Here is a 57,671-nt window from a genome sequence, read left to right as displayed (position 1 = left end):
GGTGGTGGTGAGGTGGGCGGGGTCGGTGTGAAACGGGGTCGGTCGTGGGGGCGATCCGGTAGGTAGTCGTGTCGGCGGGTGAGGGTGGGTGGTGGGGTGGTGCCCGAGGACGTCGTGGAGTTGCGGGTGCACGGGGTGTCCGGGACGCCGCCCGAGGCGATGCTCGGTGATCCGTTCCCCACTCCGGTGGCCGGGGACGACGTCGCCCGGTTCCTGCGCGCGGGGAAGCCGGTGGTGGCGCCGGCCAGTGGACGGGAGCGCACGGTCGAGGCGTTCCACTGGGGGCGGTTCACCTCGGGCGGGGCCACGCGGGCGTTGTGGTTGGCGTTGATGCCCTTCGCGATCCTCAACCTGGCCCGGTACGCGTTGTTGGGCGCGGGGCGGTTCGCGGAGGCGGTGCTCCGGCTGCTCGGGTTGGTGCTGACCGGCATGTTGGTCACGGCCACCGCGTACGCGTCGCTGGAGTTGCTGGTGCGGCAGTGCGCGGGCACGGTGGCGTGCCGGTCGGAGCACCTGGGGTTCCTGGCCGGGTGGCCGTTCGGGGCGGTGCTGCTGGTCGGGATGGCGCCGCCGGTGCTGGTGGTGGCCGTGCTGTGGTGGTTCGGGCGGCAGACGTTCCTGTACGAGCCGAAGGGCACGCACCACGTGTGGGAGACCAGCACGGGCAGCCTGGGCGACTACGCGTTCTGGCACACGTCGCCGCGCACGCCCGTGCTGCGTGACGCGCACGTGGCGGCGGCGTGCGCGGTGGTGGGGGTGTTGTGCGCCGGGTCGTTGCGGACCGCGCAGCCGGACCGGCCGTCGGACGCGTTGTCGTGGGCGGCGGTCGGGTTGGGCGTCGCCGTGCTGGCGTGGGCGGTCGGGTGCGTGGTCCTGTCGCCGGACCGGCGGCAGGTGGACTCGCGGCGGCTCAAGTGGGTGGCGGTGGCCTACCTGCTGGTCGCGGCGGGGTTGGCGACGGGGTTCCTGTGGCGGGTGCCGACGGACGAGGTCGGGCCGGTGACGCCGTTGGCCGGGTTCGAGGCGGTCACGGACGTCCTGTCGGCGTTGGCGGTGCTGTTGCTGGTGGTGCTGTTCGCCGCCTGCGCGCGGATGCGGCGCTCCGCGCGCGGTGTCGAGTTGATGGTGGCGGACAAGCGGTTCCGGCCGATGTGGCACGGGTACGCGACGCCGGTGATCGCGGTGGTCGCCACCACGTTGGCGGTCGGGTTCAGCGGTGGGCTCGCCTACCGGGTGGTGGACTGGGTCGGCGAGCCGGTGCCCGGCACCGGCCGACCGGGGTTGGTGCTCGGCACGAGCTACCTGGTGGGCGCCGGGTTGTGGGGTGTGCTGGCGATCGCGTTCCCGCTGCTGGTGGCACCGGTCGTGGCGGCGATGGTGCGGCAGGTGTCGAGCGCGCTGGTGTTCTCGGCCGGGTCGGTGGTGGCGGCGGTGGCGGTGGTCTGGCGGTGGACGTCCGGGACCGGGTGGGTGTTCTGGGGCCTGGCCGCCGTGGCCGGGGTTTCCTACGCGGTGGGGATTTCGTCCTGCGTGCGCCACGCGGTCGGGGTGGCCGTGCGGGACGGTGTCGTGGCGGACTACCCGGGGCGTCCCGACCGGCCGGGCATCGGCAAGGTGGCGCTGACGCAGCGGGTGGCGTCGGCGAAGTACCGCTACCACTGGCTGCTCGGCGCGGTCGCGCTGCTGGGCGGGGTGCTGGTGGCGGCGGGCGGTGGTCTCGCGCTGGCCAGGCTCGTGCACCCGGACTGGCGGGCCGCGCCGCCGCCGGGCCTGGCGGACTGGCTGTCGACGCGGCCCGCGCGGGAGCTCGGCGCGCTGGGCAGTTTGGTGGTGTCCGGGCTCGTGGTGGTGCTGGTGGTGCTGGGCGTGCGGACGTGGCAGAGCCCGAAGATGCGCACGGTGGTCGGCATCGTGTGGGACCTGGTGGCGTTCTGGCCGCGGACCGCGCACCCGATCTGCCCGCCGCCCTACGGCGGTCGCGCCACCATCGAGCTGACCTCCCGCGCGGTCCGGCTGGCCGGCCACCACGGGGTGGGCGCGGTCGTGCTGTCCGGGCACAGCCAGGGCAGCGTGGTGTGCTTCGCCGCGCTGTCGTTGCTGCGCCGCGAGGCCGAGCGGCCCGACCCGGCCGACGGCGAGCGGTACATCAGGCAGGCCGAGGCCGCCGCCGCGGTGCGCCGCGTCGGCCTGGTGACCTACGGCTCGCAGCTCCAGTGGGCCTACTCGCGGCTGTTCCCGCACTACCTCGGGCACGCCGAGCTGGCCCGCCTGCACGAGGAGCTGGGCGACCGGTGGTGCAACGTGCACCGGCTCACCGACCCGCTGGGCGGTCCGGTGCAGGTGTGGCCGGAGACGGCGGAGGAGCGGCTGTTCGCCGACCCGAAGCTGTGGGGCGTGCGCCGCGGCAACGACGTGCGGCTGCGCGACCCCGAGTTCCTCGACCCGGACCCGGACATGGTCGCCTCGCCGCTGCGCGGGCACAGCTACTACTACGACGACCCGGTGTTCGACGAGGTGGTGGCGCTGGTGGCGGACGCCGTCGCGGCGCGGCGGCGTTAACGCGCCCGGGTCAGCTTGTCGGGGTTGGTGACCGAGTAGATGTGCTCGACCCGGTCGCCGCGGACCTCCAGCACCAGCACGGCGAGCGGCCGGCGGCCGGCGAACAGCACCACCGCCGGGTCGTCGCGCACCCGGCGGTACCGCACGTCCACCCCCGCGACGCCCTCGGCGACGGCGAGCAGCACCCGGGCCACCGCGTGCCGGCCGCGCACCGGGTCGGGGCTGGTCGCCGGGCCCTTGCCGCCGCCGTCGGTCCGCAGCACCACGTCCGGCGCGAGGACCCCCAGCAGGGCTTCGAGGTCACCGCCCAGCGCGGCGGCCACGAACCGCTCGGTCACCCGCCGCCGCGTGCGCGGGTCGACGGTGAACCGGGGCCGCCGGGCCGCGACGCGCTCCCGCGCCCGGTGCGCGAGCTGCCGGACCGCCGCCGGGGTGCGCCCCAGGAGCGCCGCGACCTCCGGGTGCGCGTAGCCGAACACCTCGTGCAGCACGAACACCGCCCGCTCGGCCGGGGTGAGGGTCTCCAGCACCACCAGCACGGCCGTGGCGAACTCCTCGCCGCGCACCACCTCGTCCGCCGCGTCGGCGACCAGCGGTTCGGGCAACCACTGGCCGGGGTAGGTCTCCCGACCGGCCCGCGACCGGCGGCGCAGCGCCTGGTTGACCGCGATCCGGACGAGGTAGGCGCGCGGGTTCGCGACGTCCCGCCGCGGTGCCCACGCCAGCCAGGTCTCCTGGAGCACGTCCTCGGTGTCGGCGACGGTGCCGAGCATCCCGTAGACGATGCCGAACAGCAGCTCCCGGTGTTCGACGAACGCGTCCGTGCCACCCATGTCCCCTCCTGTGTCCCGTGGGTGAGAGCGCCCGGCGCAGCCGGGTGTGACGTGGTGTGACGGGGACCTCACCGGGTCACAGCCGGGTGCCCGCCCCGGCTCTTGACCGGTGACCGAGACCCGCTGGAGGGAGTCAACCGTGCGAACCCTGATCCGTGACGTGCGCCTGTTCGACGGCCACCGCGTCGTGCCGCGCGCCGACGTGCTGCTCGACGGCCCGCTGATCGCCGAACCCGGCGGTCGGTGGGACGTGGAGGTCGACGGCCGGGGCAGGACCCTGCTGCCCGGCCTGGTCGACGGGCACACCCACGTCTTCGACGGCAGCCTGGCCGCCGCGCTCGCGGCCGGGGTGACGACGGAGCTGGACATGTTCTGCCTGCCGGGCAACCTGGCCCGGCAGCGCGCGCTCGCCGCGTCCCGCGACGACGTCGCCGACCTGCGCAGCGCGGGCCTGCTCGCCACCGCGCCCGGCGGGCACCCGAGCCAACTGCTCGCCGCCGTCGGCGACGAGCACGGCGACGCCGCGCACGAGTTCGAGACCGTCGCCGACGTGGCCGCCGCACGGGCGTTCGTCGCGGCGCGGGCGGCCGAGGGCGTGGACTACCTGAAGGTGGTGGTCGACGACGGCGCGGTGCACGGCGCGGACCTGCCCGTCCTCGCGCCGGACGTGGTCGCGGCGCTGGTCGACGAGGCGCACCGGCGCGACCTGAGGGTCATCGCCCACGCCATCACCGCGGAGGAGGTCGGCATCGCCGTGGACGCGGGCGTCGACGGCCTGGCGCACGTGTGGTGCGACGACGGCGGCGACCTGGCGCGCCGGGTCGCGGAGCGGGGCGTGTTCGTGATCAGCACGCTCGCGTACTTCGAGGCCGTCAGCGGCTCGTCGGCCGGTCTCGACCGCACGGCGCGCGGCAGCTTCGAGCACGCCCTGCGCGCGGCGCGGGAGCTGCACGAGGCCGGCGCGACCATCGTGGCGGGCACGGACGCCAACCCGTGGGCCCCGGTGCACGGCACCGCCCTGCACCGGGAACTCCTGCTGCTCACCGAGGCCGGCCTCGCACCGCTGGAGGCCCTGGTCGCGGCCACCAGCACCCCCGCCGACCGCTTCGGGCTCACCGACCGCGGCCGGGTCGAGCCGGGGCTGCGCGCCGACGTGCTGCTGGTGGACGGCGACCCGACCACCGACATCGCCGCGGTCGCGGCGGTGGTCGACGTGTGGCGGCGCGGGGTCCGGCTCCACCGGTCGTGACGCGGGGTAGGTTGCGGCGGTGAGTCCGCTCCACCGGGAAGTTGAACGATGATCCAAGTCCTCGCGACCGCGCTGACGGTCGTGGCGCTCGTGGCGGCCCTGTGGTCGCTCGTCCTGGTCGTCACCGACCGGCCCATCACGCTGGCCACCAAGCCGACCCTCGGCCTCGCCGCGGTCGTCGTGCTGCTGGAGGTCGGGCTGCTGGTGCAGGCGGTCGTGGCCGCGGTCGACGCGCTGACCGGCGACCGGGGGGACCTGGAACCGGCCACGTTCCTCGGCTACCTGGTGGCGGTGGTCGCCGTGCTGCCCGTCGGCTCGTTCTGGGCGCTGGGGGACCGGTCGCGGTGGGGTGCGGGCGTGCTGGCCGTGGCGTGCCTGAGCGTGCCGGTGATGATCCTGCGGCTCAACCAGCTCTGGGCGGCCGCGGGTGGCTGAGCGGTCCGGGGAACTCGCGCGCGCGACCCGGTCCGGGCCCGGCCGGATGCTGATCGCGGTCTACGGCCTGTTCGCCGTCGCCGCCACGGCCCGCTCGGCGGTGCAGCTCGGCACCCGGTTCGGGCACGCGCCGCTGGCCTACCTGCTGTCGGCGTTCGCGGCGGTCGTCTACGTCGTCGCCACGGCGGCGCTGGCCGGTGCGGTGTCGCGCCGGGTCGCCTACCTCGCGTGCGGGGTGGAGCTGGCCGGCGTGCTCGTGGTCGGCGCGGCGAGCCTGGTGTTCGCCGACGCGTTCCCGGACGCCACGGTGTGGTCGGGCTTCGGCCGCGGCTACGGGTTCGTCCCGCTCGTGCTGCCGGTGCTCGGCCTGCTCTGGCTGCGGCACACCGACCGGCGGTCCCGCGGGGTCGGCACCGGCGGGGTGCGGCATCCCGAACGCGACCGCTGAACCCGGCCCGCCGTCGCCCGCGTAATGCCTGCGGGCCGCCGGATCGGGCGGCCCCGATCCGCCGACGGCGGCCGAGACCCCGTAGGCGTCCGGCAGGGCACGCCGTCGTGGGTGCGCAGGAGGCCGGGGACCCCCGTCCCCGGCCTCCGTGACGAAGATCACCGGTGCCCGCCGGATCGGTTCGCCGGAGTGTTCCCGCAGGTCAGGGACGGATCAACCGGCGCGCAGCCAACCCATGTCTGAGCCCGTTCTCAGGTGCGGTGTGCCACCGTTCACACATCCGCCCGCGGCACCACCGCAGTCGCCCGACGTGGCGCGCCGGCAGGTCCGCCCACCAAGGAGATTCCCACGATGTCCGTGCTGGCTCGCCTGAGCCTGGCCAACCGAAGCCTCGTCGGGCTGCTCAGCCTGCTCGTGATCGGTTTCGGCGCGTTCTCGCTGCCCTCGATCAAGCAGCAGCTCTTCCCGTCCATCGAGCTGCCCGCGGCGGTGGTCATCGCGCCGTTCCCCGGCGCGTCGCCGGACCTGGTGGACAGCCAGGTCGCCGACCCGATCCAGTCGGCCGCGCGCGGTGTGGACGGTGTCGAGCAGGTGTTCGCCCGCTCGTCCGAGAGCTCCGCGACGGTGCAGGTGATGTTCACCTACGGCACCGACCTCGACGCCGCCGTGGCCCAGTTGCAGCAGGCGGTCAACCGGCTCCAACCCCGCCTGCCGCAGGGCGTCGAGCCGACCGTCGCGCAGGGCAGCACCGACGACATCCCGGTGATCGCGCTCGCGGCGACCTCCGGCGACGACGACATCGCCGCCGCGGCCCGGCTGCGCGCCGAGGTCGTGCCCGGCCTGGAGGCGATCCCGGGCGTGCGGGAGGCGACGGTCAGCGGCGAGCGGGACCGGCAGGTCACCGTCACCGTCGACTACGCCCGCCTCGGCGCGGCCCGGGTCGACCCGCAGGCGTTGACGACCGCCCTGACCACCGCGGGCTCGGTCCTGCCCGCCGGCACCGTCCCGGAGGCCGACAAGACGCTGACCGTGCAGGTGGGCAGCCCCGTGCGGACCGTCGAGGACGTCCGGAACCTGACCCTCGCCTCGCCCGCCGGGCCGGTGAAGCTCGGCGACGTGGCCCAGGTCGAGTCCGCGCCCGCGGCCGCCACCGTGCTGACCCGCACCAACGGCGAGCCCACGCTCGGCATCAGCGTCACGATGAACGCCGACGGCAACGCGGTCGAGATCTCCCGGCAGGTCCGCGACAAGCTCGGCGAGTGGGGTGGGGCGGCCGGCTCCACGCTCACCGTCGCGTTCGACCAGGGCCCGCAGGTGGAGAAGGCGATCAGCGGCCTGACCACCGAGGGCCTGCTCGGCCTGCTGTTCGCCGTGGTCGTCATCTTGCTGTTCCTGCTGTCGGTGCGGTCCACGCTGGTGACCGCGGTGTCGATCCCGCTGTCCGTGGTGGTCGCGCTGATCGCGCTCTACACCGGCGACCTGTCGTTGAACCTGCTCACCCTCGGCGCGCTGACGATCGCGGTCGGCCGCGTGGTGGACGACTCGATCGTGGTGCTGGAGAACATCAAGCGGCACCTCGGCTACGGCGAGGAGAAGCAGCGCGCGGTGCTCGACGGCACCCGCGAGGTGGCGGGCGCGGTGACCGCGTCGACCCTCACCACGGTCGCGGTGTTCCTGCCGATCGCGTTCGTCGGCGGCATCGCGGGCGAGCTGTTCGGCCCGTTCTCCATCACGGTGACCGTGGCGCTGCTGGCGTCGCTGCTGGTGTCGTTGACGATCGTGCCGGTGCTGGCGTTCTGGTTCCTCAAGCGCCCGACCGCGTCGACCAACCCGGAGGAGGCGGCCAGGGCGCGCGAGGCGGCGCTGGCGAAGGAGGAGCGCAGCCCGTTGCAGCGCGCCTACGTGCCCGTGCTGCGATTCGCGACCACGCGCCGCTGGGTGACGCTGCTCGTCGCGGTGCTGATCTTCGGCGGCACGCTCGGCCTGGCCGGTTCGCTGGAGACCAACTTCATCGACAACGCGGGCGGCACCGCCCTGCAGGGCAGCCAGAAGCTGCCGCCCGGCACCAGCCTCGCCGCCCGCGACGACGCGGCGCGCGAGCTGGAGGAGGTGTTGTCCCGGACCGACGAGGTGGAGACCTACCAGGTCACCGTCGGCACGGACAACAGCCTGGCCGCGTTCGGGTTCGGCGGCAGCGGTGACACGAGCGTGCGCGCCACCGTCCGCGAGGGAACGGACCTGGAGGCGTTGCGGGAACGGCTCACCGAGGAGCTGGCGGACACGCCCGGCACGGGTGAGGTGGCGTTCGGCGCGGCGGCGTCCGGCTTCGGCTCGGACACGATCGACGTGCTGGTCACCGCGCCCGACGAGGCCACGCTGCGGGACGCGACCGACCGCGTGCGGCAGGCCGTCACCGGCGCGCCCAGGGTGGGCGAGGTCACCGACGACCTGTCCGTGAGCGCGCCCCGCGTGCAGGTGACGGTGAACCAGGCCGCCGCCGCGGCCCGCGGCCTCAACGGCCAGACCATCGGCCAGTTCGCGGCGCAGGCGCTGCGCGGCGTGCCGGTGACCGAGCTGCCGATCGACGGCCGGTCCCAGAAGGTGGTGCTGCGCACGGGCACCGCGCCGACCGACGTGGCCGCGCTGCGCGCGTTGCCGCTGCCGGGTGGCGTCACGCTGGGCCAGGTCGCCGACGTGGCCGTGGTGGACGGTCCGGTGCAGGTGCGGCGGACCGACGGCGCGCGCAGCGCCACCGTGTCGGCCAAGGCCACCGGGTCCGACCTGGGCGCGGTGACGGCCGACCTGACGTCCCGGTTGGACGCCGCGGACCTGCCCGCCGGTGCGTCGCACAGCATCGGCGGCGTCAGCGCGGACCAGGCGGAGACCTTCGCCGACCTCGGCCTGGCGATGCTCGCCGCGATCGCGATCGTGTTCCTGATCATGGTGGCGACGTTCCGCAGCCTGGTGCAGCCGCTGATCCTGCTGGTGTCCATCCCGTTCGCGGCGACCGGCGCCATCGGCCTGCTGCTGCTCACGGGCACCCCGCTCGGCCTGCCGGCGCTAATCGGCATGCTGATGCTGGTCGGGATCGTGGTGACCAACGCGATCGTCCTGATCGACCTGGTGAACCAGTACCGGCGGGACGGGATGCCGGTGGCGCAGGCCGTGGTCGAGGGCGGTCGGCGCCGGCTGCGGCCGATCCTGATGACCGCCGCCGCCACGATCTTCGCGCTGCTGCCGATGGCGCTGGGCATCACGGGCGAGGGCGCGTTCATCGGCAAGCCGCTGGCGGTCGTGGTGATCGGCGGCCTGATCAGCTCGACCCTGCTGACCCTCGTGCTCGTCCCGACCCTGTACTCGATGGTCGAGGGCCGCAAGGAACGCCGCCGGGCGCGCGAGGCGCCGCACCGGCCGGCCGACGAGCGCGAACCGGTCTCCGCGTGACCGACGGGAGCCCCGCCACGACCGGCGGGGCTCCCGTCGTGCGGTCACTACGATCCGTCGGGTGTCCGGAACGGGTGGTGGAGGCGGCGGATGGCGTTCGAGCTGCGGCGTGGGCACGAGGCCGGCGTGGACGTGCTCTGGTTGCGGGGTGAGCTGGACCACGACACCGTCGGGCGGTTCGAAGTCGCGGTCGACGGGGTCGGGCCGGGCGCCGTGGTCGTCGTCGACCTCGGCGCCGTGACGCTCTGCGACTCGTCCGGGCTCTCCGGCCTGGTGCGACTGGCGCAGGCGCTCGCCGCGCGGGGAGGCGCGCTGCGGTTGTCGGCGGTGCCCGCGGCAACGGTCAAGACGATCGGGATCACCGGCCTGGACCGGCTCATACCGGTGTTCCCGGACGTGCCGAGCGCCGTCCGCGCCGACGCCCGCGGCCCCGTGGAGGAGGATGGACCCGGACGGCTGCCGGCACCGAGCGGGTAGGCGTGGGAAACGGGGCGGAGACGGTGATGGCGCACGGGGACGAACCGGTGGCGGGGGTGACCTCCGCGCGGGCGCGGCCGTCCGACACGTCGGACGTGCGGGCGCTGTTCGGGCAGTCCGCCGCCGTGTTCGCGCTGCTGACCGGGCCCGACCACGTGCTGGAGGCGGCGAACGGGGCGTTCTTCGAGGCCATCGGCGGCGGCGACCGGGCGCGCACCGGGCTGCCGATCGGGGTGCTGGTGCCGGAACTGGCCGAGCAGGGGTTCCTGGACCTGCTCGACGGCGTGTACCGCACCGGCCGGTCGTGCTCGGCCCACGACGCCAGGGTCGTGCTGGGCGAGGCGGGTCGGGAGCGCGAGGCGTTCTTCGACTTCGTCTACGAGCCGCGGTTCGACAACGGCAGCGGTGTCACCGGCGTGACGGTGCTGGGCGTCGAGACGACGCAGGTCAAGCACGCGCAGCGGTTGACCGCCGAGCAGCGGGCGCTGCTGGAGCAGATCGCCCGCGACGCGCCGCTGTCCGAGGTGCTCGACGGCATGGCCCGGACGATCGAGCAGCTCACGCCCGGGACGCTGGTGTCGGTCCTGCTGGCCGACCCGGACGGTCGCCACCTGCGGCACGGCGCCGCGCCGAGCCTGCCCGACTTCTACAACCGGGCCATCGACGGCATCGGCACCGGCGAGGGCGTGGGTTCCTGCGGCACCGCGGCCCACCGCCGCACGCCCGTCATCGTCACCGACATCGCGACGGACCCGTTCTGGGACGACTTCCGCGACCTGGCCGACCGCGCGTCGCTGGCCGCGTGCTGGTCCACGCCGATCCTGACCCGCAGCGGCCGACTGCTGGGCACGTTCGCGATGTACCACCGCACGCCGCGCCGCCCGCAGGAGTCGGACCTGGCGCTGGCCCGGATCTTCGCCGACACCGCCGCGCTGGCCATCGAGCGCCACCACACCGAGCACGCCAGGGTCCGCGCCGAGGCCAAGGCCAAGGCCGCCCGCGAGGACCTGATGTTCCTGCTGGAAGCGGGCACCGCCCTGTCGCAGGACCTCGACTACACGCAGACGCTGCGCTGCCTGGCCGACCTGTGCGTGCCCTCCCTGGCGGCGCTGTGCGCGGTCGACGTGGTCGAGGCAGGGCGGGTCGAGCGGCTGGCCACCGCCGCGTCGACCCCCGAGCAGGCCGAGCTGCTGGCCGCCCACCTGCCGGTCTACGACGACGAGGACGACGCGGTGGCCCGGGTGCTCGCCCTGGCGACCACCGAGGTCGGGCGGCGCGCCCCGGCGGACGGCGGCCCGTGGGCCGAGCTGGGCGTCACCGGCTACGTGTGCGTCCCGCTGACCGACCGGGGTCAGGCGTTCGGCGCGCTGACCCTGTTCACCACCCGCGACGCCCCGCTGGACGGCCACGCCGTCCGGCTGGCGGGCGAGCTGGCCTCCCGCGCCTCGCTGGCCGCGCGCAACGCCCGCCAGTACACCCAGCGCGCCCGCCTGGCGCACGACCTGCAGGCCGGGCTGCTCCTGCCGGACCTGCCCGCGATCCCGGGCGCGGACGTGGCGACCTACTACCACCCGGCCGGCGAGGGGCTGGAGGTCGGCGGCGACTTCTACGACGTGTTCCCGCTGCCGGACGGGCGGTGGGCGTTCCTGATCGGCGACGTGTGCGGGCGCGGCGCCCGTGCCGCCAGCACCACCGCCGTGGTCCGCAACACCGCCCGGGCCATCGCCCGGGTGCTGCCCGACCCCACCCGGGTCGTGCGGGCGATCAACACCGCCCTGCTCGAACGCCCGCGCAGCCACGGCAACGGGTTCGTGACGCTGGTCTACGGGCACCTGACCAACCGCGACGGGCACCTGGGCATCGACCTGATCCGCGCCGGCCACGTCGTGCCCCGCGTGCTGCGCGCCGACGGCACGGTGACCGCTCCGCACACGCGGGGCATGCTGCTGGGCGTGGTGCCCGAGCCGGGCTTCGAGGTGGGCCGCGTCGACCTGCACCCCGGCGACAGCCTGGTGCTGATCACCGACGGCATCACCGAGGCGCGCGCGCCCGACGGCTCCCAGCTCGACGACGCCGGCCTCGACGCCGCCCTCGCCCGCTGCGCCCACCCCACCGCCCGCGGCACGCTGGCGGCGCTGACCGCCGCGGTCGCCGACTTCACCCACGGGCAGGTCGGCGAGGACGACCAGGCGGCCCTCGTCCTGACCGCGGGGGCGCGGACCGGCGCCCCGTGATCAACTCGTCGGGGCGTGGGCCGATAATGGCGCGGTGGAAGGTGTTCCGGGTCCGCGGGGGCGGGTGCCGCCTGCCGGCCGGACGCTGCTGGCCGGCAGGTACGAGCTGACGGCGGCCCTGGGCTCGGGCGGCACGTCCGAGGTCCACCGCGCCTGGGACACCGACCTGCGCCGCCCCGTCGCGGTGAAGGTGTTCCGGCCCAGCGCGGACGTCGACGCCGTTCGGCGGTTCGACCTCGAAGTCCGGACGCTGGCCCGGTTGTCGCACCCCGCCGTGGTGTCCCTCTACGACGCCGGCCACCACCGCGGCAGGCCGTTCATGGTGCTGCAACTGGTGGAGGGGTCGACGCTGCGCGCCAGGGTGGACCGGGGCGCGTTGCCGGTGGACGAGGTCCGCCGCCTGGGTGCCGTGCTGGCCGGGGCGCTGGCGCACGTGCACGCCCGGGGCGTGGTGCACCGGGACGTCAAGCCCGCGAACATCCTGCTCGACCGGCGCGGCGCGCCGCACCTCGCCGACTTCGGCCTGGCGCGGTCGGCCGACGCCACGCGGTTCACCCGCGTCGGCCACGTGCCCGGTACGGCGGCCTACCTGGCGCCGGAGCAGGTCCGCGGCGGCGACGTCGGCCCCGCGGCCGACGTCTACGCGCTGGGCCTGGTGCTGCTGGAGTGCCTGACCGGTCGGCGCGAGTACCCGGGCGCCACGGTCGACGCCGCCCTGGCCCGCCTGCACCGACCGCCCGCCGTCCCCGCGGACCTGCCGTCCGACCTGGTGCGCCTGCTGTCGCTGATGACCTCGCTCACCGCGCGCCGGCGACCGAGCGCCCGGCACTGCGCGGCGGCGCTGCCGGCCGGCGCCCGGCCGGCGGCGGATCAGTGGGACAGCACCGCGTTCGAGCGCTGGGACTGACCGGACAGCACGGCCCACACCGTCTTGCCGACCGCGTGGCGCACCGCGCCCCACTGCCGGGACAACCGGTCCACGAGCACCATCCCGCGACCGCGGGTCACCCGGACCGACGAACCGCCCACCACGGGCACCTGCGGCGACAGGTCGGTGACCTCGACGCGGACGAGGTCGCGGACGCGCCGCAGCCGCAGGGACAGCGGGTGCTCCCCGTGCTCGTAGGCGTTGGTCACCAGCTCGGAGACCACCAGCTTCGCGTCGGTGATCTCGTCCTCGCCGAGGTCCGACAGCACCTCGCCGGTCCACTGCCGCGCGGCGGCCAGGTCCGGCACGTCCCCGAACAGCTCCAGCACCACCGCTTCGGACGGTTCGGCGGGTCGGGGTCTGGGCAGGTTCAGCGCGTCCTCACCGGCGGTCATGGCTTTCCCTCCTGTCGAGACGTGAAGCGTTGTGCACTGATACCCGCCTCGCTGATCGTCAACACCGCCGTTGATCACCCGATGCGGTGCACCGTGTGCGAGTTCACCTCTTCGCGCCGTAACGGAGTCCGTCGACCAGGAGCGACACCATGCGCCGCGCGTGGCCGTCGTCGCCGGGTGAGGGCAGCGTCAGGTTGGCCGCGGCGCGCAGCAGGTCGTCCGGGTCGACGTCGGCGCGGATCTCGCCCGCCTCCGCCGCGGCCGTGAGCAGCGCGCCGAGGACGGGGACGAAGCGCTCTTCGAAGTACCCGGGCAGGCTCTCGTAGGCCGGGTCGCCCGAGTGCAGGGCGGCGCTGAGCCCCCGCTTCGTGCCGATGAACCCGGCGAAGCGCTGCAACCACGCGGCCAGCGCGTCGACCGGCCGGTGTCGCGCGGCGAGGACCGGCGCCGCGTCGGCGCACGCGTCGACCTCGTGCCGGAACACGGCGGCGATGAGGTCCGACCGCTGGGGGAAGTGGCGGTAGAGCGTGCCGGCGCCCACGCCGGCCTTGGCCGTGATCTGCCGCACCGGCGCGTCCACGCCCGCGGTGGCGAACACCTCGGCGGCGGCCGTGAGCAGGGCCTCGACGTTGCGCCGCGCGTCGGCGCGCACGGGCTTGCCGGTCGTGTCAGGTCCTGTGTCCGCGCTCACGTCACCCCTCCACTCGACTAACCGGAACAATGTTCCGTATAGTCGAACCTGAACGTTGTTCCGCTTGTCAGCATAGCCGCACGAGGAGTGCCATGAAGTACCGCACGCTGGGCCGCACCGGCATCAAGGTCAGCCCGTACTGTCTGGGCGCGATGATGTTCGGCGCCGCGGGCAACCCCGACCACGACGACTCCGCCCGGATCATCCACAAGGCGCTCGACGCGGGCGTCAACTTCGTCGACACCGCGGACATCTACTCGCACGGCGAGTCCGAGGAGATCGTCGGCAAGGCCCTCAAGGGCCGCCGCGACGACGTGGTGCTGGCCACCAAGGCGCACCTGCCCATGGGGGAGGACCCCAACCGGCAGGGCAGCTCCCGGCGCTGGCTCGTCCGCGCGCTGGAGGAGTCGCTGCGCCGCCTGGGCACCGACCACGTCGACCTGTTCCAGGTCCACCGGCCCGCGCCGGACACCGACGTCGAGGAGACGCTGTCCGCGCTGACCGACCTCGTCCGCGCCGGCAAGGTCCGCGCCATCGGCTCCTCCACCTTCCCCGCCTCCGAGATCGTGGAGGCGCAGTGGGTCGCCGAACGGCGCGGCCTGGTCCGGTTCCGCACCGAGCAGCCGCCGTACTCGATCCTCGACCGGCGGATCGAGAACGAGGTGCTGCCCGTCTGCGAGCGGTACGGCATGGGGACCCTGGTCTGGAGCCCCCTCGCCCAGGGCATGCTCACGGGCCGCTACCGCAAGGGCGTGCCCGCCGAGGGCAAGCGGGCGAGCCACGGCTTCCGGCACCTGACCGACGAACGCCGCCTCGACGCCGTCGAGCGGCTCATCCCCGTCGCCGAGGAGGCCGGGCTGTCGCTGACCCACCTGGCCATGGCGTTCGTGGTCGCCCACCCCGGCGTCACGTCCGCGATCCTGGGCCCGCGCACGGTGGAGCAGCTCGACGACCTCCTCGCGGGCGCGGACACCGTGCTGGACGACGACGTCCTGGACCGCATCGACGCCATCGTGCCGCCCGGCACCGGGGTCGGGGCGCTCGACATGGACTACCGCACGCCCGCCGTCCTGCAGCCGCTCCTGCGCCGTCGCCGCACCGAGGACCGCGCCGCGGCCTGACCCCGGTCGGGTGGCCGCCCGACCCGGGCGGCCACCGGCGTCAGGCGCCGGGCTCGTAGGCCAGGTTCGGCCGCAGCCAGCGCTCGACCTCCTCGACGGGCATCCCGCGCCGCGCCGCGTAGTCCTCGACCTGGTCCCGCCCGATGCGCCCCACGGTGAAGTAGCGCGACCCGGGGTGCGCGAAGATCACGCCGCTGACGGCCGCCGCCGGCGTCATGGCGAACGAGTCGGTCAGCGCCAGGCCCACCTGCTCAGCCTCCAGCAGCTCGAACAGGTCCCGCTTCTCGCTGTGGTCGGGGCTGGCCGGGTAGCCGAACGCGGGCCGGATGCCGCGGAACCGCTCGGCGTGCAGGTCCTCCAGCGCGGGGTCCGCGTCCGGCTCGAACCAGTCCCGCCGCGCCCGCAGGTGGACGTGCTCGGCGAACGCCTCGGCCAGCCGGTCCGCCAACGCCTTCACCATGATCGACCGGTAGTCGTCCTGCTCCCGCTCGTACCGCTCGGCCAGCTCCTGCGCGCCGTGGATGGCCACGGCGAAACCGCCCAGGTGGTCGCCCTCCGGCGCCACGTAGTCGGCCAGGCACCGGTTCGGCCGGCTCTGCGGCTTCTGCGTCTGCTGGCGCAGCATCGGCAGCCGCCGCCCGGCCACCACGATGTCGTCGCCCTCGGAGTGGGCCGGCCAGAAGCCGTACACGCCCCTGGCCCGCAGCGAACCGTCCGCGATGATCTGGTCCAGCATCGCGTTCGCGTCGTCGAACAGCTCCTGCGCGGCCGGGTTCGTCCGCAGGATCTTCGGGAACTTGCCCTTCAGCTCCCAGGCGAGGAAGAAGAACGTCCAGTCGATCATCTCGCGCAGCTCGGCCAGCGTCGGCTCCACCACCCGCAGGCCGGTGAACGCGGGCGTCGGCAACTGCTCGAACGACACCACCTCGGCGTTGGCCCGCGCCTGCTCGACCGTCAGCAGGGGGGTGCTCTGCCGGTTCTCGTGCTCCTCGCGCAACCGCTGCTGCTCGACCCGGTTCGCCTCGTCCAGGTCCTCGGCCCGCTCCGGGTCCAGCAGCGCCGACACCACGCCCGCCACCCGTGACGCGTCGAGCACGTGCACCGTGGTCCGGTCGTAGGCGGGCGCGATCCGCACGGCCGTGTGCTGGCGGGACGTCGTCGCGCCGCCGATCAGCAGCGGCAGCTTCATCCCGCGCCGCTGCATCTCCGCCGCCACCGACACCATCTCGTCCAGCGACGGCGTGATCAGCCCGGACAGGCCGATCGCGTCCGCGCCCTCGGCGATCGCGGTGTCGAGGATCTTGGCTGCCGGCACCATCACGCCCAGGTCGACCACGTCGTAGTTGTTGCAGCCCAGCACCACGCCGACGATGTTCTTGCCGATGTCGTGCACGTCGCCCTTCACCGTGGCGAGCACGACCTTGCCGTTGCCGCGGTTGGAGCCCGACGCCACCTTCTCCGCGTCCATGTACGGCTCCAGGTGGGCGACCGCGCGCTTCATCACCCGCGCGCTCTTCACCACCTGCGGCAGGAACATCTTGCCGGAGCCGAACAGGTCGCCGACGACCTTCATGCCGTCCATCAGGGGACCCTCGATCACGTCCAGCGGACGCGCGGCCTGCAACCGGGCCTCTTCGGTGTCCTCGACGATGAAGTCGACGATGCCGTGGACCAGGGCGTGCTCGAGCCGCTTGGCCACCGGCGCGTCGCGCCACGACAGGTCCACCGCGCGCTTGGTGCCGCCGCGCGACACCGTCTCGGCGAACGACACCAACCGGTCCGTGGCGTCCGGCCTGCGGTCGAACAGCACGTCCTCGACCAGTTCCAGCAGGTCGGCCGGGATGTCCTCGTAGACGGCGAGCTGACCGGCGTTGACGATGCCCATGTCCAGGCCCGCCCGCACGCCGTGGTACAGGAACGCCGAGTGCATCGCCTCGCGCACGGTGTCGTTGCCGCGGAAGGAGAACGACAGGTTCGAGATGCCGCCGCTGATCCGCACGCCCGGGCAGCGCTGCTTGATCAGCGGGATCGCCTCCAGGAACGCCTTGGCGTACCCGTTGTGCTCGGCGATGCCCGTGGCGACGGCCAGCACGTTCGGGTCGAAGATGATGTCCTCGGGCGGGAAGTCGGCCTTCTGCGTCAGCAGGTCGTAGGCGCGGGCGCAGATCTCGACCTTGCGCTCGGTGGTGTCGGCCTGGCCCTGCTCGTCGAACGCCATGACCACCACGCCCGCGCCGAAGTCGCGGATGCGGCGGGCCTGGAACAGGAAGGACTCCTCGCCCTCCTTGAGGCTGATCGAGTTGACCACGCCCTTGCCCTGCACGCACTTGAGCCCGGCCTCCAGCACGCTCCACCGCGAGCTGTCGATCATGATCGGGACGCGGGCGATCTCGGGCTCGGTGGCGATCAGGTTGAGGAACGTGGTCATCGCCCGCTCGCTGTCGAGCAGGTCGGCGTCCATGTTCACGTCGAGCAGGTTCGCGCCGCCGCGCACCTGCTCCAGCGCGACGTCCACCGCCGCCTGGTAGTTGTCGCCCTCGATCAGCCGGCGGAACTTCGCCGAGCCGGTCACGTTGGTGCGCTCGCCGATCATCACGAACCCGGTGTCCGCGCCGATCTCGAACGGCTCCAGGCCGCTGAACCGGGTCCGGTCGGGCACCCGGGCCACCGACCGCGGCCGCATGTCCCTGACCGCCGACGCGATCAGCGCGATGTGGTCGGGCGTCGTGCCGCAGCAGCCGCCGACGATGTTGACCACGCCCTCCTCGGCGAACCCGCGCAGCAGCGACGCGGTCTCCTCGGGGGTCTGGTCGTAGCCGCCGAACGCGTTGGGCAGGCCCGCGTTGGGGTGGCTGGCCGTGTAGGTGCCGGCGAGCCGGGACAGCTCGATGACGTGCGGCCGCATCTCGGCCGCGCCCAGCGAGCAGTTCACGCCCACGACCAGCGGTTCGGCGTGCGCGACGGAGTTCCAGAACGCCTCGACGGTCTGCCCGGACAGCGTCCGCCCGCTCAGGTCCACGATCGTGACCGAGATCCACAGCGGCAGGTCGGGCGCGACCTCGCGGGCCGCGGCGACGGCGGCCTTGGCGTTCAGGGTGTCGAAGATCGTCTCGATGAGCAGCAGGTCGACGCCGCCCTCGGCCAGCGCGCCGATCTGCTCCGCGTAGGCGTCCTTGACCCGGTCGAACGTCACCGTCCGGTACGCCGGGTCCTCGACCCGCGGCGACAGCGACAGGGTGACGTTGAGGGGGCCGACGGAGCCCGCGACGAACCGGCCGCCCGCCTCGTCGGCGGCCTGGCGGGCGAGTTGCGCGCCGCGCAGGTTCATCTCGCGCACCAGGCCTTCCAGGCCGTAGTCGGCCTGGGCGATGGACGTCGCGGTGAACGTGTTGGTGGTGGTGATGTCGGCGCCCGCGGCCAGGTACTTGCGGTGGACGTCGAGGATGAGGTCCGGGCGGGTCAGGTTGAGCAGGTCCGGGTCGCCCGTGACGTCGTGCGCGTGGTCGCCGAGGAGGTCGCCGCGGTAGTCGGCCGGGGTGAGGCCAGCGGCTTGGAGCATGGTGCCCCAGGCGCCGTCGAGCACCGCGACGCGCTGGTCCAGCAGCTCTCGCAGGGCGTTTTCCGACACGCGGCCTCCCGGGAGTGGGAGGCGCCCTTGCGGATCTTCACACCCGGCCGAGCGTGGCGGGCTCGCGCCCGTTGCAGCGCCTCTCGTCCGGGGCTCCGATACTAGCGAAAACCACGTTCGTGGGCGGATCCGCCCATGGGGTGAGAAGTCGATCACACCCCCGCGCGGGTGATGACGACCTCCAGCGTGCGCGGCCCGTGCACGCCCTCGACGCGTTCCAGCTCGATGTCGCTGGTCGCGGACGGACCGCTGACCCACGTCTGGGTGCGGACCCCCGCCAGGGCCGCGACCGCGTCCGGGACGCCCGCCACCACCTGGTCGGCCCGGACGACCACCAGGTGGTGGTCCGGCACCAGGGTGAGGGCGCGGGGTCCCTGGTCGGCGGCGTCGTGGTCGAGCACGATCGTGCCGGTCTCGGCCACCGCGACGTGACAGGCCGTGACGACGGCGTCCACCCGGTCGAGGACGTCCACGTCCACCGTGGAGGCGACGACCTCGAACCCCTCCACCCAACCGGGCGGGATGCCGGGCGCGGTCACGATGCGACGCGCGCCCCGGTCCCGCAGGGCCGCGGCCACGGTCTCGGCCACCTCGTCGGGGTCCACCACCCGGACGCGGGCGCGGTAGTCGCGCAGGCGTTCGGCGAACAGCTCCGGGTCACCGGGACCGCGCGTGCCCGCCGCGCGGTACTCCCGGGGCACCGCCACCACCCCGCGCGGCCCCTTCGCCCGCCGCACCCTGGCCAGGATCTCGTCACGGGCGCTCATCGCGGGCCTCCCACCAGTCGCGGAACGTCTGCCGCGGCGGCTCCGGCAGGTCCCGCGCGCTCGACCAGCCCGGCAGCGGCACGTGCCGGCTCGCCAACCGCCCGAACCGGCCCAGCCGCAGCAGCCGGCGCCACCGCCGGGCGTCCGACATCGCCCACGCCAGGGCCCGCATCGCCGTCGACTCCGGCGTGGCCGGCTTCGCCCCGGTGACCCGCGCCCGCAGGTGCACCAGCATCGACGGGATGTCGATCGCGACCGGGCACACGTCGTAGCAGACACCGCACAGCGACGACGCGAACGGCAGCGTGGGGTTGCGGTCGACCCCCGTGAGCTGCGGCGACAGCACCGCCCCGATCGGGCCGGGGTAGGTCGAGCCGTAGGCGTGGCCGCCGGTGCGCTCGTACACCGGGCACGAGTTCAGGCACGCCGAGCAGCGGATGCACCGCAGCGCGGCCCGGCCACCGGGGTCGGCGAGCGCGGCCGTGCGGCCGTTGTCCACGAGCACGACGTGGCTGGTCTGGCCCTCGGTCGGCCCCGTCCACACCGACGTGTAGGGGTTCATCCGCTCGCCGGTCGAGGACCGGGGCAGCAGTTGCAGGAAGACCTCCAGGTCCTGCCAGCGGGGGAGGAGCTTCTCGATCCCCACCACGCTGATCAGCGTGCGCGGCAGCGTCAGGCACATCCGCCCGTTGCCCTCGGACTCGACCACGACCAGCGACCCCGTCTCGGCCACGGCGAAGTTCGCGCCCGAGATCGCCACGTCGACGGTCAGGAACTTGCGCCGCAGGTGCTCGCGCGCCGCCTCGGCCAACGCCCGCGGGTCGTCGCTCAGGTCCGGGTCGACGCCGGGCATCCCGCGCCGGAACACGTCCCGGATCTCGGTGCGGTTGCGGTGGATCGCGGGCACGAGGATGTGGCTGGACCGGTCGTGGCCGAGCTGGACGATCAGCTCGGCGAGGTCGGTCTCCACCGCCCGCACGCCGATCTCGGCCAGCGCCTCGTTCAGCCCGATCTCGACCGTGGCCATCGACTTGACCTTGATGACCTCGCGCGTGCCGGTCGCCCGCACCAGGTCGGCGACGACCCGGTTGGCCTCCGCCGCGTCCCGCGCCCAGTGCACCCGGGTGCCGCGGCTGGTCAACGCCTCCTCGAACCGCACCAGGTGCTCGTCGAGGTTCGCCAGCACCTCGTCCTTGATCGCCGCTCCGGCCGCGCGCAGCCCCTCCCAGTCCGGCAGCTCGCCCACGACGTTCGCGCGCTTGGCGCGGATCGTGCCGGTGGCCTTGGCGAGGTTGCGGCGCAGCTGGGCGTTGCCCAGCGCCTCGCGCGCGGCCTGCGGGAACGGCGCGCCGGTCAGGTTCCCGCCGCCGGCGGGCATGCCGAGGAACGTCGTCATCGCGTCCGCTCCAGGACCTGCGCCAGGTGCAGCGGTCGCACGCCGCTGCGCAGCCTGCTCAGGCCGCCGCCGATGTGCATCAGGCACGACGAGTCGCCCGCCGTGACCACGCCCGCCTTCGTGCTCAGCACCGCGCTCATCTTGTCGGCGAGCATGGCCGTGGAGGTGTCGGCGTTCTTCAGCGCGAATGTGCCGCCGAACCCGCAGCACGTCTCGGCGGACGGCAGCTCGACCAGGTCGATGCCCCCGACCGCGCGCAGCAGCCGCAGCGGCCGGTCCCGCACGTCCAGCACGCGCAGCGAGTGGCAGGTGGGGTGGTAGGTGACCCGGTGCGGGAAGTACGCGCCGACATCGGTGACGCCCAGGACGTCCACCAGGAACTCCGACAGCTCGTACGTGCGCCTCGCGGTGTCCTCGGCGGCCTCGGCCAGCCGGGCGTCACCGTGCTCGCGCGCGACGTGGGCGTGCTGGTGGCGCACCGACCCGGCGCACGACCCGGAGGGCGTGACGACGACCTCGGCGCCCTCGAAGGCCTTGACGTGGTTGCGGATGACCGGCAGCGCCTGGCCGGGGTAGCCGGTGTTGACGTGCATCTGGCCGCAGCAGGTCTGGGCGGGCGGGACGACGACCTCGTGGCCGAGTCGTTCGAGCAGGCGGGCGGTCGCCTTGCCGACGTCCGGGAACAGGCCGTCGACCAGGCACGTGACGAACAGCGCGACTCTCACCGAGGTGACTCTAGGCTGTGTGGTCCGACCACACCAGGGCTGTGGTCAGACCACACCGGGAGGTGGTGCCCGTGTCCGGGTACGGCGCGGTGCTGCGGCACGTCGAGTCCGAGCTGAGGTCGGGCAGGCTGGGCGTGGGGCAGCAGCTGCCCGCCGAGCGGAGGTTGGCGGAGGACCTGGGCGTCAGCCGGGCCACCGTGCGCGAGGCGATCCGCGTGCTCCAGGCAATGGGCGTGGTGCGCAGCGGCGTGGGTTCCGGGCCGGACGCGGGCACCACCGTCATCGCGGACCCGGCGGGCGGGCTCGGCGCGGCGCTGCGCCTGCACCTGGCCACGCGTCGGCTGCCCATGGCGGACCTCGTCGCCACCCGGGTCATGGTGGAGAGCCACTCGGTGCGCGCGGCGGCGGCCCGGCCCGACCACCCCGACCTGGCCCGCGCCGCCGACCTGCTGGCCCGCATGGACGCGCCGGACCTGGGCGCGGACGCGTTCCACCAGCTCGACGCCGACTTCCACGTGGCCCTCACCGCCGCCGCCGGCAACGCCGTGAACACGGCCGTCATGGCGGCGCTGCGCGACGCGATCCACCACACCGTGCTGGACGCCGTGCGGGCCCTGCCGGACTGGCCGCGGACCGCCGTGCGCCTGCGCCGCGAGCACCACGCGATCCTGCGGGCGATCCGCGCCGGCGACGGGGACCTGGCCGCGTCCCGGGTGACCAGGCACGTGCGGGGCTTCCACCGCGAGTGGGTCCGGCACGCCGGGTGAGCGGCGCGGTCACGGGAAGCGGCGGCGGACCGCCCCGGTGCGGGCGAGGCGGGCGCGGAGCGCTTCCAGGGTGGTCGGTGCCACGCCGTGGGCCCTGGCCTGGACCAGGACGTTGCCCAGGGCGGTCGCCTCGACCGGGCCGGCGGTGACGCGCCGGCCGGACAGGGCGGCGGTGAGGCGGCACAGCAGGTCGTTGCGGGAACCGCCGCCCACGACGTGGATCACGTCGACCTCCCGGCCCGTCAGGGCCACCGCCTGGTCGACGGTGCGGGCGTAGGCGGCGGCCAGCGAGTCGAGGACGCACCGCACGGTCTCGGCGGGGGTGCGCAGGGGACCGGTCGCGGCGGCGGCGATCCGGTTCGGCATGTCGCCCGGCGGGAGGAGCGCGGGGTCGTCGACGTCCACGGTCGGGCCGCCCGGCGGCAGGGCCTCCGCCTCGGCCAGCAGCGCGGGGAGGTCGTGGTCGGGCCACTCGCGCAGCGACTCCTGGAGCAGCCACAGCCCGCCGACGTTGCGCAGGAAGCGGGTGCGCCCGTCGACACCGCCCTCGTTGGCGAAGTTCAGCCGGCGGGCCCGCGGCGTCACGACGGGTGCGGGCAGCTCGACCCCGACCAGCGACCACGTCCCGCTGGAGACGTAGGCGAAGCGCGGGCTGTCGGCGGGCAGGGCGACCACCGCCGAGGCGGTGTCGTGGGACCCGACCGTCGTCACGGGTGTGCCGGCGGGCAGGCCGGTGGCCGCCGCGACCCCCGGCCGGAGCAGGCCGCGCACCTCGCCCGGTTCCTGGAGCGGCGGGAACGGGACGCCGGTGGCCAACGTCGGCGACCACGTGCGCGTCCGGACGTCGAGCAGGCCCGTGGTGGAGGCGTTGGTGACCTCCGTGCCCAGTTCGCCGGTCAGCCAGTAGGCCAGCAGGTCGGGGAGGAGCACGACGTGCGCGGCGCGGTCCCAGAGCGGCGAGAGGCGTTCGGCTTCGAGCTGGTAGAGGGTGGTGAACGGGAGGAACTGCAGGCCGTTCACCGCGTACAGCTCCTCGGGCGGGAAGCGGGCGTGCACGCGGTCCACGGCGTCCGCCGTCCGGCCGTCCCGGTGGGACACGGGCTCCGCCAGCAGCCGCCCGTCCCCGTCCAGCAACCCGTAGTCGACCGCCCAGGTGTCGATGCCGACGGACACCACGTCCCCGAAGGCCGCCAACGCCCGCAGGCCGGTCAGCACCTCCCGGTACAGCGCGGTGAAACCCCACCGCAGGTGCCCGTCCCGCTCGACCGCGCGGTTGGGGAACCGGTGCACCACGCGCAACGCCGTCCGGTCACCCGCCACGAGCCCGGCCACGACCCGGCCGCCCGACGCCCCGATGTCGACGGCCCCGAACACGCGGGTCACGGACGGCATGTCCACCCCATGGCTTGAATCGTTTCAAACCACCGCAGTCAACCGCCCGTCGTCGGAGCTGTCAAGGAGGCGGTCCGCCGCCGGGCGGGTGGCGCCCGGTCCCCGCCCTCCACGGGGACCGGGCGCCGGCCCGGCTAGGCCGCCCGCCGTTCCCGGGCCTGGCCGAGCAGCACCAGCGCGGCGCAGATGAGCACCACGTTCTTGAGCACGAACTCGCCGTTGGCGGTCAGCAGCAGGGGGTTGCCCCCGGTCATCACGAGGGCCGGCGCCTGCACGAAGACGACGAACGTCCCCGCCAGGTGGGCCACCACGAGACCCAGGGTCAACCGCGGCAACCGCCCCAGCAGCAGCGCCACCCCCAGCACGACCTCGAACCACCCCAGCGCGGGCACCAGGAGACCCCGGTCCACCCACGGCACGGCGGCGCCGACGAGTTCCGCGACCGGCGACGAGCCGGTCACCTTGAGCAGTCCGAACCAGACGAACACGACACCGATCGAGATCCGCAGCCCCGGCAGGGACCACCGCTCGATCCGGCGCACCGGCGACGTCCGCTCCCCCAAGCGGGCCGTCATGTCAGTCCCCCAGCGGGTTGAGCAGGTCGGCCTTGCCCTCGAACGCGAACAGCAGCAGGTCCGTCATCCGGAACGTCCGCGAGTCCGGCCCGAGCCGCGGCCGCCACGACGGCGACCGCACGATCGACGTGCGGCTGCCCTCCATGGCGCGGTGGAACACCTCGGCCACGATCCGGCCGCCCACCGCGCCCAGCCGACCGCCGTTGAACTCCGCCTCGCGCAGCACGTACAGCCACAGCGGGGTCGCGGCGGTCACCTCGGCCTTCTGCGCGTCGGTCAGCGAGTCCAGCGACGCGCCCTGGTTCCCGGCGAGGACCTGCTCGGCGGTCAGCGGCTCGACCCCGAGGAACTCCGCCATCTGCTGCCCGCTGGCCAGCCGGACCATGTTCGCCCGGGTCAGGTTGCGGAACGCCAGGTTGCGCTGGATCTCCGGCACGGTGGTGCCCCGACCGCCGAACGAGCCCGCCGGGAGCTGGGTCAGCGGGTTGACCAGCAGGCTGTCGACCCGCTTGGTGACGTTCCCGCCGGCCGGGGTCGGCGGCGCGAGGTCCGGCCGATCGGCTTCGGCGAAGTCGTACAGCCTGCGGAAGTCGGCGATCCAGTTGGTCGGCAGCACGTCGAGCGTGCCCGAGTTCGGGTTGTCCAGGTCCGGCAGCTGCGAGCCGGGGTCGAAGTTCCCGGACGTCCCGGTGAAGACGAACAGCAGGAACAGCCGGGCGATGCCACCGGGACCGGTGGAGTTGAACACCCGGTTCCACTGGTACGCGCCGCGGATCATGCTGTGCCCCAACCGGTACGCGGCCACCGAGAACTCCAGCGGCATCGTCGGTCGCAGGCCGTGCGGCGACCGGCCCCGGCCGGGCGCCTCGAAGAAGCGCCGACCGTTGGCGAACACGTCGTCCACGATCGCCGGGTCCACCACGCGGGGCAGGAAGTCGGTGCGCAGCATCCACTGGTAGTGGCGCACCACCTCCTCGCGGGCCGCGGCGAACAGGCGCCCGCCGGTCAGGCCGCGCAGCGCCAGGTCGTCCACGACCCGGTTGTGGAACCGGATGAACGCCAGGTGCGTCTGCGCGACGACGAGGTTCTCGTCGTTGCGCGGGTCCGGGATGAGCGGCCTGCGCCGGTCGGCCCCGGTGGCGCCCGACGCGCCGAACCGCGGCAGGTCGAACCCCTCCAGCGCGACGTTGACCCGCTCGTCCGGGAACGGCACCGGCGCGGTCGTGCCGACCTTGAGCTTCACGCCGTCGGCGGCGTAGAAGGCGCGGTCGTCGCGGTCGCCGGGACCGCGCCCGTACACCGAGTCGAGGTCCAGGGCGGGCGAGCGGCCCTGCACCAGCTCGTCGAGGGTGACGTCCTCGCCGAGCTGCGTCTCGGTGCGGTCCATGGTCAGGTCGTGGTCCACGAACTGGCCGAGGTAGGTGAAGCCCGCCGGGATCGGCGGGTCCGCGGAGTCGAGCTGCGGCACGTCCGCCGTCATGGCGGTGGCCAGGGCGGTCCTGGTCTCCTCGCTCAGCTGGGTCCCCTCCGGGCCCAGCCTGGAGAAGCGGAACCGCCGCAACTCCTCCGCCGTGAGCGGCTGACGGGTCGTCGCCACGCCGTCACGGTCGAATTCCAGCACTCCCTCGCCCACGACGAAGAAGCTGTTGGTGCCGTGCTGCTTCATTGACCCCCCAAGGTCATCATTGCCCGGGATCGCCCCGGGAGGACGAACGCACCCCCTGCGTCGCGCCCCTACTGCACAGGAGCGCGTTGTTGTCCATCAGATACGTGGCTCAATGAACTCGTCCGTTCGGTCGAGTCGACCTCACCGGGAATTCCGCCGGTGGGCACGTGGTGCGGGGTCGGGAGGAATCCGCCTTGACCGTTCCCCTGGGACCGGGCGCAGGCAGTGGGCACGCACGACGAGGGGGGAGAGCACGTGATCGACTACACCGCGCAGAGCCGGTTCACCGACCCCGGCCCGTTCGCCGGGTGGCTGGACGGCGTCGGGCCGGACCTGGCCGGGCCGCGCCGCGCCGCCTCCGGCCTGGTGTTCCACTTCTGGGCGAGGGGGACATCACCGACCACGGCTTCCCGGCGGAGGTGAACCTGCGGTACGCGGCGGACCTGCTCACCCGGCTGCACGAGCTGAACCCCGCGCCGCTGACCGAACCGCGCACGCCCACCGAGCGGGTCGTGGGCCGCTGCCGCGACTTCACGCTGCTGTTCGTGTCCATGGCGCGCCACCACGGCGTGCCCGCGCGGTCCCGGGTGGGGTTCGCCGGTTACCTCGTGCCCGGCTGGTACCTCGACCACGTGGTGGCCGAGGTGTGGGACGGGCGGCGGTGGACGCGCCGGCCGCGACCCTGCGGGACCCCGACGCCGACGTGCGGGCGGCCTTCGACACCGACGCCCACCGCGTGCCGCGGGTCGTCACCTCGTTCGGCCACGTCGCTCAGCGGTCGGTGGAGGTCGTGCTGCGCTGAGCGGCGTTGCGGGCGGCGGCGGGGCTGAGGCGGTTCATCACGGCCAGGTACGAGGTCGGGAAGAGGCGGGCCAGGACGTCGGGCGCGACCGCGCTCCACGCGATCAGCACCCGGCCCTTGCGCCCGGTCACGCCCGCGATGATCCGCTCGGCCGCCTTCTCCGGCGGGTAGGTCAGCAGCTTGGCGAAGCTCGCCCTGCCGCGCGCCGCCTCGGCCTCGTCCACCCCGGCCGCCACCCGCGCGTTCTCCGCGATCCGGGTGCGGATGCCGCCGGGGTGCACGCACGTCACGCCGACACCGCGGTCGGCCAGCTCGTGGCGCAGCGACTCGGTGAACCCGCGCAGGGCGAACTTGCTGGCCGAGTAAGCGGTCTGACCGGGCGGCGCGATGAGCCCGAACAGGCTCGACACGTTGACCACGTGGCTGCCGGGGGAGGCGAGCAACGCCGGCAGGAACAGCCGGGTCAACGCGACCGGGGCGCGGAAGTTCACGTCCACCACCCAGTCGAACTCCTCGGCCGAGACCTGGTCGAACCTGCCGCCCAGCGCGACGCCGGCGTTGTTCACCAGCAGGGTGATCCGCGGTGTCCCGGCCAGCACGCGGGCCGCCAGCCCGTCGAGCCCGGCGACGTCGGACAGGTCCGCCACGAAGGTGCGCACCCGGACGCCCCGGATCGTCGCGGCCACGGCGGCGAGCCGGTCGGCGTCCCGGTCGACCAGCACGAGGTCGCTGCCCCGGCGGGCCAGCCCGCGTGCCAGGTGCTCGCCGATCCCGCCGGCCGCGCCGGTCACCACCGCCGTGCCGCCCGCGAACCGGTAGGGCGTCAGCCGTGCCATCGGACCTCCTCGAAGGGGGGACGGATTGCTGCCAGTGTGGCGCGGCGGGCACGATCGGGCTTGACCGAGGGCGACACGATGCCGGCCGCGCGCGACATCACGAGCCGCGGCGGACGGCGCTGGGCGTCGTGCCCCACCACCGCCGGCAGCAGCGGCTGAGCGCGGACTGCTCGGACAACCCGAGCATCCCGGCGACCTGGCTCATCGGCATGTCGGTCGTGGTCAGGTAGCGCCGGGCGGCCTCGCGGCGCACGTCGTCCAGCACGGCGGCGAACGTCGTGCCCTCGGCGGCCAGCCGGCGCTGCACCGTGCGCGGGTGCAGGTCCACCAGCCGGGCCACCGCGCCCAGCTCCGGCGCGATCGTGCCCAGCGACCGCGCCAGCACGCCGCGGACCCGCGTCGTCGTGGTCGTGCCGTCACCGGCGACCTGCTCGGCCAGGAACGCGAGCGCCAGCCGCCACACCCGCTCGTCACCGCCCGCCAACGGCTGGTGCAGCAGCGCCCGCGGCATCCGCAGCAGCGGCGCGTCCTGCCCGACGTGGACGGCCGCGCCGAAGAACCGCTCGTACACCGCGAGCGGGGCGACCGGCGCGTAGGGCAGCTCCACGCTGCGCAACCCGTACGGGCCGCCCAGCAGGTGCGTGATCGACCGGTGCAGGAAGCCCAGGCCGAGGTCGATCGCCTGCACCGACACCGGCGGGTCCGGCGGCACGCCGTAGTGCAGCGCGGCCAGGTCCGGCGCGCCGTGCGGGTCGTCGACCAGCGACAGGCTCAACGACCGGGCGTGCACGAACAGGTAGCGCGAGGTGCACTCCAGCGCGTCGGCCACGGTGGGGGAGTTGCGGATGGCCAGCGCGAGCGGGCCGAGCATGCCGAAGTCCTGCCGCGCCGCGACGCGCAGCCCGAGGTCGGGGCAGCCCAGGCCCGCGGCGGCCAGCTCCAGCACCGCCGCCACCGCCCGGTCGGACACCAGCAGGTCGTCCACGTCCAGCGCGGCCGGCGGCAGGCCCGCCGCGCGGGCGTAGTCCTCGGCCCGGCCGCCCAGCTCGGCGACCGTCGCCCGGAACCCGCGCAACCCCGCCGAGCGGACCACCGACATGTCGTACAGGGTCAAATAGTTGTCGCGCCCGGTCAAGAGCCGCGTCGAGGCACCGGAGCACACTGGTGCCCATGACCGCTCCCGAGCACCTCGACGTCGTGATCGTGGGCGCCGGACTGTCCGGCGTCGGCGCGGCCTACCGGTTGCGCACCGAGTGCCCCGGCAAGTCCGTGGCGATCCTCGAAGCCCGCGACGCGATGGGCGGGACGTGGGACCTGTTCCGGTACCCGGGCGTCCGGTCGGACTCGGACATGTTCACGCTCGGCTACCCGTTCAAGCCGTGGCGGGAGGCCAAGTCGATCGCCGACGGGCCGTCGATCCTGGGCTACATCCGGGCGACGGCCGAGGAGTTCGGCATCGACCGGCTGGTGCGCTACCGGACCAGGGTCGTGGCCGCCGACTTCTCCACCGCGACGGCGCGCTGGACGGTGACGCTGGCCCGGCGCGGCGAGGACGGCGCGGTCACCGAGAGCCGGATCACCTGCGACTTCCTCTACTCGTGCGCGGGCTACTACGACTACGAGCGGGGGCACGACCCGGTGTTCCCCGGCATCGAGCGGTTCCGCGGCGAGTTCGTGCGGCCGCAGTTCTGGCCGGCGGACCTGGACTACGCGGGCAAGCGGGTGGTCGTGATCGGCAGCGGCGCGACGGCGGTGACGCTCGTGCCGTCGATGGCCGGGACCGCCGCGCACGTCACCATGCTCCAGCGCTCGCCGACGTGGGTCGGCGTGGTGCCCGGCCGCGACAAGCTCGCCGACAAGGTCCGCGAGCTGCTGCCCGCGACCGCCGCGCACCGGCTGATCCGCACCAAGAACATCCTGTTCGGCCTGGCGTTCTACCAGTTCTGCCGTCGTCGGCCGAAGGCGGCGCGCCGGCTGCTCACCAGGCTGTCGACGAAGGCGCTCAAGGACGAGTCCGCCGTCCGCGAGCACTTCACGCCCAGCTACGACCCGTGGGACCAGCGGCTGTGCGCCGTCCCGGACGCGGACCTGTTCCGGGTGCTGCGCGAGGGCCGGGCGTCGGTCGTCACCGACCACGTGGACTCGTTCACGCCCGACGGCATCCGGCTGCGGTCCGGGCGGGTGCTCCCGGCCGACGTCGTGGTCGGCGCGACCGGCCTGCGGCTGCTGGCGCTCGGCGGGATCGCGCCCAGCGTCGACGGGCGGCCGGTGGAGCTGTCCGAGCAGTTCATCTGGCGCGGCGCGATGATCACCGGGCTGCCGAACTTCGCCGTGTGCGTCGGCTACACCAACGCCTCGTGGACGTTGCGGGCCGACCTGACCTCGCGCCTGGTGTGCCGGGTGATCAACCACATGGACCGGCACGGGCACGCGTCCGTGGTGCCGACCCCGGACGGCCCGCTGGCCCGCCGCCCGCTGCTCGACCTCGCCTCCGGTTACATCCAGCGGGCCATCGACGCGTTCCCCCGCCAGGGCGACCGGGGACCGTGGCGGGTGCGGCAGAACTACGTGCTCGACGCGGTCTCCACGCTGCGCGGCGACCTCGCCAAGCACCTCGTCGGCACACCTCGCGCCCACTCCGACACCGCGTGAGTCGAACGCCCGGGTCCCGTGTGTCGAACCTCCGGGACCGGAAGGTTCGACACACGGGACCTGGAGGTTCGACACACGGGATCAGGGGAGGGTGACGCCGGTGAGGTCGGCGCACGCGTCGAGCAGCCGGTCCTGCACCCGCACGTCGTACGCGGCGGGGTTGGCGCGCAGGTCCTCGCGCCACTTGAAGTACCGGCCGGTCACGGTGGCGGCGGGCTCGTCGCTCGTGGCCAGCCACACCTGCGTGTCCGCGCCCCTGGGCAGCTCGTCGGTCGCGTTCGGACCGCCGAGCTTCGTCTTGATCCACCCCGGGTCGACGGCGTTGCTCAGCACGTCGGTCCACCGGCGGGCCACCGCGAACGCCAGCACGACGTCGAGCAGCTTGGAGTCCGAGTACGCCTGCATGCCGTCCCACGGCCCGCGCTCGTGCTGGAGGTCGTCGAGGTCCGCGACGCCCTGCGCCTCCAGCCCCGAGGTCAGGTAGACCAGCCGCCGCGGCCTGGGCATCAGGGCCGTCAGCAGGTACGGCGCCAGCACGTTGACCTGGAACAGCAGCTCCAGGCCGTCCTCGGTCACGGTGCGCCGCGGCAGGCCGCCGCCGAGCCCCGCGTTGTGGACCACCACGTCGAAGGACCCGGCGGCGGCCGCCAGCTCGCGGGTCTGCGCCAGCGACGCGAGGTCGCCGATCACCACGCCGGCCGCGCCGGGCACGACGCCCAGGGCGTCCGCGGCGCGCTCGTCGTCGCGCGCGTGCAGCACCACCCGGTGCCCGAGCGAGACCAGCGTCGCCGCCGTCTCCCGACCGATGCCGTCCGCGGACCCCGTGACCAGAACGCTCGTCATGCGGCGCAGCCTACGGGAGCGCTCCCAAACCCGCGGGTCAGCCGAACACCTGCCAGCGGGCGAGCTGCCCGGCGGGCCAGCCCGTGTTGCCGCTGAACCGCAGCCGCAGGTGCCGCGCGCTCAACCCGGCGGGCAGGGTGACCGCGGCGGAGTTGCCGCTGGCCGGGTCGAACGCGTACCCGGTCGCGGCGAGCACCTGCCCGAACGTCGAACCGTCCGCGCTCGCCTCCACCGCGATGGTCTGGGTGCGCCTGCCCCACGCCGGGTTCGGCGGCAGGCCCAGCACCATCCGCTTCGGCGTGGACACCGCGCCGAGGTCGACCCCGATCCACTGCGGGAACGCGTTGTTGGCGCTCTCCCAGTAGCTGTTGGGGTCGCCGTCCACGGCCAACCAGCTCCCGTAGCCCTGGGTCTGGCTGCTCTGCGACGTGGGCCGGCCCGCCGCCAGGTCGCGCTCCACCGGGGGAGTGTCGGTGAGGACCGGCTTGGTCGGGCGGACGGCCGTCAGCGCGAGCTGACCCTTCAGCATCCGGCCGCCGTCGCCGGTCAGCCGCAGGTAGTAGTCCGACGAGCAGCGCGTGCCGTCCTCGTCCAGCGCCAGGAACCCCGAGCCGACCGGGATGCCCGCCTGCGTCTCCGGGGTCTTGGCGATCTGGTTGGCCTCGTTGTACTCGTCGAACATCGAGACGTAGATGCCCTGCGCGCCCAGCCGGACCATGTTGTAGAACTGCCGCCACATGAAGTCGCCGTGCGCGCGGTGCCGCCGGGACAGGTCGCCGGGCAGCACGCACGGCTGGTAGTCGATGCCCAGCCGGTTGCACTCCGCCTGGTCGGGCGAGTTGACGTTGGCGTAGAAGTTGTCGGCGTCGGCGACGCTGCCGATCCGGCCGACCATCCACGGCGAGATCATGTGGAAGCTGCGGTAGACCTGCGCGAAGCCGGGCCGCGAGTCCTCGACCTCGCGCCGCCAGTGCGTCGGCACGCCGCCGATGAGGTACGCGCCCTGGCCCTTGAACCAGTCGACCACCTCCTGGCACTGCTGCGGAGTGAACGGGCGGCCCGGGTCGTTGAAGCCGAAGCCCCAGAGGCACACGACCGGCTTGCCGTTCTGCCGCGCGTACATCGGCGAGGACGTGTGGGCGCGCATCTTGTTCGTCCAGTCGGCCTTGATCTCCGACTGGAAGTTCGTCCAGTTCGTGACGTCGTACATGATGTAGAACTTCACGCCGTGCGCCTCGGCGGCCCGCCGCACGTGCGCGGTGACGGCGTCGCGGATCGGGCCCTCGCCGCCGGTCGGGTTGAAGCGCTGGAGCGCGGCGGTGTCGCAGCCGTACTCGCGCATCCACCGGAAGTGGACGTCCACGGTGGAGTAGTCGTAGTTGGAGAAGACGGTCGCGGGCCTGCCGTCGCCCAGCGCGCCGAACGCCGTGGCGTACTCGTCCGGGTAGTCGGTCATGTCGGGCCACGCCATGAGCGCGTGGTTGGTCGGCGACGGCGGCTGGCCCCAGTTGTTGCTCCAGTGCCACCAGCCGTCGATCGGCGAGTTGTCGCCGCGGGCCGCGAACCAGCCCTGGTAGCCGACGGTGATCTTGCCGACCACGTCGCCCGGCGGGCTGGCCGCGACCGCCGGGGTCGACGTGGTGGTGGCCAGGGTGGTGGCGGCCAGGGCCGACCCGATGAACGTCCTGCGTGACAGGGACACCGCACGCTCCTTCGTTGGAGGGACGGCATCAGCATGCAAGAAGTGAGCAGCGTCACGCAATATTTTGACAAACCGGGATTCGCTCGGCGGACCGGGACGGGGGCGTCACGCCAGTTCGGCCAGCAGCGCGGCGGCCTGCTCCGGTCGGACCAGGAAGCCCAGGTGGCTGGTGGTGAGGGTGCGCACGTCGAACGGGTTGTCCGGCAGCAGGGCGTCGGCCTCGCGGATGAACCGGTCCTGCAGCTCCACCGGGATGGAGCGGTCGGCCGTCAGCCGCACGTAGGTGTGCGGCAGGGTGGCCCACGCGGCGGGGTCCAGGCGGTCGTCGCCCGCGTCCAGGCCCTCGTCCGGCTCCAGCGTGTTCAGCGCGGCCAGGAACTCCGCGTCCGTGCCGTCGGCGAGCATCGCGGTCTTCAACGTGGCCAGCAGCTCCGGGTCGGCGGTGCGCCAGTTCATCCGCAGCGCGCCCAGCCGCGCCGGGTCTCCCGCCAGCAGGCCGGCGCCGAGGTCGTTCAGCGCGCTCGACGCGTACTCCGGTTCCGCCATGTACCCGGCGGGCGTCAGGTCCACGCAGCACCACGCCGACAGGTGCACGACCCGGTGCAGCAGCTCCGGCACGGCGTTCGCCACGGCCGTCACCGCCATCCCGCCCCGGCTGTGCCCGACCAGCACCACCGGTCCGTGCTCGCCCGCCCGGCGCACGACGTCGACCACGTGCGCGACGGCGTCCGCGTGCGTCGCGCCGGCCAGGGCCGACGGCGCGGCGGCGAGCGCGGCCGAGTCCTGCGGCGCCTGGTAGGCCGTGCTGAACGACGCGGCGAAACCGTGCCCCGGCAGGTCGACGGCGAGCGCGCGGTGGCCGCGCAGGGTCAGCTCGCGCAGCAGGGGCGCCCAGTGGAACGAGCTGCTGTTGGAGCCGGGGACGAAGACGAAGACGGCGGTCATGGAGAGATCTTCACATTCTGGCGCGACCGGGCCAGCAGCACGCCCGCGATCACCACCGCCCCGCCGGCTGCGGTGTGCCACCCCACGTGCTCGCCGAGCAGCACCGCGCCGATCGCCGTCGACCACAGCGGCGTGACGTAGGTGACCGTGGACGCCGCCGCGGGCCCCGCCGCGCGGATCAGGTCGAGGTTCAGCACGTACGCGAACCCGGTGCCCAACGCGCCCAGCACCAGCAGCGCGGCCACCGCCGACCACCCCGGCCAGGACGGCGGACCGGCCCACGCGGGCGCGATCAGCAGCAGTTGCAGCGTCGCGCACGTGACCTGCACGGCCGACAACGCGCTCGCGCCGTGCCCACCGCCGGAGAAGAACCGCCGGGTGCAGGCGAACCCCGCGCCGTAGCACGCGGTGGCGGCCAGGCAGGCGAGCCCGCCTTCGAGCAGGTGCCCCTCCAGCCCCCGCCACGCGCCCAGCACCACGAGCACGCCCGTGAAACCGACCAGCAGCCCGGCGAGCCGGGTGCCGGTCACCCGCTCACCGGGCACCACCAGCAGCGCGAACACCAGCGTGGTCAACGGCGTGGTGGCGTTGAAGAGCCCCGCCAGGACCGAACCGACCAGCGCCTCCCCGTGGGCGAACAACGTGAACGGGGCCGCGTTCAGCAGCACCGCGACCACCGCCGCGTGCCCCCACGTGCGGCGGTCCCGCGGCACGGCCGCGCCCCGCGCCAGGCAGACCGCCCACAGGGCGAGCGCGCCGAACAGGCAGCGCGCCGCCGCCACCCACACCGGTGGCACGCCGGCGTCCACCGCCACCTTGATCAACGCGAAGCTGCCGCCCCAGATCGCCGACAGCAGCACGAACTTCCCGGAGGTCTGCACCGGGGCAGGATCGTCCCGCCTGCGATGATGAGTCCAACAAGTGACCTCCTCCGACCCATGAGAGCCGTTCATGGCACTGAACCTCGCGCAGCTCCGCGCGTTCCTCGCCGTCGTGGACGAGGGCGGTTTCGGCACGGCCGCCGAGGCGCTGGGCATCACCCAGTCCGCCGTCTCGCACGCCGTGGCCGCGCTGGAGCGCACGCTCGGCCACCCCGTGCTGGTTCGGAGGGGCAGGCCGCGGCCCACCGCGTTCGGCGAGGGCGTCCTGGCGCACGCCCGCACCGCCGTGGCCGCCGCCGCGGCGATCACCGACCTGGCCGCGCGGCGTGGTGGCGCGGTCCGGGGCACGGTGCGGCTCGCCGCGCCCCCGACGGTGTGCCAGGGGCTCCTGCCGGAGCTGCTGACCCGCTGGGAGGCGGAGTTCCCCCACGTGAAGGTGCGGGTGTTCGAGGGCGAGGACGACGAGGTGGCCGAGTGGCTGGCCGACGGCACGGTGGAGGTCGCGGTTGTCGTCGACCCGCCACCCCGGCCGGGGGTGCTGGTCGGGGAGGACGCGTTCCACGCGCTGGTGCGCGCCGACCACCCGCTGGCCGGGGTGGCCGAGGTGCACGTGGCGGACCTGGCCGACGACCCGTTCCTGCTCTCCCGGGGCGGCTGCGAGCGGCACGTGCGGCAGGTGCACGCGGGCGTGCCGTTCGACCCGCTGCACCGGGTGCGCGAGCTGGGCACGCTGCTGGCGATGGTGCGGGCCGGGGTCGGCGTCTCGATCGTGCCCGGCCTGGTCGCGTCGATGGCACCGCCGGGGCTCGCGCTGGTGCCGGTGCTGCCGAGGGTGGTGCGCCGGCTGGTCCTGAGCGGCCCGGTCGGGCGCGAGTGGCACCCGGCGGTCACCGCGCTGGTCGACTCGCTGCGCCCGCTGTGACCGCGGCCCGAGTTTGAGCACCCCCGGTCGGGCAACTCCCGGGCCATGACCAGAGGCGCGCGATCGGCGCTGGTGCTCGGCCTGGGGATCGGTGGCTTCGTGGACGGCATCGTCGTCCACCAACTCCTGGGCTGGCACCACATGCTGTCCGGGTGGTACCCCGACGACCTGCACCGCAACATGATCGGCGACGGGCTGTTCCACCTGCTGTGCCTGCTGCTGGTGCTGGTCGGCGTGGGCCTGCTCAACCGCGCCGGTCGGCTGCCCGGCCGCGTCCTGTGGGGCGGGGTGGTGGCCGGGTGGGGTGTGTTCAACCTGGTCGAGGGCGTGGTGGACCACCTGGTCCTCGGGGTGCACCACGTCCGAACCGGACCGCACGAACTGGCCTACGACCTGGGGTTCCTGGTGCTGGGCGCGGTGCTCGTCGTGGTCGGCGGGCTCCTCGCGCGGGAACGGGCGAGCCGGTGAGCGGCGTGCGGCAGCGCCTGCGCCGGGCGGCCGAGGACGTGTTCGGGTGGGCCGAGCTGCGCGACGAGCAGATCGACGCCATGGAGGAGGTGCTGGCGGGGCGGGACGTGTTCGTCGTGCTGCCGACCGGCGCGGGCAAGTCGGCCGTGTACCAGGTGCCCGGCGTGCTGCTGGACGGCCTCGTCGTCGTCGTGTCGCCGCTGATCGCGTTGCAGCGCGACCAGGTGGAGTCGCTGCGCGAGCACGGCGCGCCGACCGCGGCCCTGGTGAACTCCGCGCGGTCCGATGTGGACAACCAGGCCACCTGGGACGCCGTGGAGCGCGGCGAGGTCCGCTACCTGTTCCTGTCGCCCGAGCAGCTCGCCAACCCCGAGGTGCTGGACCGGCTGGGCAAGCCGGAGCTGTTCGTGGTGGACGAGGCGCACTGCGTGTCCGCCTGGGGCCACGACTTCCGGCCCGACTACCTGCGGCTGAACGCGGCGGTGGAGCGGGTCGGCCGCCCGCCCGTGCTCGCCCTGACCGCCACCGCGGGCACGACCGTGCGCGAGGACGTGATCGCGCAGCTCGGCATGCGCGACCCGGTGGTGGTGGCGATCGGCTTCGACCGGCCCAACCTGTCGCTGGAGGTGCGCACGTTCGTGGAGGACGACGACAAGCGGCGCGCCCTCCTCGACTGGGTGAAGGAGGCGCCCAAGCCCGGCCTGGTCTACGTGGTGACCCGCAAGGACGCCCGCCGGTACGCCGAGGAGCTGGCCGGGCGCGGGGTCGTCGCCGAGCCCTTCCACGCCGGCATGAAGGCCGCCGACCGGGAACGGGTGCAGGACGCGTTCATGCGCGACCGGCTGGAGGTGGTCGTGGCCACCTCGGCGTTCGGCATGGGCATCGACAAGCCGGACGTGCGGTTCGTCGCGCACGCCTCCGCGCCCGGTTCGCTGGACGCCTACTACCAGGAGATCGGCCGGGCGGGCCGGGACGGCGAGCCCGCGCGGGCCGTGCTGTTCTACCGCTCGCAGGACCTGGGGTTGCAGCGGTTCCTGCAGTCGCGGCACGTCGACCGGGACGCGTTCGTGGAGCTGGCGGAGTTCGTCCGGGACCACCCCGGGCTGCGCGTCACCGAGCTGGCGCGGGAGATGGGCCGGTCGCGCCGCGCGGTCACCTCGGGGCTGAACCTGCTGGAGCGGGTCGACGCGGCGCGGGTGGCCAAGGCGCGGTTCCGGTTGGTGGTGGCGCCGGAGCGGGCGGCCGACCTGGCGGTGGAGGAGGCCGAGCGGCTGCAACGGCTCGACAAGTCCCGGATCGAGGTGATGCGCGCGTACGCGGAGACCAGGGCGTGCCGGCGGCAGCACCTGCTGGGGTACTTCGGCGAGGTGCTGGAACGGGCGTGCGGCAACTGCGACACGTGCGAGAGCGGCGCGGCGGGCACGGGCGTGTCGGCCAACCCCGAGTACCCGGCGCAGTCGCGGGTCCACCACACCGAGTTCGGCTCCGGCACGGTGGTGCAGAGCGAGGCCGACCGGGTCACCGTGCTGTTCGAGGACGTCGGGTACAAGACGCTGTCGCTGGAGGCGGTGCACGCGGCGGACCTGCTCGGTCGCCACCCCGACTGAAGCTGTCCACTGTGGATGGTCGCGTCCCGGTCGGGCGACGGCACCCGCCTGCGCGAGCACCGGCGTCACCTTGTCGGGGGCTGTTCGTCACCCCATGCGGTCGTCCGGCGTGCGGGTGACGCGCGCACGCCGAGCATTGACCGCATGCCACGGACCCACCTGCTCGGAGTCGTCGGCGCGGCGGCGCTGATCGCGGCCGTCGCCTCGTCCGGCGTCGGCGTCGCCGACCCGCTGCCCGGCGGGCTCGGGCCGTGCCTCGGCCCGCAGTGCCCCGGCACGTTCCCGCCGGTGAACAACGGCGGGTTCGCCGGGCGCGACGAGGCGGTGAACATCTTCGTCGGCGGTGACTTCCTGGTCCGGCAGAGCGCGGCCGAGGCCGAGGGCCGGGTCGTGGTCGGCGGCGACTTCGACCTGGCCAAGGCGCCGGGCGCGTCCTCGATCTACAACGTGGGCGTCGTGGGCGTCGGCTCGCGCGTGCCGCCGCCGGAGGGGACCGACTTCCTGGTCACCGGTGGCGCGGTGACCGTGGCGGCCGGTCAGAGACTGGTCGCCGAGGGCGGCGTGGTGCACCACGCGGGGCCGCTGACGGGCGCGATCACCGGCATCGACCGGCCCGACCCCGAGGCGTTCGCCCCGTACGCCGGGCTGTCCGCGCAGCTGAGCGCCGCGAGCCGGTGCTACGCGGCGGCGACCGCCACGGGCACGGCCGTGAACCAGGGCTACCAGACGGTGTTCACCGGCGACGGCACGTCGGCGCTCCAGGTGTTCACCGTCGACTTCGACCTGGTCGGGTCGGGCGGCGGGCAGCAGGGCCTGGTGTTCGAGGGCGTGCCGGCCGGCGCGACGGTGCTGGTGAACCTGGTCGGCGCGGCCCGCCGGATCGTCACCTACACCGGTGAGCTGACCGACGGCGGGCAGCTCAACGCGCTGCGCGAGCGCCTGCTGTGGAACTTCCCCGACGCCACCGCGGCCGAGATCGGCGGCACGGCCCAGTTCCAGGGCAGCGTGCTGGTGGGCAACCCGGCGAGCACGACGACGGTGACCGTGCCCGGCACGGCGGGCCGCTTCTTCACCACCGGCTCGCTGACCCACGGCGGCACGGGCGGGGGCACGGGCAACGAGTTCCACGCCTACCCGTTCACCGGCGACCTGCCGTCCTGCGCCGTGCCCACGACGACGACGACCACCACCACCACCACCACGACCCAGCCGACCACGACTCAGCCGACGACCACCACCCAACCGACCACGACCCAACCGACCACCACGACCACCCGACCGACGACCACCACGTCACCGTCGACCACCACCGGCCTGACGACCGTCCCGACCACCCCGTTCACCCCGACCCGCCCCGGACCGGGCCAGGACCTCCTGGCCGACACCGGCGCGAACGTCGGGCCGGTCGTGGCGATCGGCGGGCTGCTGGTGGTCGCCGGCGCGGCGGCGCTGACCCTGGTCGCCCGCAGGCGGCGCGGCTGATGCCCCGGACCGACCGGCCCGGGGCACCGGCCGCACCTCACCGACGCGCGATCTTGTACGCGCGGATCACGGTGTGCTCGAACGAGTTGCCGTCGCTGTCGGTCCCGGACGCGCGCAGCGAGGCGTAACCGGCCGCGTCGGGGTGCCGGACGAGGGCCGCGCCGCCCGCGACCGGCACCCGCCGCCACGACCTGCCGTCGTCGAACGACACGTCGACCCGGACCTGGCCCACCTCGCCGTTGTCCGCGCCGTCCTGCTGCTCCACGGTCAGCGGCACGCTCAGCAGCCGCCCGGCGGGCGCGCTGCCGTCGGCCGCCAGCGCCGGGGTGAACCGCACCACGGACAGCGGCAGCCGGCGGCCCTGGCCGTCGGGCAGCGTGCTCGCGTGGAACGTCCACCTCCCGCTGACCCGCGTGGTCAGCTCGCTCGCCGCCGGGTCGCGGACCAGGTCGTGCTCCACCCGGAAGTCGGCCTCGCCCTCGGGCACGGTGAACTCGCCCCACTGGTCGCGGACCAGGCCGACCAGCCTGCCGTCCCGGTACACCGCGGTGCGGGCCGACTCGTAGCTGCCCCGGCCGAGGTGGCCGTCCCGGTCGTTGATCAGCGGGACCTGTGCCGTGACGCGGTCCTCGTACAGGCCGAGGTACGTGGCCGAGTAGCCGGCCAGGCCCGGGCCGAGCACCGGCTGCACGAACCGCTCCGCGTACCGCTCGCCGAGCCGGTAGGTGCGGTTGAACGAGGAGTAGTCGGCCTCCGTCCGGTACTGCGGCGAGAGCTGCTGGAAGCCCCAGCTCCAGGTGAGCTGCTCGGGCGTGATCAGGTCGACCACCGCGCCGCCGACCGGCACCGGCAGGCCGACCGACCAGCCGCCCGAGCCGTCGGGCGGGCTCGCGTTGCCGCTGTGCAGGTACTGCCGGTCCGCCGGGCCGGGTGCGAACGTGGTCCGCACCTCGGTCAGCTCGTCGACCGCGGGCGCGCGGCTGAACCCGGTGGGCACCGCGCCGTGCTCCATCCAGCGGAACCGGTAGTGCGTCGGCGTGCCGTCCACCCGCGGGCCCTGGAACTGCGCGCCCACCGAGACCGTCAGCTCGTCGTCGGTCAGGGTGGGCCCGACGTGGCCGATGGTCATGTCGCCGAACCCGCCGATGAACGCGGTGTTGAGCACCACGCGCCTGCCGTTGAGCAGCCGGGACACGTTGATGTCGCCGATCATCGGCGTCGCGGCCGGGTCGGGCGCGGTCACGGTCAGCGGCTTGGCGGTGCGGGCGTCGAAGGTGAACCGGGTGTGGTCGGCGTCGACGGTGAGCGCGGGCCGGGCCAGCACGGCGGTCTTGGGCCAGTTGCGGATGACCGAGCGGGCCGTGTACTCGCCCTTGGGCACGCGCGCCCTGGCGGTGCCGTCGGGCCCGTACAGGGTTTCGTAGACGTCGTTGTCCATGCCCACGAGCGCGGTCGAGTTGTCCAGCGCGGGGTTGCCGTCGCCGTCGACGTTCTCGATCGCGATGTCGTAGCTCTCGACCTCGCGGGCGAGGCTGACGGGCACGCGCGTGGGTCCGCCGACGAGCACGCCGGAGAAGACGCCGTCGAGCGCGCCGACCCTGGTGTCCGCGGTGACCGCCACGGTCGCCGTGCCGCCGGCGGGCACCGTCACCCGCGCCGGGTCGACGGTCAGCAGCCCGGCGGGCACGGCGGCCCCGTTCGGGCCGCGCAGCTCGGCGGTGAGGTCGAACGCGACCGGCGTCGGGCCGTCGTTGCGGTAGGTGACGGTCTTGGTGACCGGCGCGTCGTCCTGGTGCGGCCACGGCTGCTCCTCGAACGTGAGGCTGACCGGGTCCGCGCCGACGGTGGCCGTGATCGCGCGGGCCACGTCCACCCGGCCCGCGCCCTGGTCGAACACGCCCAGCCCGGGGTTCGGCCTGGCCGAGGCCATGAGCACGGCCTTGATCCGCGCGCCGGTCCAGTCGGGGTGCTCCTGGGCGAGCAGGGCGGCGGCGCCGGCCACGTGCGGCGTGGCCATCGAGGTGCCGGACAGCGCCACGTGCCGCTTGCCGACCGGGGTGCCCAGCACGCCCTGGGCGGCCCTGGCGGCGACGATGTTCAGGCCGGGCGCGGTGATGTCGGGCTTCACCGCGTCGTCGCCGTTGCGCGGGCCGCGGCTGGAGAAGTGGGCCAGGTCGTCGTCGTGCCGCACCGCGCCCACGGTGAGGGCGGCGTCCGCGCTGCCCGGCGAGTCGATCGACCGGCCGCGCCCGCCGTTGCCCGCGGCCACGACGAACAGGGTGCCGGTCTTCGCGCTCACCTGGTTGATCGCCTCCTCCAGCGGGTCCACGCCGGGGGAGTCGTAGCCGCCGAGGCTGAGGTTGACGACGTCCGCGCCCTCGTCCACGGCCCACTGCACGCCGGCCAGGATCGCCGACTCGGGGCAGCCGTTGTCCGAGCAGACCTTGCCGTCGAGGATGCGGGCGTCGGGCGCGACGCCGCGGTAGGTCCGGTCGCCACTGGCGATGGTGGCGGCGACGTGCGTGCCGTGGCCCTGGCGGTCGGTGGCGTCGGGGTCGTCGGTGAAGTTGCGCTCGGCGACCTCCTTGCCCCTGAGGTCGGGGTGCTCGCCGTCGACACCGCTGTCGAGCACGGCGACCTTCACGCCCTTGCCGGTGTACCCGGCCCGCCACGCGGTGGGCGCGCCGATCTGCGGCACCGAGCGGTCGAGGGTGGGCCGCAGCACGCCGTCCAGCCACACCCGGGTCACGCCAGGGTCGGCGAGCAGCTCGCGGAACGTGGCGCCGGCGTCGGCCTTGGGCGCGCGCGTGGCCACCGCGCCGGGCAGCGCGCGGGCCGAGCGCAGGCCGGTGGTGGGCGTGCCGGTGACGATGAGCGGCACGTGGTCGCTGCGGGCGTCGTCGTAGCCGGCCTCGATGAGCCCCGTGACGTCGAACAGCCGGGGGTCGAGCCGGCCCGACGCGACACCCCGGACGGCGTCGTCGGGCACGACGCTGAGCCGCCCGTCCCGGTGCGCGGAGTGGAAGACGACCCCGGCGCGGCCGGGTCCCGGCTGGAACGACCCGACCGCCGCGCCGGTCACCACGACCCGGTCGCCGGTGATCAGGGTGACGGTGTGCGGTTGGGCGCCGGGCGCGGCCTGCCCGGCGTCCGCCGCGGGGTGCGCGCCGGCCGTGACGGGCGAGGTCAGCAACCCCACCGCCAGGACGGCGACTCCCAGTGCCTCACCGCGCTTTCGTGGTCTGAACACACGTACCTCCCGTGTTCGGTGCGCGTCGATCGCGCTACCCGGGGGGCGTCGCAGACCCTCGGTGGCGGTGAACCGGAAGTGCCGAAGCCCCCAACGGACTCGACGCTAGCCACCCCGCGACGGCGCGGTCAGCGGCTGTTGGACGGGTGTTCCGCCACCCGAATGCACCACCGGCGGCTCGTGGGCGGTCACCGGGCGGGGTCGGTCCGGCCTGCTCCGGGAGCCGTCGCGGGGCGCCGCAGGACTCGCGCACGACCAGGCTCGGCCACAGCGCCGACCCGGTGCACCGGGCGGTCCAACGGGTCGGCGGCGCCCGGCCGGCCCACCGAGAGGTCCGGCGACGACACCGCCGCCGACCAGCCCTCCGGGACGACCTCCCGGTGCGGGCTCGGCCGCGACAGGACCAGCCCGACCGCGCGGTGCCCCGGCGACGCCAGGTGCCGCACGGCCGGGCCCGCGCCCAGCGCGTGGTCGGTGACCCCGGCGTCCAGCCCGGTGGTGGGCGGCTCCGGCGGCGGCATCCGCTCGACCGGCACCACCGGCACCCGCGGCCCGCCCGGCCGGCGCGGCAGGTCGCGCCCGGCGGAACCGGTGGTGCCGGGCGCGACCAGGAGCGCCTGCACGCCCCGGTCGAGCAGCCGCGCCACCTGCCGCCGGTCCTCGACGGCGCCGCGGGTCCACGTGCGCAGCGCCAACCGCCCGCTCGCCGCGCCCACGGCGGCCCCCGTTCGGCTTGATGAACCAGGAGGGGCAGGCGGTGGGCTCGACGGGTACGCCGCACGTGGTGATCGGCTACGTGCCGGGCCGGTTCGCGCGGTGCGTCTCGGACCACGCCCGGCAACGCGCCCGGCACGGCCGCACGTGCCACGTCGTGCGCGACGCCTACGGCACGTGGACCAAGCGGGAGGTGCCCGTCGCGCCGGGCAGCACGCAGCGCACGAAGCTCGTCTTCGACCGCGCCGACAACGCCCACCCGGTGATGCCGCGCGGTCGGATCGAGCCGGGCGGGCGGGTGGACCGACCGGACCCCGGCGTTCGACCGGCCGTCGGTGAACGCGTTCGGCGAGGTGAACGTCGACGCGCCCCGGGTGGCGGTCGACGGCGTGCTGTCGATCCGGTACCAGCAGCGCTCCAGCGGCACGACGCCGTCACCGATCCGGGTGGCCGCCTTCCGGCTGGGTCGACCGCGAGGCCGCGGGGTCCCCGCCCGGGGTCCCCGCGGCCGTCGGGTCAGTAGCCGACGTACCCGCTGCCGGCGCTCATGCTGACCAGGCCGGGGTGCCCGCCGAACCCGCCGTAGCGCGCGTACGTGTAGCGCACACCGGCGATGATGTTGTCGACCGGCGCGTAGATGTCGTCGTGACCGGGCAGCTTGTAGACCTGGAACGTGGGGTCGATGCACTGCATCAGGCCCTTGGAAGGTGTGCCGCGGGCGGCGTTGGAGTCCCAGGTGTTCACGGCGTTGGGGTTGCCGTTGGACTCCTTGATGATGATCGTGTAGATCTCGTCGACGCTGCTCTCGTCGATCGGCGTGCCGTTGGCGGCCAGGATGCCGATCGCCTCGCGGATCCAGCCCTCGACCTGGCGCTGCTTGGGCGGCTTGCGCGCCTCCTCGGCCTCGCGGGCCTCGCGCGCCGCCTTCTCCTCGGCCGCCTTGCGGGCCGCGTAGCCGTCCTGCGCGATGCCGCTGGCCTGGTTGAACGTCTGGAGCGCGGTCAGCTGCTCCTGGCGGATGATCCGCGCGGTCTCCGAGCCGAGGTCGACGGCGTGCACCGTCTCGACCTTGCCGGTGCGGGCGGTGTCGTCCGGCACGCCGCCGAGGTCCGCGCCACCGGCCACCGGGCTGAACGTCCCGGTCATCGCGTGGGCCGCGGCCCCGGCGCCGGACACGATGCCGACTGCCACCGCCACGCTCGCGAAGCGCCGCGGGAGGACCCGCTCGGCTTCGGCGCGGTGGGCGCCCCGGTAACCGGGGGGCGGTGGGGGTACCCGGAACGTGGTCTGCCCACGTTTGTCTTTGTGACGGGCGTGCCGAGCCAAGGGTGCAGCCTCCTGCGGTCGGGGAACTCCGTCACCGGACCTGGCGGGGGATCCAGGTGGACGCGGGCCGTTTCGGGGGAGTCGGGCCGTGTCCCTTCGGTGATGGAACCGTGATCTGCGGCCGAGAACGTAACCGTTCGTGTTTTACGAGGGCAAGGCGTGACCATCAATGGGTGACACTCGTCACGTTTCCCTTGCTCTCTGGCTACTGTGTGTTGTGCGCATCGCCCGATCGGGTGGAAGGGATTGAAAGGGCCCGCTCCTTCGCCCGGGATGCGGGCGTCCCGCCGGGGTCCCGCGCCCCGCCCCGTCCTCGGTCACCGGACCCGCAAGAGTGCGGTGACGTGCGGGAACAGTGCCGAAAGGGCCGGCCCGGACCGCCGCGGCGGCTAGGGTCGGACGTCCTGCGTCGCGCCGCGGAGGCGCGACGACCTGGTCCGCGCGAGGAGTCCGGTGACCGAACAGGGTGCGGGGGAGCGGTTCTCGTCGATCGAGGTCATGGACGAGCTGGTGAAGCTCCTCCAGGAGTTGACCGAGCGGCCGAGGTTCGGCGAGCTGCCCGGCCGCCGGTCCGGGGCGCGGGCGGGCGGGGAACGCGGCATCCCGCTGGTCTGCCTGGTGCGGGGCAGGCGGGCGGCCGGCCTGCTGCCGGTCCTCCAGGCGCACCTGCGCGGCGCGCACCCCGGTCGCGTGCCGCACGCCTACCACCGCTTCCCCGACCCGGCCCCGGACGCGGGCACGCCCGAGCCCGCCACCCTGGAGGCGGTCGGCGCGGTGCTGGTGCACGTCGCCCGCGAGCTGGCGCACGGCGCGAACGACCGCTACGGGCGGCACGAGTTCCGCCGCTTCGAGCTGGTCTACTGGCTGATGAACCAGCGCCTCGACGGCGCGGACCCCGAGTCGGCCGCCACCCTGCTGACCCGATTACGCCAGCGCGACCTCGGCCGGCGCAGCGGGGACGATTTGAAGGACGTCCTGGACAACGCCGCCGAGGCCGCGCCGTGGTGGGTGCGGCTGGTGGTGCGGCTCGCGCCGTCGTTCCTGTTCCGGGCGAAGCTGCGCGGGCTCGTGCCGGGCAGCGAGTACCGCTGGCTGCTGCGCCAGCCCTACCTCGCCCCGCACGACCCGGGCACGTTCATCGGCTTCGCCGAGCGGCTGACCTCCGCGCTGGTGCCCGGCGAGAGCGCCGAACCGCGCGAGGACACCGGGCAGCTGGCCAAGCTGCTGGTCAACGCGTTCCTGGAGGACGTGCGCCACGCGTACCGGCGGTCGTGGTGGCGGATCAGGTCCGCCCGCCGGACGGTCTACCCGGTCGTGCTGCTGGACGGCATCCGCCGCGACAACGGCGGCTACGCCGTGCTGAAGATCATCAACGACGTGCGCAACGACACCGGCGCGTTCGACCCGCTCGTCATCATCAGCGGCAGCGCCAAGGTGCCGCCGGACGCGGAGACCACCGTCGAGCGCGCACCGGCTCCGGTGAGCCAGGCCGGCCAGAACTACGAGACGTGGACCCGCAAGCTGGCCACCGACAGCCGCGCCCGCCGCCCGACCGCGTGGTTCCTGCCCCTCCAGGTGCCCGACGTGGCCTTCGCCCGCAGCGAGGTGCCGCCGACGGCGACGCTGTCCGTGCGGCAGGCCCCGATCTGGTCGCGCACGTCCGTGCTGACGGTCGTGGTGCTGCTCCTGCTCGCGTCGGTGGCCACGTTCGGGTACCGGCACGTGCGCGAGGTCGTCGCGGCCGAGGACGCCTGGCGGTACGAGCACTGCGGGCTCGACCGGGACAACCCCGACGCGGGCAACGTCAAGCGCGTCGGCGACGACTGCGTGGGCGTCACCACCGGCCACGTGCCGCTGTTCGGCCAGGCCGACGGCGACGACCTGCGGCACTTCAACGAGACCCAGGAGCTGATCGTCCGCCAGAACGAGGAGGTCCTGGCGGCGCACCGGCGCGACCCCGGCCGCCCGTACGCGACCGTGGTCTACGTGTCGGCGATGAGCGCGGCCCGCGACGCGCTGGCCAGCAACACCGCGCGGCTGGTCGGCGTCGCGGCCCGGCAGGCGCGGCTGCTCGACCGCACCGACTCCGACGAGCCGCTGATCCGGGTCCTGCTCGGCAACGCGGGTTCGGCGATGCAGCACGGCGACGTGGTGGCGGGGGTGCTCCGCTCGATGCTGGAGCGGGACAAGAGCATCATCGGCGTGCTCGGCATGGCGTTGAGCAGCACGCCGACCCGGAACACGATCACCGCGCTGGGCGAGGTCGGCCTGCCCGTGGTGGCCGCGACGCTGTCCGACGACGAGATGCCCACCGCGTCGCGCATGTACTTCCAGATCTCGCCCACCAACGACCGGCAGGCCCGGGTGCTGGCGCGGTACGTGCGGGCCTCGTACCCGGACCGGCGGGGCGTGGTGATCGTGCACTCCAGCGACCAGGAGGACTCCTACGCGACCAACCTGCGCGCCGACGCGGTGCTGCGGTTCACCGAGCAGGGGCTGCGGGTGCGCGAGGAGCCCTACCGGCCGGTGTCGGTGGGGCAGGGCTCCGACGCCCGGCGGCTGGGCCAGGGCCTGTGCGGCGTGGGCGACGACGAGGTGGTGCTGTTCGCCGGGCGGCCCGCGGACTTCGGCAAGCTGCTCGACGGGGTGAGCGCCGGCTGCAAGAGCGACCCGCCGGTGCTGCTGGCCGGCGACGACGTCGCGCGCTACGCCGCCGACGACACGCTGCGCGGCGAGCACCCGGAGATCCCGTTCGAGTACGTGTCGTTCGCGATCGGCGCGCAGGGCTGCGGTGCGGCGACGGAGATGCACCAGACGCTGCGCGAACTCGTGCCGGAGCAGTGCGCGGGCGACGCGAACCCGTCGCTGGACGGGCACGCCGCCCTCACCTACGACGCCCTCTACCTGTTCGTGCACGCCATGATCCAGCTGGGTGACATCCCGGTCTCGCCCGGGCACGTGTGGAAGGAGATGAGCGACATCGGCGGCGCGCACGCGCTGTCGGGGGAGAGCGGTGTGATCGACTTCGGCGACGGCCAGGTGCCGATCGACAAGTTCCTGGCCGTCCTGCGCGTGGCCGACGGCAAGGCGCCGGCGGTGCTGGCCTCGTGCGGCGACTACCCGAACCGCCAGGACGTCGACCTCCGCCGCGCCCCGTGGTGCCCCACGACACCGCGCTGAGGGCACGTCGCCCCTCGACCGGTGTCGGGGTGGGCGCGCCCGGGTAAGTCGTCGCGTGGAGGTGGGCGCATGGGCGAGGAGACGCTCAAGACGGCGGTGGACGTGGCCGTGGCGGTGGTGGAGGCGGCCGGGGTCGGGGTGATCCTGCTCGGGGCGCTGCTGGCCGTCGGGCGGTTCGTCGTGCGGGGGCTGCGGCACCGGGACGCGGCGGTGTTCACCCCGATCCGCCTGTCGTTGAGCCGGTTCCTGCTGCTGGGGCTGGAGTTCCAGCTGGCGGCCGACATCCTGCGCAGCGCGTTCGCGCCGAGCTTCGCGGAGATCGGCCAACTGGCCGCCATCGCCGCCATCCGCACCGCGCTGAACTACTTCCTCAACCGCGAGATCCAACAGGAGCAACGCGAGGTCCGACCGCGGGCCGCGTGACGCAATCCGGGTGCCCCGGGCCGGGCGACCGATTTACGCTCCGCCGGTGGAACCACGGGAGCTGCACTCGATGGCGCGTCGGTACCTGGTGGAGCGCCACGACGAGCTGACCGCCCGGTACGCCGAGCTGCCGAACGGCGGGCGGGCGCGCGACGGGTTCCGGTACCGGGCCGAGGCGAAGCGCCTCTACCCGCGCTACCAGGTGGTGCAGGCGGTGTTGGAGGAGGTCGAGCGGCTCGACCCCGACCGGCTCCCCGCCCTCGACCCCCTCACCGACCGCCTGGTCGAGGCGGCCGGGAGCGCGCGGTCGGTCTTCACCTCCGGGTGGGTCGGCCGGGTGGAGGCGGAGGTGGCGGACGAGGAGCGCCGGCGGTTCGCCGCCGCCGTCCGCGCCTGGCGGTCCGGTGCCGGCGGCCCGGTCGGGCACATGGCGTACCGGCGGGTGCTGGGCCCGGCGGAGTCGCACGAGTGGCGTCGACGCCTCGCCTCGCGGTGGGGCGTGCGGAACCTGTCGTGGCACCCCATGATCGCCGACGAGGTGCCCGACGGGGTGCTGGTGCTGCGCGAGGAGGCCATGTGGGACGGGCCGGGGACCGACGTCGTGCGCGAGGCCCTGCGCGGTCGGGGGCGGGTGGTGGAGCTGCGCGAGCACGGCGCAGAGCACCTCCTGGACCTCGACCTGCTCGACCCCGTCTACACCGGTGCCGAGGGCATGTGGACCGACGACGCCCTCGACTGGCTGGCCTTCGCCTCCCACGAGGGCACGGTCGCGTTCGGCGGCGTGCTCGCCGACCGGCTGCCCCGGCTCTGGCCGGACCTGGACGGGTGGCGCTGGACCGGGCCGTGATCGGCGCTGCGCGGCCGACCCGCTGTCGCCCCCTCCCGCACCCCCGGGGCGAACAGCGCGGGTTCCGGGTGGGAGGCCGCGGCCGTCCCGAGTGGACCGCCCGCCGCCGGTCGTAGATTGGTGCCATGAGCAGCGCGACGGGCAGCGGCCAGCAGCCGCGGGTGGTTTCCGGCAGGCAGTCCGAGCTGCTGGGCCTGCTCCGCGACGAGGGCGCGATGTCCCGGGTCGCGCTGGGCGAGCGGCTGGAGCTGCCGCGCGCCAAGCTGACCGCGGAGCTGGCCCGGCTGGTGGACGTGGGCCTGGTGCAGGTCGGCGGACCGGCGGCGAGCCGGGGCGGGCGGCGGTCGACGCTCGTCCACCTCGCCGACGACCTGAGGGTGCTCGGCGTGGACGTCGGCGCGACGTCGGTGACGGTCGCGGTCACCGACGGGCGCTGCGAGGTGCTGGAGAGCCGCAGCGAGGACTGCGACGTGCGCAGCGGACCGGCGCAGGTGCTCAGCCGCGTCGCCGAGCTGGCCGACGTCGTCTACGCCAAGGCCCCGGGCAGGCTCGTCGGCGCGGGCATCGGCCTGCCCGGCCCGGTGAGCTTCCGCGACGGGATGCCGGTCGCGCCGCCGATCATGCCCGGCTGGGACCGCTACCCGGTCCGGGACGAGCTGGCGGGCCGCTGGGGCTGCCCGGTGACGGTGGACAACGACGTGAACGCCATGGCGCTGGGCGAGCGGCACGCGGGCGTGGCGCGGTCGCTGGAGGACCTGATCTTCGTCAAGGTCGGCACCGGCATCGGCTGCGGGATCGTGCTGGGCGGGAAGGTATACCGGGGCGTGGCGGGCACCGCGGGCGACATCGGGCACATCCGGCTCGACGACTTCGGCCCGGCGTGCGCGTGCGGCGAGGTGGGCTGCCTGGAGGCGTACTTCGGGGGCTCGGCGCTGGCCCGTGACGCCACGACGCTGGCCCGCAGCGGCCGGTCCGTCGCCCTGGCCACCGCCCTGCGGGACAAGGGCGCGCTGACCGCGGAGGACGTGGGTACGGCGGCCGCCGCCGGCGACTTCGCCGCGGCCAACCTGGTGCGCGAGGGCGGGCGCAGGCTGGGGCACGTGGTCGCGTCCCTGGTCAGCTTCCTCAACCCGGGGATGGTGGTCATCGGCGGCGGCGTGTCGCGGCTGGGGCACTCGCTGCTGGCCGAGGTGCGCAGCGCCGTCTACCGCCGCTCCCTGCCGCTGGCGACCGGCAACCTGCCCATCGTGCTGTCGGAGCTGGGCGATCTGGCCGGCGTGACGGGCGCGGCCTGGTCCGGCACCGACCGGGCGTTCTCCCCGGCCGGCTGACCTGATCCGCGCGACCGGGCCCGGATCCCGACCGACCTGACCGGCCGCTGCTCGGACCGGCCGCTGCTCGGACCGGCCGCTGCTCGGACCGGCCGCTGCTCGGACCGGCCGCCGCCCGAACCGGCCGCCGCCCGAACCGGCCGCCGCCCGAGCCGACCGCCGCGCCACTCCCGACCCGCGCCCGCCCGACCCGTGCTCGGCCACGTCCTGCGGTCGGCTCGCACCCGTCTCGGCCAGCGCCCCGCCCAGCCCACTCCTTCCGCCTTCGCGTCTTTCCACCTGCCGTCCGCGCGATCACGAGCTTCCGTCGAAACAAGCCCGACTTTTGCAACGAACCGACAAAAGTCGGCCCAAGTTCTTGTCAGCCCGTGCGATCAACTGCCAAGATCGGCCGCAACTCACCCCGAAAAGTGAGCTGGACCACCTCGTTCCATCGACTCCCTCAACGAAGTCGGAGCCACCGATGCAGGTGCAGACCGAAGGCAGGCGCGAGGCGGACCTCGCCCTCCTGCCGCGCGTCCTCCGCACCGGCGACTCCGCGGACCACCTCGTCCACGACCGCGCGCCCGACCCCGGACCGGCCCCGGCCACCGGCCTGTTGGTGCTGGTCGCCGTGCTCAACCCGCGCCGCGTCGTGCTGGGCGGCTACTCCGCCGCGCTGCAGGACCGGCTGGTCGCGCCGCAGCGGCACGGGCGGACCCCGGTCGTGGCCTCCGCGCTCGGCTTCACCGCGGGCGGGACGGGTGCGGCGCCGGCCGCGGTGCGCCCGGTGCTCGACGACCCGACCGCCGTGCCCGTCAAGGACAACGCCACCCAGGCGGGCGGCTCACACGAAGGGGCCCAGGCATGACCCTGCTCCGGATGACCGGCATCGGCAAGGCGTTCCCCGGCGTGCGCGCGTTGGACGGGGTCGACCTGGAGGTGGCCGAGGGCGAGGTGCACTGCCTGCTCGGCCAGAACGGCGCGGGCAAGTCCACCCTGATCAAGGTGCTGTCCGGCGCGCACCAGCCCGACGAGGGCGTGATCACCTGGCGCGGCGCGCCGACTGCGCTGCCGTCGCCGGTGGCCGCGCTGCGGCTGGGCATCGCCACCATGTACCAGGAGCTGGACCTGGTGGCGGACATCTCCGTGGCGGAGAACGTCTTCCTCGGCCACGAGCCCACCCGGTTCGGCTTCACCCGCCGCCGCGCGGCCCGCGACCGCGCCGCGACGCTGATGGCGCGCCTCGGCCACCCGGAGATCAGCCCGGACCGCGAGGTGGGCCGGTTGTCCGCCGCCGGGCAGCAGCTCGTGTCGATGGCGCGGGCGCTGGCGCACGACGCCCGGCTCATCGTGATGGACGAGCCGACCGCCGCCCTGGCCGCCGACGAGGTGGACAACCTGTTCCGCATCGTCGGCGAGCTGACCCGCGACGGCGTCGCCGTCCTCTACATCTCCCACCGCCTGGAGGAGATCCGCCGCATCGGCAGCCGCGTCACCGTCATCAAGGACGGCCGCACGGTCGCCGCGAACCTGCCCGCCGACACCCCGACCGCCGACCTGGTCGACCTGATGTCCGGCCGCAAGGTCGAGACGGTGTTCCCGCACCGCGAGGCGTCCACCGTGGACCGGTCGCGGGAGGTGCTCACGGTCACCGGCCTGACCCGCGCCGGCGAGTTCCGCGACATCGGCTTCCACGTGCGCGCGGGTGAGATCCTGGGCATCGCGGGCCTCGTCGGGGCCGGTCGCAGCGAGATCCTGGAGACGGTGTTCGGCGCGCGCAAGCCCGATGCCGGGCAGGTCGCGGTCGACGGGCGACCGGTCCGGCCGGGCAGCGTGGTCGCCGCGGTGAAGGCGGGCATCGGCCTCGCGCCGGAGGAGCGCAAGGCCCAGGCCCTGCTGCTGGACCTGCCGGTCGCGCACAACGTGACGCTGTCCAGCCTCCCCGCCTACAGTCGCGCCGGGTTCCTGGACCGGGCCCGCGAGCTGAAGGACTCCCGGAGCACGCTGGAACGGCTGGACCTGCGCCCGGCCGACCCGCGCCGGCTCGTCGCCGAGTTCTCCGGCGGCAACCAGCAGAAGGCCGTCGTGGCCCGGTGGCTCGTCCGGGGTTGCAAGGTGCTGCTGCTGGACGAGCCGACGCGCGGCGTGGACGTCGGCGCGCGCGCCGAGCTGTACCGGGTGATCCACGAGCTGGCCGCGGCCGGCGTCGCCGTCGTGCTGGTGTCCAGCGAGGTCGCCGAGGTGCTCGGCCTCGCCGACCGGGTGCTGGTCCTGCGCGACGGCGAGGTGGTCGCCGACCGGCGAGCCGACGAGCTGACCGAATCCGCCGTGCTGGACCTGGTGATGGCGGGCAGCGCCGTCACCGGAGGCGCCGTTACCCCCGATGTCGCGCCTGAGGAGGCCCCGTGACCGAAGTGACGGTCCTCGACCCGAAACCCGCCCCGCCGCGAGAGCGGCGCCGGCGCCGGCACAACCTCGACCTGAGGCTCACCGGGCTGCTCGGCGTGCTGGTCGCGCTGTGCGCCGTCGGCTACGCCACCCGGCCCGACAGCTTCCTCACCGAGGCCAACGTCTCCACCATGCTGCGGCTGGCCGCCGCGATCGGCGTGGTCAGCGTCGGCATGACGTTCGTGATCATCAGCGGCGGCATCGACCTGTCCGTCGGCTCGATCGTGGCGCTGTCGGGCGTGTGGATGACCACCGTGGCCACCCAGTCCTACGGGCCGGTGGTGATGGTGCTGTGCGCGCTGCTCGTCGGGCTGGGCTGCGGCCTGGTCAACGGGCTGCTGATCTCCTACGGCAAGATCGTGCCGTTCATCGCCACCCTCGCCATGTACGCGTCGGCGAAGGGCCTGGCCGAACGGCTCTCCGGCCGCCGCACCCAGGTCGTCACCGAGACCGGGTTCAGCACGTTCTTCCGCGGCGACGTCCTCGGCATCCCGGTGCTGATCTGGATGCTGGCGGCGGTCTTCGCGGTCGGCTGGGTGCTGCTCAACCGCACCACGTTCGGCCGCCGCACGTTCGCCGTGGGCGGCAACGCCGAGGCCGCCCGCCTGGCCGGCATCGACGTGCGCCGGCACACCGCCCTGGTCTACGGCCTGGCCGGCCTGTGCTGCGGCATCGCCGCGCTGATGGTCGTCGCCCGCACCACCTCCGGCGCGTCCACCAACGGCCAGTTCTACGAGCTGGACGCCATCGCCGCGGTCGTCATCGGCGGCACCCTGCTCAGCGGCGGCCGGGGCTCGCTGATCGGCACCCTGATCGGCGTCCTCATCTTCACCGTGGTGGGCAACATCTTCACCCAGAACAACCTCGACACCGACATCCAGAACATCGCCAAGGGCGTGATCATCGTCGCCGCGGTGCTCCTGCAGCGCACCACCGCCCGCCGCCGCGGCGCGCACGCCACCTGACGCGCGCGGCACACCCCGTCCCCCCACCCACCCCGACACACCGCCCGGGAGTCAGCCATGCCCTCACTCGACCGCCGCCGCTTCCTCTGGGGAACCACCGCCGTGGGCACCGCCGCCCTGCTGGCCGGCTGCACGTCCAACGAGTCGGCGGGCTCCGCGCCCAACGCCGTCGCGGGCGGCTCGGGTCGGAACAGCCAGCCCGGCAAGCAGGTCACCATCGGCTTCTCCGCGCCCGCCGCCGACCACGGCTGGATGGCGGCGATGACCAAGAACGCCAAGGCGCAGGCCGGCGAGTTCTCCGACGTCACGTTCAAGTCCACCGAGGGCACCAACGACGTCAACCAGCAGATCGGCCAGGTCGAGACGCTGATCAACGACAAGGTCGACGTGCTGGTCGTGCTGCCGTTCGACGGCAAGGCGCTCACCGAGGTCGGCCGCCAGGCCATGGACGCGGGCATCCCCGTGATCAACCTCGACCGGGTCTTCGACACCCCGCTGGCCTACCGGCTGTGGATCGGCGGCGACAACTACCGGATGGGCGTCAACGCGGGCGAGTACATCGCCGCCCGGATGAAGGCCAAGAACATCACCAACCCGATCATCGGCGAGGTCGCGGGCATCGACTCGCTGCCGCTGACCCAGGAGCGCAGCAAGGGCTTCAAGGACGCGCTGGCGAAGGCCGGCTTCTCCGTCGGCCCGCGCGTGTCGGCGTCGTTCACCTCCGAGTCCGGCGAGCAGCAGACCGCCAACCTGCTCCAGTCGGCGTCGAAGCTGGACGCGCTGTGGAACCACGACGACGACCAGGGCATCGGCGTGCTGGCGGCCATCGACAGCGCCGGCCGCAAGGAGTTCGTCATGGTCGGCGGCGCGGGGTCGCGCAACATGATGGACCTGATCAAGGCCGACAGCGGCGTGGTCAAGGCCACCGTGCTCTACAGCCCGTCGATGGCGTCCTCGGCGATCGCGCTGGCCCGCCTGCTCGGCCAGGCCAAGGGCATCGGCGACATGGCCGAGCACGACATCCCCGCGTCCATCACGACCTACTCCGCCGTGGTGACCAAGGAGAACGTCGACCAGTACCTCGACGTCGGCTTCGACTCCTGACCCGGGTCCGCTGGATCGACACTGCTGCGAAAGGCTGCTGATGACGGAAGAGATCGGCGTGGGCATGGTCGGCCACGCGTTCATGGGCGCGGTGCACTCGCACGCCTGGCGCAACGTCCACCGGTTCTTCGACGTGCCCCTGACGCCCCGCCTGGCCGTCGTCGGCGGCCGGGACGCGGTGCGCACGAAGGAAGCCGCGACCAAGTACGGGTGGGCGGCCGCGGAGACCGACTGGCGCGCGCTCGTCGCCCGGGACGACGTCCAGCTCGTCGACATCTGCACCCCCGGCGACACGCACGCCGAGATCGCGCTGGCCGCGCTCGCCGCCGGCAAGCACGTGCTGTGCGAGAAGCCGCTGGCCAACACGGTCGCCGAGGCCGAGGCGATGGCCGCCGCGGCGGAGGAGGCCGCCGGCCGGGGCGTCCGGTCGATGGTCGCCTTCAACTACCGGCGCGTGCCCGCGATCGCGCTGGCCCGCAGGCTGGTCGGGGAAGGCCGCATCGGCGAGGTCCGGCACGTCCGCGCGGTGTACCTGCAGGACTGGCTGAGCGACCCGGAGGCGCCCATGACGTGGCGGCTGCGGCGCGAGAAGGCCGGCTCGGGGGCGCTGGGCGACCTCGGCGCGCACATCGTGGACGCGGCGCAGTACGTGACCGGCGACCTGATCACCGGGGTCAGCGCCACCACCGAGACGTTCGTGCGCGAGCGGCCCGACGGCGACGGCCGCGGCGAGGTCACCGTGGACGACGCGGCGGTATTCCTGGCCCGGTTCTCGTCCGGCGCGCTGGGCACGTTCGAGGCGACCCGCTACGCGCTGGGCCGCAAGAACGCGATGCGGCTGGAGGTCAACGGCACGCGCGGCAGCCTGGCGTTCGACTTCGAGTCGATGAACGAGCTGTCGGTGTTCTCCGCCGACGACGGCTCGTCCGCCGGGTTCCGGCGCGTGCTGGTGACCGAGGCCGACCACCCGTACGTCGGCGCGTGGTGGCCGCCGGGCCACCTGCTCGGCTACGAGCACACGTTCACGCACGAGGCGGCGGACTTCCTGACGGCCATCGGCGGCGGCCTCGACCCCGCGCCGAGCTTCGCCGACGGCCTGCGGGTGCAGCGGGTGCTGGCGGCGGTGGAGGACAGCGCCGCGCAGCGGTCGACGTGGACCACGATTGGAGACCAGCGATGAGCCGACCGGTCACCCTCTACACCGGCCAGTGGGCCGACCTGCCGTTCGAGGAGGTGTGCCGGCTCGCGTCCGGCTGGGGCTACGACGGGCTGGAGATCGCCTGCGCCGGCGACCACTTCGAGGTGGACAAGGCGCTGGCGGACGACGACTACGTGCCCGCGAAGCGCGCGGTGCTCGAGAAGTACGGGCTCGACGTGTGGACGATCTCCAACCACCTGGTCGGGCAGGCCGTGTGCGACGACCCGATCGACTTCCGCCACCAGGCGATCCTGCCGTCCCGCATCTGGGGCGACGGCGAGCCCGAGGGCGTGCGGCGGCGAGCGGCGGCGGAGATGGCCGACACCGCCCGCGCGGCGGCCCGGTTGGGCGTGGGCACGGTCGTCGGCTTCACCGGCTCGTCCACCTGGAAGTACGTGGCGATGTTCCCGCCCGTGCCGCAGGCCGTGATCGACGAGGGCTACGCCGACTTCGCGCGGCGCTGGAACCCGATACTCGACGTGTTCGACGAGGTGGGGGTGCGGTTCGCGCACGAGGTGCACCCGTCGGAGATCGCGTACGACTACTGGACCACGCGCAGGGCGCTGGACGCGGTCGGCAACCGGCCCGCGTTCGGCCTGAACTGGGACCCGTCGCACTTCGTGTGGCAGGACCTCGACCCGGTCGGCTTCATCCTCGACTTCGCCGACCGGATCTACCACGTGGACTGCAAGGACACCAAGAAGCGCTTCGACGGCCGCAACGGGCGGCTCGGCTCGCACCTGGCGTGGGCCGACCCGCGGCGCGGCTGGGACTTCGTCTCCACCGGGCACGGCGACGTGCCGTGGGAGGAGTCGTTCCGGGCGTTGAACGCCATCGGGTACCGCGGGCCGATCTCGGTCGAGTGGGAGGACGCCGGGATGGACCGGCTGCGCGGGGCGGAGGAGGCGATCGGGTTCATCCGGCGGCACCTGTTCGACCCGCCGGCCGCCTCGTTCGACGCCGCGTTCAGCACCGGGGACTGACCCGGCCGGCCGGGCCCGGCACCGCCAGATCGGGCCGGTCGAGGCAGGTGGCCGCCCCGACCGACCCGACCGCGTCGTGGCGGCTCCGACCGACTCGTCCGCCCCGGTGCCGTCGTGGCCGCTCCGACCGACCCGACCCCGCCACGGCGGCTCCGACCGACCCGTCCGCCCCGGTGCCGCCGCGGCCGAATCGACCATGGTCCCGACCCCCGGCCCGCGCCGTCCACCGAACCCCCCGAACCCATCCACGCTCCACAGTGGACCCGAACGGGAGTGGCGCCCGGCTCACCTTCGGCGTCGCCCGCGTGGTGAAGGGACAAACCACCACCGCAGGTGTTACCACTGCAACGCACGTTCGAGAGGTAACCCGATCGGGTACCCCCGTCGCCGTACGTGCGCACGACGTTGGGAGCACGGGTGGCGGAGGACCGTACTATCGCGGGTCGGTACCGGCTGACCGAGAGGATCGGCGCGGGCGGGATGGGGGTGGTGTGGCGCGCCGAGGACCAGCGGTTGCGCCGCGTCGTGGCGGTCAAGGAGCTGCTGTCCCGCGTCGGGTTCGACGAGGAGTCGATCGACCGCGCGGTCCGGGAGGGGCGCATCGCCGCCCGCCTGTCGCACCCGAACGTGATCGCGCTGTACGACGTGGTCGAGCACGACGGCCACCCGTGGCTGATCATGGAGTACCTGCCGTCGCGCAGCCTGGCCACGGTGATGTCCGAACGCGGCACCCTGCCGCCCGACGAGGTGGCCCGGCTGGGCGTGCAGCTCGCCTCCGGGCTGGCCGCCGCGCACGCCGCCGGCGTCGTGCACCGGGACGTCAAGCCCGGCAACGTGCTGGTCACCGAGTTCGGCACGGTCAAGGTCACCGACTTCGGCACGTCCCGCGCGGCCGACGAGGCGACCGTCACGGCGTCCGGCATGCTCGTCGGCACCCCCGCCTACCTGGCCCCCGAGGTCGCGCGCGGTGGCAAGGGCGAGTTCCCGGCGGACGTCTTCGCGCTCGGCGCGACGCTCTACGCGGCGCTGGAGGGCACGCCCCCGTTCGGC

General features: G+C 74.1%; 47 protein-coding genes and 1 pseudogene (1 of these 48 cut by a window edge). 29 read left to right on the top strand and 19 right to left on the bottom strand.

Features of this window, described 5'->3' with window-relative positions; genetic code table 11:
• Window positions 1-99 precede the first annotated feature (99 nt).
• On the top strand, window positions 100-2,559 hold the full coding sequence (locus ACIGNX_RS18270) for a hypothetical protein (RefSeq protein WP_396541445.1): 2,460 nt from the start codon (window positions 100-102) through the stop codon (window positions 2,557-2,559).
• Here the strand turns inward: ACIGNX_RS18270 and ACIGNX_RS18265 are convergent.
• Complete coding sequence (locus ACIGNX_RS18265; protein ID WP_396541443.1) at window positions 2,556-3,392, bottom strand: sigma-70 family RNA polymerase sigma factor; 837 nt, start codon at window positions 3,390-3,392, stop codon at window positions 2,556-2,558. The two genes, ACIGNX_RS18270 and ACIGNX_RS18265, sit on opposite strands and share 4 nt — an antisense overlap.
• A 139-nt stretch (window positions 3,393-3,531) precedes the next feature.
• On the opposite strand from ACIGNX_RS18265, the gene ACIGNX_RS18260 reads away from it, so the two are divergent.
• The 7 genes from ACIGNX_RS18260 (at window position 3,532) to ACIGNX_RS18230 (ending at window position 12,586) form a co-directional block, all read left to right on the top strand.
• Window positions 3,532-4,641 (top strand): amidohydrolase family protein, encoded by a 1,110-nt coding sequence (locus ACIGNX_RS18260; RefSeq protein WP_396541441.1) that lies wholly within the window; start codon window positions 3,532-3,534, stop codon window positions 4,639-4,641.
• Window positions 4,642-4,689: 48 nt separating this feature from the next.
• Window positions 4,690-5,076, top strand: coding sequence for a hypothetical protein (locus tag ACIGNX_RS18255; protein ID WP_396541439.1), 387 nt, complete (start codon window positions 4,690-4,692; stop codon window positions 5,074-5,076).
• A gap of 46 nt (window positions 5,077-5,122) precedes the next feature.
• The gene (locus ACIGNX_RS18250; protein WP_396541928.1) at window positions 5,123-5,524 is read left to right on the top strand and encodes a hypothetical protein; all 402 of its coding nucleotides are present in this window, start codon (window positions 5,123-5,125) and stop codon (window positions 5,522-5,524) included.
• 351 nt (window positions 5,525-5,875) lie between these two features.
• Window positions 5,876-8,968 (top strand): efflux RND transporter permease subunit, encoded by a 3,093-nt coding sequence (locus tag ACIGNX_RS18245; RefSeq protein ID WP_396541437.1) that lies wholly within the window; start codon window positions 5,876-5,878, stop codon window positions 8,966-8,968.
• Window positions 8,969-9,058: 90 nt separating this feature from the next.
• Entirely contained in the window at window positions 9,059-9,445 is a 387-nt protein-coding gene (locus ACIGNX_RS18240) for an STAS domain-containing protein (protein ID WP_396541435.1), read from the top strand.
• Between the two features lie 26 nt (window positions 9,446-9,471).
• On the top strand, window positions 9,472-11,679 hold the full coding sequence (locus ACIGNX_RS18235; RefSeq protein WP_396541433.1) for a SpoIIE family protein phosphatase: 2,208 nt from the start codon (window positions 9,472-9,474) through the stop codon (window positions 11,677-11,679).
• Between the two features lie 34 nt (window positions 11,680-11,713).
• Window positions 11,714-12,586 carry a serine/threonine-protein kinase gene (locus ACIGNX_RS18230; protein ID WP_396541431.1) on the top strand — a complete coding sequence of 291 codons (873 nt, stop codon included), beginning with the start codon at window positions 11,714-11,716 and terminating at the stop codon, window positions 12,584-12,586.
• On the opposite strand, the gene ACIGNX_RS18225 is transcribed toward ACIGNX_RS18230, so the two are convergent.
• Together ACIGNX_RS18225 and ACIGNX_RS18220 are read right to left on the bottom strand one after the other, a co-directional pair.
• Window positions 12,550-13,002 carry an ATP-binding protein gene (locus tag ACIGNX_RS18225; RefSeq protein ID WP_396541429.1) on the bottom strand — a complete coding sequence of 151 codons (453 nt, stop codon included), beginning with the start codon at window positions 13,000-13,002 and terminating at the stop codon, window positions 12,550-12,552. The two genes, ACIGNX_RS18230 and ACIGNX_RS18225, sit on opposite strands and share 37 nt — an antisense overlap.
• Before the next feature lie 103 nt (window positions 13,003-13,105).
• Complete coding sequence (locus ACIGNX_RS18220; RefSeq protein WP_396541427.1) at window positions 13,106-13,693, bottom strand: TetR/AcrR family transcriptional regulator; 588 nt, start codon at window positions 13,691-13,693, stop codon at window positions 13,106-13,108.
• 92 nt (window positions 13,694-13,785) lie between these two features.
• Here ACIGNX_RS18220 and ACIGNX_RS18215 point away from each other — a divergent pair, with 92 nt between their 5' ends.
• A complete protein-coding gene (locus ACIGNX_RS18215) occupies window positions 13,786-14,814 on the top strand; it encodes an aldo/keto reductase (RefSeq protein ID WP_396541425.1) in 1,029 nt (342 codons plus the stop codon).
• Between the two features lie 40 nt (window positions 14,815-14,854).
• Here the strand turns inward: ACIGNX_RS18215 and metH are convergent, their stop codons facing one another.
• The 4 genes from metH to ACIGNX_RS18195 all read right to left on the bottom strand — a co-directional run bounded on the left by metH (window position 14,855) and on the right by ACIGNX_RS18195 (window position 21,330).
• Window positions 14,855-18,442: a methionine synthase gene (gene metH, locus ACIGNX_RS18210; RefSeq protein WP_396541423.1), complete on the bottom strand. Its 3,588-nt coding sequence runs from the start codon at window positions 18,440-18,442 to the stop codon at window positions 14,855-14,857.
• Window positions 18,443-18,594: 152 nt separating this feature from the next.
• On the bottom strand, window positions 18,595-19,209 hold the full coding sequence (locus ACIGNX_RS18205; RefSeq protein WP_396541421.1) for a lactate utilization protein C: 615 nt from the start codon (window positions 19,207-19,209) through the stop codon (window positions 18,595-18,597).
• The gene (locus ACIGNX_RS18200; RefSeq protein ID WP_396541419.1) at window positions 19,196-20,605 is read right to left on the bottom strand and encodes a lactate utilization protein B; all 1,410 of its coding nucleotides are present in this window, start codon (window positions 20,603-20,605) and stop codon (window positions 19,196-19,198) included. The genes ACIGNX_RS18205 and ACIGNX_RS18200 overlap by 14 nt, the downstream gene beginning before the upstream one ends.
• Complete coding sequence (locus ACIGNX_RS18195; protein WP_396541417.1) at window positions 20,602-21,330, bottom strand: (Fe-S)-binding protein; 729 nt, start codon at window positions 21,328-21,330, stop codon at window positions 20,602-20,604. The genes ACIGNX_RS18200 and ACIGNX_RS18195 overlap by 4 nt, the downstream gene beginning before the upstream one ends.
• 71 nt (window positions 21,331-21,401) lie before the next feature.
• Here ACIGNX_RS18195 and ACIGNX_RS18190 point away from each other — a divergent pair, with 71 nt between their 5' ends.
• Complete coding sequence (locus ACIGNX_RS18190; RefSeq protein WP_396541415.1) at window positions 21,402-22,097, top strand: FadR/GntR family transcriptional regulator; 696 nt, start codon at window positions 21,402-21,404, stop codon at window positions 22,095-22,097.
• A gap of 9 nt (window positions 22,098-22,106) precedes the next feature.
• Here the strand turns inward: ACIGNX_RS18190 and ACIGNX_RS18185 are convergent, their stop codons facing one another.
• From ACIGNX_RS18185 to ACIGNX_RS18175, 3 genes are all read right to left on the bottom strand, one after another.
• Window positions 22,107-23,489 carry a rhamnulokinase family protein gene (locus ACIGNX_RS18185; protein ID WP_396541413.1) on the bottom strand — a complete coding sequence of 461 codons (1,383 nt, stop codon included), beginning with the start codon at window positions 23,487-23,489 and terminating at the stop codon, window positions 22,107-22,109.
• A gap of 134 nt (window positions 23,490-23,623) precedes the next feature.
• Window positions 23,624-24,064 carry a DoxX family protein gene (locus ACIGNX_RS18180; protein WP_396541411.1) on the bottom strand — a complete coding sequence of 147 codons (441 nt, stop codon included), beginning with the start codon at window positions 24,062-24,064 and terminating at the stop codon, window positions 23,624-23,626.
• 1 nt (window position 24,065) lies between these two features.
• Entirely contained in the window at window positions 24,066-25,730 is a 1,665-nt protein-coding gene (locus tag ACIGNX_RS18175; protein WP_396541409.1) for a heme peroxidase family protein, read from the bottom strand.
• 255 nt (window positions 25,731-25,985) lie between these two features.
• On the opposite strand from ACIGNX_RS18175, the gene ACIGNX_RS18170 reads away from it, so the two are divergent.
• The 3 genes and pseudogenes from ACIGNX_RS18170 (at window position 25,986) to ACIGNX_RS18160 (ending at window position 26,532) form a co-directional block, all read left to right on the top strand.
• Window positions 25,986-26,153, top strand: a complete 168-nt coding sequence (locus tag ACIGNX_RS18170; protein WP_396541407.1) for a hypothetical protein — start codon at window positions 25,986-25,988, stop codon at window positions 26,151-26,153.
• A gap of 128 nt (window positions 26,154-26,281) precedes the next feature.
• Window positions 26,282-26,338, top strand: a pseudogene (locus ACIGNX_RS18165) (hypothetical protein); the annotation flags it as partial.
• Between the two features lie 38 nt (window positions 26,339-26,376).
• Entirely contained in the window at window positions 26,377-26,532 is a 156-nt protein-coding gene (locus ACIGNX_RS18160) for a hypothetical protein (RefSeq protein ID WP_396541950.1), read from the top strand.
• On the opposite strand, the gene ACIGNX_RS18155 is transcribed toward ACIGNX_RS18160, so the two are convergent.
• Window positions 26,502-27,368, bottom strand: a complete 867-nt coding sequence (locus ACIGNX_RS18155; RefSeq protein ID WP_396541405.1) for an SDR family NAD(P)-dependent oxidoreductase — start codon at window positions 27,366-27,368, stop codon at window positions 26,502-26,504. The genes ACIGNX_RS18160 and ACIGNX_RS18155 overlap by 31 nt on opposite strands.
• A gap of 97 nt (window positions 27,369-27,465) precedes the next feature.
• On the bottom strand, window positions 27,466-28,467 hold the full coding sequence (locus tag ACIGNX_RS18150) for an AraC family transcriptional regulator (protein ID WP_396541403.1): 1,002 nt from the start codon (window positions 28,465-28,467) through the stop codon (window positions 27,466-27,468).
• A 71-nt stretch (window positions 28,468-28,538) separates the two neighbouring features.
• Here ACIGNX_RS18150 and ACIGNX_RS18145 point away from each other — a divergent pair, with 71 nt between their 5' ends.
• Window positions 28,539-30,020, top strand: coding sequence for a flavin-containing monooxygenase (locus ACIGNX_RS18145; protein ID WP_396541401.1), 1,482 nt, complete (start codon window positions 28,539-28,541; stop codon window positions 30,018-30,020).
• Between the two features lie 81 nt (window positions 30,021-30,101).
• Here ACIGNX_RS18145 and ACIGNX_RS18140 read toward each other — a convergent pair whose 3' ends face one another.
• The 4 genes from ACIGNX_RS18140 to ACIGNX_RS18125 form a co-directional block, all read right to left on the bottom strand.
• On the bottom strand, window positions 30,102-30,863 hold the full coding sequence (locus ACIGNX_RS18140; protein ID WP_396541399.1) for an SDR family NAD(P)-dependent oxidoreductase: 762 nt from the start codon (window positions 30,861-30,863) through the stop codon (window positions 30,102-30,104).
• A gap of 37 nt (window positions 30,864-30,900) precedes the next feature.
• Complete coding sequence (locus tag ACIGNX_RS18135; protein WP_396541397.1) at window positions 30,901-32,565, bottom strand: discoidin domain-containing protein; 1,665 nt, start codon at window positions 32,563-32,565, stop codon at window positions 30,901-30,903.
• 105 nt (window positions 32,566-32,670) lie between these two features.
• Window positions 32,671-33,510, bottom strand: a complete 840-nt coding sequence (locus ACIGNX_RS18130; RefSeq protein WP_396541395.1) for an alpha/beta fold hydrolase — start codon at window positions 33,508-33,510, stop codon at window positions 32,671-32,673.
• The gene (locus tag ACIGNX_RS18125; RefSeq protein WP_396541393.1) at window positions 33,507-34,391 is read right to left on the bottom strand and encodes a DMT family transporter; all 885 of its coding nucleotides are present in this window, start codon (window positions 34,389-34,391) and stop codon (window positions 33,507-33,509) included. The genes ACIGNX_RS18130 and ACIGNX_RS18125 overlap by 4 nt, the downstream gene beginning before the upstream one ends.
• Window positions 34,392-34,461: 70 nt before the next feature.
• Between ACIGNX_RS18125 and ACIGNX_RS18120 the strand changes: the two genes are divergently transcribed.
• The 4 genes from ACIGNX_RS18120 to ACIGNX_RS18105 all read left to right on the top strand — a co-directional run bounded on the left by ACIGNX_RS18120 (window position 34,462) and on the right by ACIGNX_RS18105 (window position 38,870).
• Window positions 34,462-35,313, top strand: coding sequence for a LysR family transcriptional regulator (locus tag ACIGNX_RS18120; RefSeq protein WP_396541391.1), 852 nt, complete (start codon window positions 34,462-34,464; stop codon window positions 35,311-35,313).
• 45 nt (window positions 35,314-35,358) lie between these two features.
• On the top strand, window positions 35,359-35,781 hold the full coding sequence (locus ACIGNX_RS18115; RefSeq protein ID WP_396541389.1) for a DUF2243 domain-containing protein: 423 nt from the start codon (window positions 35,359-35,361) through the stop codon (window positions 35,779-35,781).
• Complete coding sequence (locus tag ACIGNX_RS18110) at window positions 35,778-37,388, top strand: RecQ family ATP-dependent DNA helicase (protein ID WP_396541387.1); 1,611 nt, start codon at window positions 35,778-35,780, stop codon at window positions 37,386-37,388. Before ACIGNX_RS18115 ends, ACIGNX_RS18110 begins: the two co-directional genes overlap by 4 nt.
• Window positions 37,389-37,532: 144 nt before the next feature.
• Window positions 37,533-38,870, top strand: a complete 1,338-nt coding sequence (locus ACIGNX_RS18105) for a choice-of-anchor A family protein (RefSeq protein WP_396541385.1) — start codon at window positions 37,533-37,535, stop codon at window positions 38,868-38,870.
• 37 nt (window positions 38,871-38,907) lie between these two features.
• Here ACIGNX_RS18105 and ACIGNX_RS18100 read toward each other — a convergent pair whose 3' ends face one another.
• The 3 genes from ACIGNX_RS18100 to ACIGNX_RS18090 form a co-directional block, all read right to left on the bottom strand.
• Entirely contained in the window at window positions 38,908-42,120 is a 3,213-nt protein-coding gene (locus ACIGNX_RS18100) for a S8 family serine peptidase (RefSeq protein WP_396541383.1), read from the bottom strand.
• Between the two features lie 188 nt (window positions 42,121-42,308).
• A complete protein-coding gene (locus ACIGNX_RS18095) occupies window positions 42,309-42,836 on the bottom strand; it encodes a hypothetical protein (protein WP_396541381.1) in 528 nt (175 codons plus the stop codon).
• A gap of 514 nt (window positions 42,837-43,350) precedes the next feature.
• Window positions 43,351-44,031, bottom strand: coding sequence for a transglycosylase SLT domain-containing protein (locus ACIGNX_RS18090; protein ID WP_396541379.1), 681 nt, complete (start codon window positions 44,029-44,031; stop codon window positions 43,351-43,353).
• A 582-nt stretch (window positions 44,032-44,613) separates the two neighbouring features.
• On the opposite strand from ACIGNX_RS18090, the gene ACIGNX_RS18085 reads away from it, so the two are divergent.
• The 11 genes from ACIGNX_RS18085 to ACIGNX_RS18035 all read left to right on the top strand — a co-directional run.
• Window positions 44,614-47,340 carry an ABC transporter substrate-binding protein gene (locus ACIGNX_RS18085; protein WP_396541377.1) on the top strand — a complete coding sequence of 909 codons (2,727 nt, stop codon included), beginning with the start codon at window positions 44,614-44,616 and terminating at the stop codon, window positions 47,338-47,340.
• Between the two features lie 69 nt (window positions 47,341-47,409).
• Complete coding sequence (locus ACIGNX_RS18080) at window positions 47,410-47,763, top strand: DUF1622 domain-containing protein (RefSeq protein ID WP_396541375.1); 354 nt, start codon at window positions 47,410-47,412, stop codon at window positions 47,761-47,763.
• Window positions 47,764-47,809: 46 nt separating this feature from the next.
• Entirely contained in the window at window positions 47,810-48,610 is an 801-nt protein-coding gene (locus ACIGNX_RS18075) for a hypothetical protein (RefSeq protein ID WP_396541374.1), read from the top strand.
• Window positions 48,611-48,735: 125 nt separating this feature from the next.
• Window positions 48,736-49,941 carry an ROK family protein gene (locus tag ACIGNX_RS18070; protein WP_396541372.1) on the top strand — a complete coding sequence of 402 codons (1,206 nt, stop codon included), beginning with the start codon at window positions 48,736-48,738 and terminating at the stop codon, window positions 49,939-49,941.
• 463 nt (window positions 49,942-50,404) lie between these two features.
• Window positions 50,405-50,791: a hypothetical protein gene (locus ACIGNX_RS18065; protein ID WP_396541370.1), complete on the top strand. Its 387-nt coding sequence runs from the start codon at window positions 50,405-50,407 to the stop codon at window positions 50,789-50,791.
• The gene (locus ACIGNX_RS18060; RefSeq protein ID WP_396541368.1) at window positions 50,788-52,332 is read left to right on the top strand and encodes a sugar ABC transporter ATP-binding protein; all 1,545 of its coding nucleotides are present in this window, start codon (window positions 50,788-50,790) and stop codon (window positions 52,330-52,332) included. The genes ACIGNX_RS18065 and ACIGNX_RS18060 overlap by 4 nt, the downstream gene beginning before the upstream one ends.
• Window positions 52,333-52,403: 71 nt before the next feature.
• Window positions 52,404-53,336 (top strand): ABC transporter permease, encoded by a 933-nt coding sequence (locus ACIGNX_RS18055; RefSeq protein ID WP_396541926.1) that lies wholly within the window; start codon window positions 52,404-52,406, stop codon window positions 53,334-53,336.
• A 57-nt stretch (window positions 53,337-53,393) separates the two neighbouring features.
• The gene (locus ACIGNX_RS18050) at window positions 53,394-54,440 is read left to right on the top strand and encodes a substrate-binding domain-containing protein (protein WP_396541366.1); all 1,047 of its coding nucleotides are present in this window, start codon (window positions 53,394-53,396) and stop codon (window positions 54,438-54,440) included.
• A gap of 40 nt (window positions 54,441-54,480) precedes the next feature.
• Window positions 54,481-55,620, top strand: a complete 1,140-nt coding sequence (locus ACIGNX_RS18045; RefSeq protein ID WP_396541364.1) for a Gfo/Idh/MocA family protein — start codon at window positions 54,481-54,483, stop codon at window positions 55,618-55,620.
• On the top strand, window positions 55,617-56,621 hold the full coding sequence (locus ACIGNX_RS18040) for a sugar phosphate isomerase/epimerase family protein (protein ID WP_396541362.1): 1,005 nt from the start codon (window positions 55,617-55,619) through the stop codon (window positions 56,619-56,621). Before ACIGNX_RS18045 ends, ACIGNX_RS18040 begins: the two co-directional genes overlap by 4 nt.
• Window positions 56,622-57,038: 417 nt before the next feature.
• Window positions 57,039-57,671, top strand: partial view of a serine/threonine-protein kinase gene (locus ACIGNX_RS18035; protein WP_396541360.1) — the beginning only. 951 nt of this gene lie beyond the right edge of the window; only the first 633 of its 1,584 coding nucleotides appear in the window; the start codon lies at window positions 57,039-57,041; the stop codon falls past the right edge of the window.

The organism is Actinosynnema sp. NPDC053489 (assembly GCF_044544865.1).
Taxonomy (GTDB): Bacteria; Actinomycetota; Actinomycetes; order Mycobacteriales; family Pseudonocardiaceae; genus Actinosynnema.
Note: the sequence above shows the minus strand (reverse complement) of the source record. Positions and strands in the feature narration are given on the sequence as shown.

What these genes read in the sequence shown, in the direction of transcription:
- ACIGNX_RS18040 (WP_396541362.1), top strand. Translation starts at nt 55,617, where the DNA reads ATGAGCCGACCGGTCACCCTCTACACCGGCCAGTGGGCCGACCTGCCG.
- ACIGNX_RS18065 (WP_396541370.1), top strand. Translation starts at nt 50,405, where the DNA reads ATGCAGGTGCAGACCGAAGGCAGGCGCGAGGCGGACCTCGCCCTCCTG.
- ACIGNX_RS18050 (WP_396541366.1), top strand. Translation starts at nt 53,394, where the DNA reads ATGCCCTCACTCGACCGCCGCCGCTTCCTCTGGGGAACCACCGCCGTG.
- ACIGNX_RS18225 (WP_396541429.1), bottom strand. Translation starts at nt 13,002, where the DNA reads ATGACCGCCGGTGAGGACGCGCTGAACCTGCCCAGACCCCGACCCGCC.
- ACIGNX_RS18185 (WP_396541413.1), bottom strand. Translation starts at nt 23,489, where the DNA reads ATGCCGTCCGTGACCCGCGTGTTCGGGGCCGTCGACATCGGGGCGTCG.
- ACIGNX_RS18155 (WP_396541405.1), bottom strand. Translation starts at nt 27,368, where the DNA reads ATGGCACGGCTGACGCCCTACCGGTTCGCGGGCGGCACGGCGGTGGTG.
- ACIGNX_RS18070 (WP_396541372.1), top strand. Translation starts at nt 48,736, where the DNA reads ATGAGCAGCGCGACGGGCAGCGGCCAGCAGCCGCGGGTGGTTTCCGGC.
- ACIGNX_RS18265 (WP_396541443.1), bottom strand. Translation starts at nt 3,392, where the DNA reads ATGGGTGGCACGGACGCGTTCGTCGAACACCGGGAGCTGCTGTTCGGC.
- ACIGNX_RS18175 (WP_396541409.1), bottom strand. Translation starts at nt 25,730, where the DNA reads ATGAAGCAGCACGGCACCAACAGCTTCTTCGTCGTGGGCGAGGGAGTG.
- ACIGNX_RS18045 (WP_396541364.1), top strand. Translation starts at nt 54,481, where the DNA reads ATGACGGAAGAGATCGGCGTGGGCATGGTCGGCCACGCGTTCATGGGC.
- ACIGNX_RS18205 (WP_396541421.1), bottom strand. Translation starts at nt 19,209, where the DNA reads ATGAGCGCCCGTGACGAGATCCTGGCCAGGGTGCGGCGGGCGAAGGGG.
- ACIGNX_RS18145 (WP_396541401.1), top strand. Translation starts at nt 28,539, where the DNA reads ATGACCGCTCCCGAGCACCTCGACGTCGTGATCGTGGGCGCCGGACTG.
- ACIGNX_RS18255 (WP_396541439.1), top strand. Translation starts at nt 4,690, where the DNA reads ATGATCCAAGTCCTCGCGACCGCGCTGACGGTCGTGGCGCTCGTGGCG.
- ACIGNX_RS18250 (WP_396541928.1), top strand. Translation starts at nt 5,123, where the DNA reads ATGCTGATCGCGGTCTACGGCCTGTTCGCCGTCGCCGCCACGGCCCGC.
- ACIGNX_RS18140 (WP_396541399.1), bottom strand. Translation starts at nt 30,863, where the DNA reads ATGACGAGCGTTCTGGTCACGGGGTCCGCGGACGGCATCGGTCGGGAG.
- ACIGNX_RS18215 (WP_396541425.1), top strand. Translation starts at nt 13,786, where the DNA reads ATGAAGTACCGCACGCTGGGCCGCACCGGCATCAAGGTCAGCCCGTAC.
- ACIGNX_RS18060 (WP_396541368.1), top strand. Translation starts at nt 50,788, where the DNA reads ATGACCCTGCTCCGGATGACCGGCATCGGCAAGGCGTTCCCCGGCGTG.
- ACIGNX_RS18130 (WP_396541395.1), bottom strand. Translation starts at nt 33,510, where the DNA reads ATGACCGCCGTCTTCGTCTTCGTCCCCGGCTCCAACAGCAGCTCGTTC.
- ACIGNX_RS18180 (WP_396541411.1), bottom strand. Translation starts at nt 24,064, where the DNA reads ATGACGGCCCGCTTGGGGGAGCGGACGTCGCCGGTGCGCCGGATCGAG.
- ACIGNX_RS18245 (WP_396541437.1), top strand. Translation starts at nt 5,876, where the DNA reads ATGTCCGTGCTGGCTCGCCTGAGCCTGGCCAACCGAAGCCTCGTCGGG.
- ACIGNX_RS18105 (WP_396541385.1), top strand. Translation starts at nt 37,533, where the DNA reads ATGCCACGGACCCACCTGCTCGGAGTCGTCGGCGCGGCGGCGCTGATC.
- ACIGNX_RS18115 (WP_396541389.1), top strand. Translation starts at nt 35,359, where the DNA reads ATGACCAGAGGCGCGCGATCGGCGCTGGTGCTCGGCCTGGGGATCGGT.
- ACIGNX_RS18235 (WP_396541433.1), top strand. Translation starts at nt 9,472, where the DNA reads ATGGCGCACGGGGACGAACCGGTGGCGGGGGTGACCTCCGCGCGGGCG.
- ACIGNX_RS18080 (WP_396541375.1), top strand. Translation starts at nt 47,410, where the DNA reads ATGGGCGAGGAGACGCTCAAGACGGCGGTGGACGTGGCCGTGGCGGTG.
- ACIGNX_RS18240 (WP_396541435.1), top strand. Translation starts at nt 9,059, where the DNA reads ATGGCGTTCGAGCTGCGGCGTGGGCACGAGGCCGGCGTGGACGTGCTC.
- ACIGNX_RS18200 (WP_396541419.1), bottom strand. Translation starts at nt 20,605, where the DNA reads ATGACGACGTTCCTCGGCATGCCCGCCGGCGGCGGGAACCTGACCGGC.
- ACIGNX_RS18120 (WP_396541391.1), top strand. Translation starts at nt 34,462, where the DNA reads ATGGCACTGAACCTCGCGCAGCTCCGCGCGTTCCTCGCCGTCGTGGAC.
- ACIGNX_RS18150 (WP_396541403.1), bottom strand. Translation starts at nt 28,467, where the DNA reads ATGTCGGTGGTCCGCTCGGCGGGGTTGCGCGGGTTCCGGGCGACGGTC.